Genomic DNA, 55,555 nt, shown 5'->3' on the forward strand with positions numbered 1-55,555 from the left:
AACCATGCGCACGGCACGTTCACGGACTTCGGGGGAGTAGGTCGTGGATTTTCTCATAGCCTCATCTTCTCAAGAGTTAAGGCCTCCACGAAACCCGGGGCGATTCACAGAAGGTTCTTGAAGCGGATCGGGTCTTGTTGGCGGCCGGGGAAGCTGCGGTGAGTCGGCTGGTACAGGGTCAGGCACGGGTTCTGGCGAACGGCCAGCAGTCGTTTCAGGCTTTCGCGATTGAGCAGAGCGTTCATGGCAAACCTCGTTCGTTCGGGTGTGGTCGTTCCCTCTCTGGTGGTCGGGGGAAGGGCTCAGTCGCGCTTGAGTTTGCCCAGGGTATGTTCGAGTGCGTGGCTGAGCTTGGTGGCGGCGCCATCGATGGCCAGGTGCAGGGAATCGGCCATGTGGGTGACCGAGACCGGCTCATGCGACTTGATCCGTGCCTCCATCTGGCAGCGCTTGTCCTTGGGGCCGCTCTTGCCGCTGTTTTCGTCGTTCAGATGAACCTCGATACGGGTGAGCTGTTCGCTGAAGCGCTCCAGCTCGCTTTCCAGGTTGGCCCGGATGTGCTCTTCCAGCCCTTGGGTAACGTCGATCCGGTTACTGCTGTTCACCAGAATCTGCATGGCAACCTCCTCCGTTGTCATGGTGCTCCCGGCGGGATGCCGGGAAAGAAGGCCTTACGCTTTTCGACGAGGGGGGAGGGTTCGGGTTCAACGGTTTTTACGGTGGCGGACGAGGGGGCATCAGCGTGTCTGCGCCTGGTACTCCGGGCAGCGGGCGAGCCCGTTTCGCAAGGCTTCGACCAGGCGACCGACCTTCGGCGAGAGGTAGCGTCGCTGCGGGTAGACCGCCCACACCGCGGTATTCGGCGGTCGATTCTGCTCCAGCAGTGCGACCAGTTCGCCGCGGCGCAGCGGTTCGAGCACATAGTAGTCCGGCAGTTGGCACAGGCCGAAGCCGCGCAGGGCTGCGTCCAGCACCGCCTGCCCGCTGTTGCAGCGCCAATTGCCGCTGGGCCTGAACGGATGCTCGCGACCGTCCTGCTGGAACATCCAGGTATCGCCGGTGCCGATCAGGCAGTTGTGCCGTGTCAGTTCGGACAGACTGTGCGGCCGGCCGTAGCGTTCCAGGTAGCCGGGCGCAGCGCACAGGTACATGGCGCGCGGCGCGATGCGTGTGGCCACCAGACTGGAATCGCTCAAACGGCCCAGGCGGATGGCCAGGTCGTAACCTTCCTGGACCAGGTCGAGGGTGCGATTGGAGAGTTCGATCTCCACCCGCAGTTGTGGATGTTGCGCCATGAACTCGTTGACCAGCGGCACGATGAAGCGCTCGCCATAGGCCACGGCGGCGGTCATGCGCAGCAGGCCGCGAGGTTCCTGCTGCAGGTCGCCGACGGCGAGGAACGCCTCCTCTCGATCTTCGATCAGGCGCTGGCAACGGCTGAAGAAGGTTCTGCCGGCTTCGGTCAGCGATACCTTGCGCGTGGTGCGGTAGAGCAGTCGCGCCTGCAGGCGCTCCTCCAGGCGCGCAACCTGTCGGCTGACGTGGGAAGAAGAAACCCGCAACCGCTCGGCGGCGCGCTGGAAGCTGCCCAGTTCAACCACAGCGACGAACTCATCGAGACCTTCCCAGCGTGGGCTCATGGATTATCCCTGCACAGCACTAATGTTTTCTCAGTTGGCGAATTATCCCTGTTTAGGCATGAATTACACTCCTGCTTTCGTCCTTCATCCAGGAGCACCGCCATGATCAAGTCGCGCGCCGCCGTCGCCTTCGGCCCCAACCAACCGCTGCAGATCGTTGAAGTGGACGTGCAGCCGCCGAAGGCCGGCGAGGTGCTGGTGCGCATCGTCGCCAGCGGGGTGTGCCACACCGACGCCTACACCCTGTCCGGCCAGGACAGCGAGGGCGTGTTCCCCTGCATCCTCGGCCACGAGGGTGGCGGTATCGTCGAGGCGGTGGGTGAGGGCGTCACCTCGCTGGCGGTGGGCGACCATGTGATTCCGCTGTATACGGCCGAATGCCGCCAGTGCAAGTTCTGCACCTCCGGCAAGACCAACCTCTGCCAGGCGGTGCGTGCCACCCAGGGCAAGGGCCTGATGCCGGACGGCACCACGCGCTTCAGCTACAACGGCGAGCCGATCTACCACTACATGGGCTGCTCGACCTTCTCCGAGTACACCGTGCTGCCGGAAATCTCCCTGGCGAAGATTCCCAGTGAGGCGCCGCTGGAGAAGGTCTGCCTGCTCGGCTGTGGCGTCACCACCGGCATCGGCGCGGTGCTCAACACGGCCAAAGTCACCGAGGGCTCCACTGTGGCCATTTTCGGTCTGGGCGGCATCGGCCTGGCGGCGATAATCGGCGCGAAGATGGCCAAGGCCGGGCGCATCATCGCCATCGACATCAATCCGGCCAAGTTCGAGGTAGCGCGCGAGCTGGGCGCCACCGACTTCGTCAATCCGCAGGATTTCGCCAAGCCGATCCAGGAGGTCGTTGTCGAGATGACCGACGGCGGCGTGGACTATTCCTTCGAGTGCGTCGGCAATGTGCAGTTGATGCGCGCGGCGCTGGAGTGCTGCCACAAGGGCTGGGGCGAGTCGACCATCATTGGCGTGGCGCCGGCGGGGGCCGAGATCAGCACCCGTCCCTTCCAGCTGGTGACCGGTCGCGTCTGGCGCGGCAGCGCGTTCGGCGGCGTGAAAGGGCGCACCGAGCTGCCTGGCTATGTGGACAAGGCGCAGAAGGGCGAGATCCCGCTGGATACCTTCATCACCCATACCATGCCGCTCGATGAGATCAACACCGCTTTCGACCTGATGCACGAAGGCAAGAGCATTCGAACCGTCATCCATTTCTGAACAACGGCGAGCTTCCAGCTGCAAGCGACAAGTGTGCCCTCCTGCAACTTGTGGCTTGCGGTTTCGTAGCTGCCCAGGAGGGGCCCATGACTCTGGAAAATCTTTCGTGCCAGAAGAGCTTCGGCGGCTGGCACAAGCGCTACCGCCATCATTCCGCCACCCTCAATTGCGATATGACCTTCGCCGTCTATCTGCCGCCGCAGGCCGAGCAGGAAGGTGCCAGGCTGCCGGTGCTGTACTGGCTGTCGGGGCTGACCTGCACTGACGAGAACTTCATGCAGAAGGCCGGTGCCCAGCGCCTGGCCGCCGAGCTGGGGCTGGTGTTGGTGGCGCCGGATACCAGCCCGCGCGGCGCCGACGTGCCGGGCGACCCGGACGGCGCCTGGGATTTCGGCCTGGGGGCGGGTTTCTACCTGAACGCGACCCAGGAGCCCTGGGCACGCCACTACCGCATGCACGACTATGTGGTGGAGGAGTTGCCGGCGCTGATCGAGGCGAACTTCCCGGTGTCCGATCGGCGCGGCATCAGCGGCCATTCCATGGGCGGACACGGCGCCTTGGTTTGCGCGCTGCGCAATCCGGGTCGCTATCACTCGCTGTCGGCGTTCGCACCGATTGCCAATCCGCTCAACTGCCCCTGGGGCGAGAAGGCGTTCTCTCGCTATCTCGGCGAGGACCGTTCGCGCTGGCGCGAGTGGGATGCCTGTGCGCTGCTGGCCGCAGCCGCGGAAAAGCTGCCGATCCTGGTTGACCAGGGCGACCGTGACGACTTTCTGCAAGGCCAGCTCAAGCCGAGCGCTCTGGAGGCCGCGGCCAAGGCCGCCGACCACCCGCTGAGGTTGCGCCTGCAGCCGGGCTATGACCACAGCTACTACTTCATCGCCAGCTTCATCGACGACCATCTGCGCCACCATGCAGCCGCTTTGCAGCAGCCTCAAGCCCCACGCTTCAAGTGATGCAAAAGCACAGCTTGGTGTCAGGAGTTCGGCCCTCACATTGCTTGCGGCTTGCAGGGGGCGGCCATCCGCCTCGCAGCTTTCAGTTAGAATCTCGCCCTGACTTTCTCAGGGCGTTCTTTATATGCGTATCGGCCACGGCTACGACGTGCATCGCTTCGGCGCGGGCGACTTCATCACCCTCGGCGGCGTGCGCATTCCCCATAGATTCGGGCTGATCGCCCACTCCGATGGCGACGTGCTGTTGCACGCCCTGAGCGATGCGCTGCTCGGCGCGGCGGCGCTGGGCGATATCGGCAAGCACTTCCCGGACACCGACCCGCAGTTCAAGGGCGCGGACAGTCGAGCCCTGCTGCGCCATGTGATTGGTCTGGTCCATGACCAGGGCTGGCGGGTCGGCAACGTCGACGCCACCATCGTTGCCCAGGCGCCGAAAATGGCCCCGCATATCGAGACGATGCGCGCCCATATCGCCACCGACCTGCAGGTCGGCCTGGACCAGGTCAACGTCAAGGCCACCACCACCGAGAAGCTCGGTTTCACCGGCCGCGAAGAGGGCATCGCCGTGCATGCGGTGGCGCTGCTGCTGCCGTCATGAACGAATTCGAACTGTTGGGCCCGCGCGCCCATGGCGAACCTTGTGGCACGGCGCAGTTGAAGGCAGTCGCCGAGGACTTCCAGGTCGACGAGGTGCTCGACATCGAGTTGGCAGGCGAGGGCGAGCACCTCTGGCTATGGGTCGAGAAGCGCAACCTGAACACCGAGGAAGCCGCCCGTCGCCTGGCCCGCGCCGCCGGCGTGCCGCTGAAGACCGTCAGCTACGCCGGCCTCAAGGATCGCCAGGCGCTGACCCGTCAGTGGTTCAGCCTGCACCTGCCGGGCAAGGCCGATCCCGATCTGTCAGCGGCCGAAAGCGACAGCCTGCGCCTCCTGAAAAGTGCGCGGCACAAGCGTAAATTGCAGCGCGGCGCCCATGCCGCCAATGGCTTCACCCTGCGCCTGACCCAGCTCGCCGCAGATCGCGACGCTCTGAACGCACGTCTGCAAGCGATCAGGGCCGAAGGCGTGCCGAACTATTTCGGCCTGCAGCGCTTCGGTCATGCTGGCGGCAACGTCGAGGAGGCTCTGCGCTATGCGCAGACCCTGGCCTTGCCGAGCCAGCGCAATATTCGCTCACGGCTGCTTTCCGCCGCCCGCAGCCATCTGTTCAACCGGGTACTGGCCGAACGGGTCGCTGCGGAAACCTGGAATCGGGCCCAGGTCGGCGATTTGCTGGCCTTCACCGACAGCCGCAGCTTCTTCCTGGCTGGCGAGGCGGAGTGCAGCGATCCGCGCCTGGCGCTCCTCGACCTGCACCCCACCGGCCCGCTGTGGGGCGCTGGGGAATCGCCCGCGGGGCAGGCCACCCATGCCTTGGAGCAGCAGGTCGCGCGGGGGCTTTCCCCGTTGCCCGCCTGGCTGGCGGAAGCGGGTATGTCGCACGAACGGCGAATCCTGCGCCTCCCCATCGGCGCCCTGACATGGCATTATCCGGCCCCTGACATTCTGCAACTGGAATTCGTCCTGCCGGCCGGATGCTTCGCCACCGCAGTGGTGCGCGAACTCGTGGATCTGCCGCCGGTAGGGCAGACGGACACTTCATGCGTATTCTGATCGCCAATGACGACGGGGTGTATGCGCCCGGCCTCGCCGCGCTGTACGACGCGCTGGCTGACTACGCCGAGTGCGTGGTGGTCGCCCCGATCCAAGACATGAGCGGCGCCAGCAGCGCCCTGACGCTCGATCGCCCGCTGCATCCGGTGACCATGCCCAATGGCTTCATCGGCATCAACGGCAGCCCCACCGACTGCGTGCACCTGGGGCTCAATGGCCTGCTGGAACATACGCCGGACATGGTGGTGTCGGGCATCAACCTGGGTGCCAACCTGGGCGACGACGTGCTCTATTCCGGCACCGCCGCGGCCGCCATCGAAGGCCGCTTCACCGGTCGCCCGGCATTCGCCTTTTCGCTGTTGTCGCGGCTGCCGGACAACCTGCCGACCGCCGCCCACATCGCGCGCAAGCTGGTGGAACAGCACGACAAGCTGGACCTGCCGCCGCGCACCGTGCTCAACGTGAACATTCCCAACCTGCCGCTCGACCACATCCGTGGCATCCAGCTGACCCGCCTCGGCCATCGCGCGCGAGCCAAGGCGCCGGTCAAGGTGGTCAACCCGAGGGGCAAGGAAGGCTATTGGATCGCCGTGGCCGGCGACGCCGAGGACGGCGGTCCGGGTACCGACTTCCACGCGGTGATGCAAGGCTATGTGTCGATCACGCCGTTGCAGCTCGACCGCACTTACCACGAGGCTTTCAAGAACCTCGACAGCTGGCTGGAGGGCTTGCTTTGATCAATCGAGAGCAAGACGACATGCTGCGCCGTGGCATCGGCATGACCTCGCAGCGCACCCGCGAACGACTGGTGCAGCGCCTCTACGAAGAGGGCCTGTCCAACGCCCATGTGCTGGAAGTGATTCGCCGCACCCCGCGCCATCTGTTCGTCGACGAGGCGCTCGCCCATCGCGCCTACGAAGACACCGCCTTGCCCATCGGCCACAACCAGACCATCTCCCAGCCCTACATGGTTGCCCGTATGAGCGAGCTGCTGCTCGCCGCCGGACCGCTGGACAAGGTGATGGAAATCGGCACCGGTTCCGGCTACCAGACTGCCGTGCTGGCGCAACTGGTCGAGCGGGTATTCTCGGTGGAACGCATCCAGGCGCTGCAGGATCGCGCCAAGGAGCGCCTGGCCGAACTGAACCTGCGCAACGTGGTCTTCCGCTGGGGCGACGGCTGGGAGGGCTGGTCCGCGCTGGCCCCTTACAACGGCATCATCGTCACCGCGGCGGCGGCCGAAGTGCCCCAGGCGCTGCTCGATCAACTGGCCCCTGGTGGGCGCCTGGTGATCCCGGTCGGTGCCGGCGACGAGCAGCAACTGATGCTGATCATTCGTGAAGAATACGGTTTCTCCCGCCATGTGCTGGACGCGGTGCGTTTCGTTCCGCTGCTCAGCGGCCCCTTGCTTTGAAGTACCTGGAAGGATCCATGAAGAACTACCTGCTCCTCTTCGCCAAAGGCATCGCCATGGGCGCCGCCGACGTGGTGCCCGGTGTCTCCGGCGGCACCGTGGCCTTCATCAGCGGCATCTACGACGAGCTGCTGCGCTCGATCGCGTCGGTTCCCAATGCGCTGGCGCTGCTGGTACGCGGCAAGGTGGTCGAGGCCTGGCAGCGGGCCAATGCCACCTTCCTGCTGGTGCTGTTCTCCGGCATCCTCACCAGTGTGTTCAGCCTGGCTCGGCTGATCACCTACCTGCTGGAGCACCAGCCGATTCTCATCTGGTCGTTCTTCTTCGGCCTGATCCTGGTGTCCACCCACATGGTGGCGCGGGAAATCCAGCGCTGGAACTGGAGCCGCGGCGTCAGCTTCCTGCTCGGGGCAGCCTTCGCCTACTGGATCACCGTGGCGGCGCCCATGCAGTGGAGCAGCAGTCCACTGAGCCTGTTCTTCGCCGGCGCCATCGCCATCTGCGCCATGATTCTGCCAGGGATTTCCGGCAGCTTCATATTGCTCCTGCTCGGCCTGTATCCGGTGGTACTGGCTGCGGTGAAGGGCCTGGATATCGGCGTCCTGGCGGTGTTCGCCGCCGGCTGCCTGCTCGGCCTGCTCAGCTTCGCCCGTCTGCTCAGCTGGCTATTGGCGCGCTGGCGCGACCTGACGCTGGCCTTTCTGACCGGCCTCATGCTGGGCTCGCTGAACAAGGTGTGGCCCTGGAAGCAGACGCTGGTCTGGCACACCGGCAGTCACGGTCAGCAGGTACCGCTGTTGCAGGAAAACCTCCTGCCGTCGCGCTTCGCCGAGGTCAGTGGGCAAGACCCGCAGCTCCTGTTTGCGATCCTGCTGGCCATCGCCGGCATCGTCCTGGTGCTCGGCCTGGAATGGCTTGCTCGTCGGCGTCAGCCGGCGAACGCTTGATACCGACGAATACGAACTTGTCTTGAACTCGCAAAAGAGAGCAGCAGTGAGCCTCACCATCTTGCAACAGCGGATTCGCTGCAGCCGCCTGAACTGTCTCGGCAGCCTGCTCTTTGCCGTCTTGTTGAGCGGCTGCGCGGGGTCGCCGTCTTCCGTGCAGGTGGTGGATCGCAACCAGAGTTCCCGCGAGCCGCTGAGAAGCGGGCAGCACACCGTACAGCGTGGCGACACACTGTATTCCATCGCCTTCCGCTATGGCTGGGATTGGCGCGAGCTGGCGGCCCATAACGGCATTGCCGCGCCCTATGTGATCTACCCGGGCCAGCACATACGCTTCGGCGGTTCTCCGGTGCGCGCGGTGTCACCCAGTACCACCACGGCAAGGGTATCGACGCCCACGGCGCGCCCGGCTCCGAAGATCACCCCGCTGCCATCCCAGCCGCCGGTGTCCCGCACGCCGACGCCTGCGCCCGCACCGAGCACACCGGCGCCGGCAAAGCTGCCAGCCAACACGACACCGACCAGCGGCACGGCGAGTCCGCCGGTCACCCGCTCCGCCAGCGGCTGGGCTTGGCCGGCCGAGGGGGCTCTGATCGGGCGCTTTTCCTCAAACGGCAGTTTGAATAAAGGCGTTGATATAGCAGGGGATTTAGGCCAGCCTGTTTTAGCTGCGTCTGATGGTTCCGTGGTATACGCCGGAAGTGGTTTACGGGGCTACGGCGAACTGGTGATCATCAAGCACAGCGATACCTACGTAAGTGCCTACGGACATAACCGCAGGCTGTTGGTGCGGGAGGGACAGCAGGTCAAAGCCGGACAGAAGATTGCCGAGATGGGTTCCACAGGAACCGACCGGGTGAAGCTTCACTTTGAGATTCGCCGCCAAGGTAAACCTGTAGACCCCCTGCAATATCTGCCGCGACGTTGACCCGCAGCCGCCCGTCCCATTACGTGGAAAGGGCTCGGGTGCTGCCATGGAAGAGGTGCCGCCAGAGCTTGTTGTCGAACTCAACATAGGACAACAACAATGGCACTCAATAAAGAAGCGCCGGGGTTTGACGTAGACGATGAAGTACTCCTCATGGAGCCGGGAATCGTCCTGGATGAGGTATTGAACGACGAGGCGGAAACACCTCTCGGACGCACCAAGTCCAAACACTCCACCTCTCCGAAGCAGCACAAGTACATCGATTACACCCGTGCACTAGATGCGACCCAGCTTTACCTCAACGAAATCGGCTTTTCCCCCCTGTTAACCCCGCAAGAAGAAGTGCATTTCGCGCGCCTGGCCCAGAAGGGTGATCCGGCGGGCCGCAAACGCATGATCGAAAGCAATTTGCGACTGGTGGTCAAGATCGCTCGGCGCTACGTCAACCGAGGTCTGTCTCTGCTCGACCTGATCGAGGAAGGCAACCTGGGGCTGATCCGCGCCGTGGAAAAATTCGATCCTGAACGCGGTTTCCGTTTCTCGACCTATGCGACCTGGTGGATACGCCAGACCATCGAACGGGCCATCATGAACCAGACCCGCACCATTCGTTTGCCTATCCATGTGGTCAAGGAGCTGAACGTCTATCTGCGCGCTGCGCGTGAGCTGACCCAGAAGCTCGATCACGAACCGTCCGCCGAAGAGATCGCCAACCTGCTGGAGAAGCCGGTGGGCGAGGTCAAGCGCATGCTGGGTCTGAACGAGCGTGTGTCATCGGTGGATGTCTCTCTTGGTCCGGATTCGGACAAGACATTGCTCGACACCCTCACCGACGAGCGTCCCACCGATCCCTGCGAGCTGCTGCAGGACGATGATCTCTCCCAGAGCATCGATCAGTGGCTGTCGGAACTGACCGACAAGCAACGCGAGGTCGTGGTGCGTCGTTTCGGTCTGCGCGGCTATGAAAGCAGCACCCTGGAAGAGGTTGGCCAAGAGATTGGCCTGACCCGCGAACGGGTACGGCAGATTCAGGTCGAAGCTCTCAAGCGCCTAAGGGAAATTCTGGAAAAGAACGGGCTGTCCAGCGACGCCTTGTTCCAATAGTTCCCTGTGCTTTGAGAAAAACCCGGCGCCGGCCGGGTTTTTTTATGCGCCTCGCTGTCAGTCAACGCCTACATTGCTGTACGCGACGAGCGTCAGCGATGGCCAGCGAGCCGCCTCTTCGCTGTGTTGTAAAAAGCTAAATTATTGATTTTGAAGAATATATTTTCTGACGAATCGGGTGGGTGCGAAGTAAAACAGCGGTCTTCTCGGATTGCATGGCCCGCTGGGAGCGCTAATATCACTCCCGTGTCTGGGACGACACGGATCGACAGGAAGTTGATCAGGGACATCGCAGGATGCGATTCATCAGGATGATGAGTTAGGAAATACAGGGACTAGGGACTAAAAGTGGGCGGGGTCATACCCGCCCCTTTTTTTGCCCGTGAAAAAGTGCCAGGAGCAATGTAAGCGGTACCGCTCTCTGTGCGACCGCAACGGCATCTGAGAAAGTTCCTGCTCAATCGTGTAGGAAATCGCTTACAAATGCGGTACGCCTTTGTAGATGGATACGGCACGCCGAAGGCGATTTCCCTATCGTAACTTGTGTAAGTGAATGATTTAAAAAGCTTTAATTTTATCCGTTTGGCTTGGATAAGGGGGCGCAAAGGGATTTTTTCACGCTTGCCGTGGTCAACGAGAGCGCTATTATCACTCCCGTGTTCAGGAAAACACGGGCTGGTAGGGAAGACGGCCAGGATGTCGCGGGATGCGATACACCAGGATGGTGAGTTGGGAAAGAAACGGACTAGGGACAGAAAAGAGTGGGCGGGGTAAAACCCGCCCCTTTTTTTGCCTGCTGAAAACAAAAGGCCCGCGCAATGCGGGCCTTGGTGTATCTGGCGGGTATCAGCGCTCCAGATGTTGCAGCTTGTCCTTTACTCCATCCCACTCTTCGGCATCGGGCAGTGGGTCTTTCTTCTCGGTGATGTTCGGCCAGATTTCCGCAAGATCGGCATTCAGCTCTATGTATTCCTGCATGTCTTCCGGAACTTCGTCCTCGGAGAAGATGGCCTGGGCTGGGCATTCCGGCTCGCAGAGCGCGCAGTCGATGCATTCGTCCGGGTGGATCACCAGGAAGTTCGGGCCTTCGTAAAAGCAGTCCACCGGACAGACTTCCACGCAGTCGGTGTATTTGCACTTGATGCAGTTGTCGGTGACGACGAAGGTCATTTCTCACTATCTCCTCAGGCGGCGGCAGGGAAGCCTTATCTAGGCTGGCTTCTCAAGCTCGGAAAGCGATGTCGACGGCCCAGGCTGAGGCCGTCGCATCCAGAGCGCGCGCGATTCTAACAGCTTGTTCGAGCAGGGCGTTAGAACCGCGTCTTCCATGTATATAACAGCTCAAGGGCAAGGCGCGGAGTTAGATCATCCGGATTGATCTTAGCCAATTCTTCGAGCAGCGGATGCGGCAGGCTGGCGAACAGGTCGCTTTGCTGGGGCGGCGCCGGTTGCCCCGGTGCGGCACGGGGCGCCTCATGGGGCAGGCTGGTGGTTTCCAGGCGGGCCAGGTGCTCGCGCGCGCGCAGGATTACGCTGTTGGGTACGCCGGCCAACTGGGCGACCGCCAGTCCATAGCTCTGGCTGGCGGGCCCGGGCAGCACATGGTGCAGGAAAACGATACGCTCGTTGTGCTCGGTGGCGTTCAGGTGAACGTTGGCCACCACCGGCTCGCTTTCCGGTAATACGGTCAGTTCGAAGTAATGGGTGGCGAAGAGGGTCCAGGCGCGCAGTCGGGCCAGGTGTTCGGCGGCGGCCCAGGCCAGGGACAGACCGTCGAAGGTACTGGTACCGCGGCCTACTTCGTCCATCAGCACCAGGCTGGCGGCGCTGGCGTTGTGCAGGATGTTGGCGGTCTCGCTCATTTCCACCATGAAGGTGGAGCGCCCGCCCGCCAGATCATCGGAAGAACCGATGCGGGTAAAAATGCGGTCGACCATGGACAGCTCGCAGCTAGCCGCCGGGACGAAGCTACCGATATGCGCCAGCAGCACGATAAGCGCCGTTTGCCGCATATAGGTGGATTTACCACCCATGTTCGGCCCGGTGATGATCAGCATGCGTGTGTCGTCATCGAGGGTGAGGTCGTTGGCCACGAATGGCGTGTCCAGTACCTGTTCGACCACCGGATGGCGCCCCTGGCTGATGCGCATGCAGGGTTCGTCGACGAAGCGCGGCCGGTTCAGGTCGAGCGTCAGTGCGCGTTCGGCCAGGTTGCTCAGCACATCCAGTTCGGCGAGGGCGGCCGCAGTGTCCTGCAGCGGCGCCAACTGTTCGATGAGCAGGTCCAGCAGCCCGTCATAGAGCATCTTTTCCCTGGCGAGTGCGCGGCTCTTGGCAGATAGCGCCTTGTCCTCGAACTCCTTGAGTTCGGGAGTGATGAAGCGCTCGGCACCCTTGAGAGTCTGTCGACGGATGTAGTCCGCCGGGGCCTGTTCGGCCTGTACACGGGGCAGTTCGATGTAGTAGCCGTGGATGCGGTTATAGCCGACCTTGAGATTGGGCAGGCCGGTGCGGGCCTTTTCCCGGGTTTCCAGGTCCATCAGGTATTGGCCGGCGTTCTCGCTGAGCGACTGCAGTTCGTCGAGCTCGCCATCGTAGCCGGTCTTCAGTACGCCGCCATCGCGGATGACCGCCGGGGGATTATCGATGATGGCGCGCTGCAGCAGTTCGGCGAGTTCAGGATAGGTGCGAATGCTCGTTGCCAGCGCTCCCAAGTGCGGAGCCTGCAGATTTCCGAGAGCCTGTTGCAGCGTGGGAAGCGCAGCCAGCGCATCGCGCAGGCGGGCCAGGTCCCGGGGGCGCGCGCTACGCAAACCGATGCGGGCGAGAATGCGCTCGACATCGCCGATTTCTTTCAGCTGCGGTTGCAGGCCTTCGAAGCGATAGCTCTCCAACAGACAGGCGATGGCATCCTGGCGGGCCTCCAGTACGGTGCGGTCGCGCAGCGGGCGATTCAGCCAGCGGCTGAGCAGGCGGCTGCCCATGGCCGTCTGGCAACGATCCACCACCGATTGCAGGGTGTTGTCGCGGCCGCCAGCCAGGTTGATATCCAGCTCCAGGTTGCGGCGGCTGGCGCCATCGAGAATGACGGTGTCGTCCAGACGCTCATGACGCAGGCTGCGAAGGTGCGGCAAGGCGGTGCGCTGGGTTTCCTTGGCATAGGCGAGCAGGCAGCCGGCCGCGCCGAGGGCCAGGGTCAGCCCTTCACAGCCGAAGCCCTTGAGATCCTGGGTGCCGAATTGCTGGCAGAGGCTCTTCAGAGCAGAGTCACGGTCGAAGTCCCAGGGGGCGCGACGGCGCACGCCTCGACGCTTCTCGGCGGGAAGCCCTTGCGGCCAGTCATCGGGGATCAGCAGTTCGGCGGGGTTGAGTCGCTCCAGCTCGGCCAGCAGGTTCTCCCAGCCCTTGAGCTCCTGCACGCTGAAGCGGCCGCTGGCGATATCCAGCATCGCCAGACCGAACAGCTTTTCATCGCCAAGCACGGCGCCGAGCAGGTTGTCGCGACGCTCGTCGAGCAACGCCTCGTCGCTCACCGTGCCGGGCGTGATGATGCGCACCACTTGGCGCTCCACCGGCCCCTTGCTGGTGGCGGGATCGCCGATCTGCTCGCAGATCACCACCGACTCGCCGAGCTTCACCAGCTTGGCCAGGTAGCCCTCGGCGGAGTGGAAGGGGATGCCGGCCATGGGAATGGCCTTGCCGGCGGATTGGCCGCGTGCTGTCAGGGTGATATCGAGCAGCTTGGCGGCCTTTTTCGCATCCTCATAGAACAGTTCGTAGAAGTCACCCATGCGATAGAACATCAGCTGATCCGGATGCTCGCGTTTGAGCTTCCAGTATTGCTGCATCATTGGGGTGTGATCGGAGAGGTCAGATTTTTCCTTTAACATCAATAGCTTATGTTCGTGTGTTGATTTTATGGGGTGCCGTTTGGGCAACTGAGTGACTGCCGGCATGATCTGACAGGCGAAGCTAGATCGGGATCAATCAGATAGGGAAGGAGATGTCGAGTTGCCTCACCTATACGGGGTATGGGGATAAGAGTATCACGCGTAAGTTGCTGCGATCAGTGATAGGGATGTCTGTGCTCTGTTGTTGCTGATAGGCTGAAATAGCCGCTCATTTCTGGCTGACTTCCGTAACCGCCGATTTTGAAAGTCGCGCAGCAGGTTTAGCATCTTCTCGAAGCGGTACAGCGGGATGCCATCGGCGTACTTGGTGGTCAGCACGCTGGAACTGGCCTGGCTCTTCTCGAGCAGTTGCGCCGGCTTGTCGGCGGTGACTGGGGCTGCTTCGCAAGCCTTGTAGGTGTAGGTCCTGCGAATGTGACGGAGAACCCGCACCTGCGTCGGGATCATCTCAAAGTTGCGGCGCCGGATTGTACCGGCTCAGGTCACGAAGCGCAGCGTCAGTATCTGGTGCGGCCGGTTACGCCACAGGTCGATGCCGTCGAACAGCCAGTTCAACTCATCGACCGCCAGCTCGATGGCCTCGTCGCCGGTATCGTCTTGGTCTTGAAATGCTCGGCCTCCAGGCGCTTGAGCCACAGACAGAAGCCGTTGTGCTCCCAGTAGTGAATCATGATCTGGCAGCGGGTACGGTTGGAGAACACGAATAGCACCGGGTTGAACACCTCCACCTTGATATCCAACTCGACCAAGGCGACCAGGGCGTTGATGGATTTGCGGCAATCGACGGGCTTGGGATAGAGGTAGACCTTCTGCACTTTGGTGTCGGGACGCATCATGACGGGGCTCCGTAGGTAAAATGGGAGCCCAGCATCCAGAAGTGGACAGGTCACTTGAAGGTGGGGTTTGTGGAGCGTTTAGTGCGCCAGTTTAAGCTGGCGGAGGATAGTCGATGAAAGTTCGATACTGGTAAGAGGCATGGTCGTTTACTGCTTGAAAGCACCTTAACCTATGGGGTTGGGGTGGCTTCGCTGAGTTGCGCGGCGGGATAGTGGCGGCGGCGCCAGGCCTGGATTTCGGCGTTCTTGCGCAGACGGTTGGCGATTTTTTCCAGGGTGGCGGCGACCGGCTTCTCGCCTTTGAGCATGGCGCCAAAGCGCGAGTTGAACAGAATCCAGAAACGCTTCATCTCGGGAATGTCCGGCATGATCTCGCCGCTGGCCGCCGAGGCGTAGGTGTGGGCGATCAGCCGGTCGTGGCGTAGTTCTTCCATCAGTTCCAGGTTGGCCACGGCGCCCAGCGGTTTGTCGTCGTTGATGGTGCGCAGGCCGTCGACGGTGCTCAGGTAGTCTTCGATAAAGCGTTGCGCCTGGCGCTTCTGCGGGCTGTTGCTGTTGACCGCGGCGGCGAGGATGCCGACGAAGGGCTTGCTACGACGTGCGGGTGTCGGGCCGGGCACGTAGTCGATGGCGAAGTCGATACCGGCGGCGCGCAGCTCGTTCCATACCCAGGGGCCGTTGACGATCATCGCGGTGCGGCCCTGCTTGAAGCCTTCCATCATGCCGGCATAGTCGTCGCCGACTTGCAGCACGCCGCGATCCAGCAGTTGCTTGATGGCCTGCACGCCCTCGATGGCGCCTGGCGTGTCCACGCCGACGTCGGAGAGATCGTAGATGCCGTCGTTCTTGCGCAGGCTGTAGCCGCCGCTGCCGGCAATGATCGGCCAGGAGAAGTACAGGTTGTTGTAGTCCCAGGCGATGGCGCGCTTGCCCTGGCTGCGCAGGCGTTTGTCCAGGTCGCTGACCTCGGCCAGGGTCTGTGGCGGCTTGGCCACCAGGGCGCGGTTGTAGATCAGGCTGACCACTTCGGTGGCCAGTGGATAGCCGAAGCGCTGGTCGCCGACGGTCATGGCCTCCCAGGCAAAGACCGGTGCCCGGCTCAGCGCCTCTGCGCTGGGCTGCAGCGGTTCGAGCAGGCCGTTGTTGATCCAGGAACCGAAGCGATCATGGGCGAAGATGACGATGTCCGGCCCCTTGGCGGTGGTGGCGAACTTGTCGTACTGGCCGGGCAGGTCTTCGGGGGTGGCGACCTTGACCGACATGCCGGTGGCGGCGGTGAAGCGTTCGCCGATCCGGGCGAGGCCGTTGAAGCCTTTGTCGGAATTGATCCAGACGGTCAGCGTGTTCTTTTCGAAAGCCGGGCTGGGCAGGGGGGCGGTGCTGAGCAGGAGCAGTGTCGCGAGGGTTATTGTTGTTCTCATCTCGACCTCGGGTGTGGTGCTGCAGTTAGGGGTAACGGTCTCCGGGGGCTGGAAAGAAACGGGGCGGCTTGTGGCCGCCCCGGTGGACGCATGCGCTTACTTGATCTGGATGCGTTCGAGCAGGTAGTGCTTGGCACTGCTGTCGCCAACCCGCGCGGCTTCGTCGGCTAGACGTAGCGCACGCTCCAGGTCCTTGCCGGCGAGGGCGGCGTCGATGGCCTGACGGTAGTAGGCCTGGGTTTCCGGCAGCACCGCGGGTGCCGGAGTGGTGGGCAGGGTGTTGCCCATTTCCATGCCGATGCTGCGCGGCGGCACGTAGCTGTTGGCCTGCTGGCCGGCGCTGCCGTCTTCGATCAGCACCATCTTGATCACGCCGACCGGGGCGTGCTCTGCCACCGGGTCGGGGATGCTCGGCGGCTCGTTGCCGTGTGCCTTGGCGAAGGCCTTGGCCGGGTGCACCAGGGTGGTCTGGCCGGCCATCTGCTTGTCGCTGGTGAAGAGGATCAGGTACTGCTCGTTGCCGGGGTTGTCCAGGTAAAGGCGGTCGACCCGCAGGCGCGCATCGAGGCTGTCGCCCTTGAGGCCGGCGGCCGGCTCGTAGACGAAATCCTCGGCGCCGAGCAGGCGGGTCATGCGGAACTGGCTGTCGAGCAGCATGGCGGTGGGCGCCAGCACGGTCTTGCCGGCCTGGCTGTACAGGCGGATCTCGAAGGAGCGGCTATTGGTCGGCAAGCGGAAGGCGCGGAAGAAGCTCTTGCCGCTCTGGAACTCGAAGGCTGGCGCGTTCTGGTCGATGACCACGTCGCCGGAAAAATTCGCCGGGATCGGCGTGTAGGGCAGCTCGCCCAGGCTGGCGCAACAGGGCGTGGCGGCCTCCAGGGCTTGCCGGGCCTGCTGCTGCGAGGTTTGCAACGGGGCGGGTGTCTGAGTCAGTACATCGACGCGGCGCAGCGGCTCGCCGGCGCAGCCGGTCAGCAACAGGCCGAGCAGGGCGAGGCTGGTTGTCTTGAGATGCGGCATGGTCGTTCCTCTTATTGTGTGCACGCCTGGGAACCGGTTCGCGCGTGGGGGATCGCGCAATGGGCTCCTGGAAAAGGGCCCCGGCCTGTTGCAGGTCCGGGGCAAAACCACTGGAGCAGCGTTGAAGCATCGAGCGGCATCCGGATGCAACGGATGCCTATTCGGTCACCACCAGGCTTCGGCCTGTACGCCGAAGGTCAGGCCGTTGTCGTCGCCGGCTTCGATGGATTCGCTGGCGGCGTTGTACTTGCCGCCGTCCCACATGGCGTAGGTGGCGAACACGCGGATTTGCGGGCGGGCCCAGAAGCTGCGGCCGGCGGACCACTGCTGGGCGAGGGTGATTTTCTTCAGGTCGCGGGAGTCTTCGCCGTCGGCCTGCGGGTTGATGTAGTCGTAGCCGAACTCCAGGGCGGTGCTCATGGTGTCGTTCCACTTGTACACCGGGCGCACGCCGAAGGAGGCCCATTTCTGGCCGGAGTCGTTATCGAAGTCCTTATCCTCGTAGATCTGCACGTACATCATTTCGATGTCGTCGGAGAGGCCGACCACGCCCTGGTTGACCAGGCGGATCATCTTGCCGTCGCTGTTGCCGGTGCTGTTGCGCCCGGTGCTGCCGATGATGCCGTCGGTGCCGTATTGCAGGGCCAGCTTGTTGTAGCCGCCGAACCAGTTGCCCTGGGTGTGCTGCACGGTGATCAGGTGGCCTTTCTGGTTGGTGTAGCCGGGGTCTTTCTCCTGGATATCGGAGAGGTTGGCCTTGCCGTAGTCGTAGCCGAATTCGAGGGTGCCGTCGGTGTTGGCGGCGATGTCGGTCAGGCGGAAGTCGAGGGTGTCGTTGGCCACGTTGGTGCCGGTGCCGGCGCCGTTGTAGGTCCAGTCGCCATCGGTGTTGCGCATCCAGGCGATGTGCGCCTTGCCGAAGCCGACGTCGATGTCCTCGATGCCGGCGCCGGGGCCGGAGACGTCCCAGTAGTAGTAGTCGTTGATGTGCACGTCGTTGCGCTTGTAGTAGCGCTTGCCGGCCCAGAGGGTGGCGCCGGGCAGGGCGGGCAGGAAGTTCTTGGCCTGCACGTTGAACTGGCGGATCGAGCTGGTGCCGTCGGCGTAGGGATTGTCGTCGCTGTCGGTGGCTTCCCAGTCGTTCGACTGGCTGGATTTGTAGGCAATCATGCTGTCGATGTAGAAGCTCTGCTCGCCTTCCTTCCACACTTCGCTGCCCAGGCCGATCTCGGCGTAGGTTTCGCACTCGTTGCCCAGGCGGTACTTGGCCGGCGCGCCAGCGGCCTGGAAGCACGCCTGGTCGCCACCGCCGCCCGTGGCGCCGATGCCGGAGCGCATGTAGCCGTGGAAGTCGACGGCCAGCGCCGGGCTCGCCGCGAGCATGGCGGCGACCAGGATGGAGGGCTGGAACAGGCGTGCGGGATTCTTCGTGTTCATGGCGGGTCCTTGTTTTTGTTGTGAGACTCGTTGGCGAAACCGCTGCAGGGCTTTCATGCCCTGCGCTGCCGGACAGCGGGCTGCCGCCTGGACCGGCTGCCCTATCGTCTGGGGCGTCGGGCCGAGCGGGGCGGCTGCGGCAAAGAGTCGAGCAAGGTCACCGCGCCCACATCCTCCCCGGCGGTTTTTTTCGAGGCGGAGCGGCAGGGCGTAGCATTCGCGTCTTGATCGGCGCCGAAGCGGGGAGATGTCCGCCTATTAGCTACAGGCCGCGCGCTAGGTAAGGTCTGGGGAGGGAGGAGACTGTGGCCGTGGCTATCGGCGCCTCAGGCCCGTCGTCCCGGCGAAGGCCGGGACCCAGGATGGGCAGCGCGGAGACTCCTGCGTTGCCGGCTCTCTGGATACCGGCCTGCGCCGGTATGACGGGGTGGGGAATTGATACGGTGCTTCAGGCCCGTCGTCCCGGCGAAGGCCGGGACCCAGGATGGGCAGGGCGGAGACTCCTGCGTTGCCGGCTCTCTGGATACCGGCCTGCGCCGGTATGACGGGGTGGGGGATTGATACGGTGCTTCAGGCCCGTCGTCCCGGCGAATGCCGGGACCCAGGGTGGGCAGCGCGGAAATTCCGGTGTTGCCAGCTCTGTGGATACGGCCGGAGCCGGGTATGACGGGTAGGGGAGTTGGCTCCGTGCCACAGGCCCATCGTCCCTGCGATGGCCGAGGGCCTGGATGGACTCGGCTTGGGCGCACTGCTGTTGGGCTTCGCTGCGCTCAACCGCAACCTACGGATGTGGGCCAGGTAGGTTGGGTCACGGCGCGTAGCCTGAGGGTGCAACGGACGTGGTTTGGCGGGACTTCGCTGCGTTGGGCGCTTCGCTCAACCGCAACCTACGGTGTGCGGCTGGGTGGGTTCGAGTGGGTCAGGGTTGTTGCTCGTCCTGGCTCGGGTGGCGGGTGGGCAGCAAGCTTTCCTTGATCTTGCGCAGGTGCGGCTGGAAGTCCGGGCCGCGGCGCAGGGTGACGCCGGTGGCGAGCACGTCGAGCACGGTGAGCTGGACCAGCCGCGAGGTCATCGGCATGTAAATGTCGGTGTCTTCCTGGTCGGGGATGTCCAGGCTGACGCTGCAGACCTTGCTCAGCGGCGAGTGGGCGGCGCAGATGCCGATCACCGAGGCGCCGTTGTCCCGGGCCAGACGGGCGATCTCCACCAGCTCGCGGGTGCGCCCGGTGTAGGAAATGATCACGAAGACATCGCCGGTATGCGCCACCGAGGCCAGCATGCGCTGCATCAGCACGTCGGACTGGGCGGTGACCGCCAGGTTGAAGCGGAAGAACTTGTGCTGCGCATCCAGCGCCACCGAGGCCGAGGCGCCGAGGCCGAAGAAGTAGATCTGCCGGGCCTGGATCAGCAGGTCCACGGCCTTGCTGATCTGCTGCGGGTCGATGCCCTGGTAGGCGGCTTCCAGCGAGGCGATGGTGGTGGTGAAGATCTTGCGCGTGTAGGCCTCGGCCGTGTCGTCCGCCTCCACCGCGCGGCTGACATAGGCGGCGCCGCTGGCCAGGCTCTGCGCCAGCTGGATCTTCAGCTCCGGATAGCCGCTGATGGCGAAGCTGCGGCAGAAGCGATTGACCGTCGGCTCGCTGACGTCGGCCACCTGGGCCAGCGAGGCGATGCTGTAGCGGGTGGCCTGTTCGGGATTGGCCAGGATGGCTTCGGCAACCTTGCGCTCGGCCTTGCTCAGCTCGCCGAGTTTTTCGCGAATGTTGTCCAGCAGATTCTGTGAGCGATCCATTCCGTTTCCTTGTTATGCCGTGCCGTGGTGGAAGCAGGAGTGCGATTTTGCCGTTGCGGTTCCCTGCCACCAAGCAAAAAACCGGCGAAGCTGCGGAGTATTACTACTTTTTTCCCTCCACGGTCGAGCAGGGCTACTACGCCCAGCTACTACGCCGGCGAAAAAAGCGCCAGGGAGGAAGGCGCAGACCGACCTTGACGGCAGTCTCAGGGTGGCCGCCCCACGCATGGGCGGTTCACCTGTCATCCCGGAGGTACGCCTCCCGCTGTCGGATGCTCGAAAACAATTACAAGAACGGAGCTTTACGATGAACCGATACCTGCGACTCGCCGGTCTCACCCTGGCTTTGTCTCCCCTCGCGTTTCCCTATGGCAATCTGCTGAAAGCCGCCGATGCGGTGGGCAAGAGTCCCAACCTGGTGCGCTACCACGGTGGCGATGAAATCATCCTCCAGGGCTTCCACTGGAATGTCGTGCGCACCGATCCCAACGCCTGGTACACGCGCCTGCGCGACATGGCGCCGACCATCGCCGCCGACGGCTTCAGCGCCGTGTGGATGCCGGTGCCCTGGCGCGACTTTTCCAGCTGGAGCGATGCCGGCTCTGGCACTTCCGGCGGTGGCGAAGGCTACTTCTGGCACGACTTCAACAAGAACGGCCGCTACGGCAGCGACAGTCAGCTCAAACAGGCCGCCAGCGCGCTGAACAATGCCCAGGTCAAGGTGGTTTACGACCTGGTGCCCAACCACATGAACCGCGGCTACCCGAGCAAGGAAATCAACCTGCCCGCCGGCCAGGGCCTGTGGCGCAACGACTGTGCCGACCCCGGCAACTACCCCAACGACTGCGACGATGGCGACCGCTTCATCGGTGGCGATGCGGACATCAATACCGGTCACCCGCAGAATTACGCGATGTTCCGCGACGAGTTTCGCAACCTGAATAGCAACTACGGCGCGGCTGGCTTCCGCTTCGATTTCGTGCGCGGTTACGCCGGTGAGCGGGTCAATAGCTGGATGGCCGACAGTCACGACAGCGGCTTCTGCGTCGGCGAGTTGTGGAAGTCGCCCAGCGAGTATCCGACCTGGGACTGGCGGCATACGGCGAGCTGGCAGCAGATCCTCAAGGACTGGTCGGATCGTGCGCGTTGCCCGGTGTTCGATTTCGCCCTCAAGGAGCGCATGCAGAACGGCGGCCTCGCCGATTGGAAGAACGGCCTGAACGGCAATCCGGATGCACGGTGGCGCGAGGTGGCGGTGACCTTCGTCGACAACCACGACACCGGCTACTCGCCGGGGCCGAATGGCGGCCAGCACCATTGGCCGCTGCCGGATGCCCTGCGCAAGCAGGCCTATGCCTACATCCTCAGCAGCCCCGGCACGCCGGTGGTGTACTGGTCGCATATGTACGACTGGGGGCTGGGCGACTTTATCCGCCAGTTGATCCAGATACGTCGCGCGGCAGGCGTGCGCGCCGATTCGCCGATTCAATTCCACAGCGGTTATTCGGGATTGGTGGCCACCGTCAGCGGCAATCAGCAGACCCTGGTGGTCGCCCTCGGCTCCAACCTGGGCAATCCCGGCCAAGTGGCCAGCGGCAGCTTTACCCAGGCGTTGAATGCCGACAGCGGGCAGATCCGCATCTGGCGCAGCGGCAGCACTGGCGGCGATCTGGTGAGCGTCAACTTCCGTTGCGACAACGGCGTGACCCAGTGGGGCGATAGCGTCTATGCGGTGGGCAATATCGCCCAGCTGGGCAGCTGGAGTGCCGCCAATGCCGTGCGCCTGACCGACACCAGCGCCTATCCGACCTGGAAAGGCACCCTCAGCCTGCCGGCCCAGCAGAGCGTGGAGTGGAAATGCGTCATTCGCAACGAGAGCAACCCGACCCAGGTCAAGACCTGGCAGCCGGGTGCCAACAACGCTGTGGTGACAGCGGTGGGCGCGACCACGGTGGGGACTTTCTAGCCAGTGCCAGCGCGCGGCCCCCAGTTGCCTGCCCCTGGATTCCGGTTTGCGCCGGCATGACGGGGTAGGGGATTGGCGTGGTGTTTCAGATCTCCGTCGTCCCGGCGAAGGCCGGGACCCAGGGGCGGGCAGCGCGAAGATTCCGGTGTTGCCGGTTTCCTGGATACCGGCCTGCGCCGGTATGACGGGGTAGGGGATTGGCGCGGTGTTCCAGGCACCGTCGTCCCGGCGAAGGACGGGACCCAGGGGGCGCCCGCCGGGCTTGTGTGTTGCCGACCGTCCGCAGTCATGGCGTATCGATGGGTTGGGACGAAGGCACCCTCCGATACCCTGCGGATAGCGGTTTGGCGAAATCCCGCTGTTGGGCTTCGCAGGCCCAACCCAACCTACGGCACGGTTCACGTGCCGAGCCCGCAACACACAGTTTTCTCCGTTGGCTGTGTCTGTCGCCACCGTCGCCTTGCCCCTAGACTGCCCGTTTTGCGTGGAGCGGCTGGGGCATGGCGGGGCAGGGGCGTGGTTTTGCGATGGGTTGCCTGATAGTGGCCATGGCACTGTGGGGCAGTTCGTTCATCGCGCTGAAGCTGGCCTTCGCCGAGCTGCCGCCGCTGTGGGTGATCTTCGGGCGCATGGCCTTGGGCAGCCTGGTGTTCCTGCTCGCCTGGCGGTGGCGCGGGCGTATCGAATACCGTGCCGGCGACTGGAGGTACCTGCTCGGCCTGGCCGTTTGCGAGCCCTGCCTGTATTTCGTCTTCGAGGCCATGGCGCTGCAGAATACCAGCGCCTCCCAGGCCGGCATGATCACCGCGCTGCTGCCCTTGCTGGTGGCCATGGGCGCCTTCCTGTTCCTGCGCGAGCGCATCACCCTGACTACCCTCGGCGGCTTCCTGCTGGCGGTGGCCGGGGCTGTATGGTTGAGCCTGGCCGGCGACGCCCAGCCCCATGCCCCCGCGCCGTTGCTGGGCAACTTCTACGAACTGCTCGCCATGCTCTGCGCCACCGGCTACACGCTGCTGCTCAAGCACCTGTCGTCGCGCTATTCGGCATTCATCCTCACCGCCATGCAGGCGATGGTCGGAGCGGTGTTCTTCCTGCCCCTGGCAGCAGTCAGCGAGCCTTGGCCGCAAGCGGTCAGCGGTCTGGGCCTCGGCGCGGTGATCTATCTTGGAGTAGTGGTCACCGTCGGTGCCTACGGTTTGTACAACTTCGGCGTCAGCCGGCTGCCGGCCAGCCAGGCTTCCGGATTCATCAACCTGATTCCGGCGTTTACGCTGGTTTTCGCCGTGCTGCTGCTGGGCGAGAGCCTCAACGCCATGCAACTGCTGGCCGCCGGGCTGGTCTTCGGCGGCGTGGCCCTGAGCCAATGGCGCGGCACGCCGCCGACCCCCGCCGGTGTGCTCGACTAAAAACGACAAGGTGCCGTCATGACCGATCAACGCCAATGGACCCGCGAGGCGATCCGCATCATCGAAGCGGATTTCCAGCGCAGTGCCGATACCCACCTGATCCCTCTGGAGCTGCCCGGCCTGCCCGGCATCGAGCTGTACTTCAAGGACGAATCCAGCCACCCCACCGGCAGCCTCAAGCATCGCCTGGCCCGCTCGCTGTTTCTCTACGCGCTGTGTAACGGCCGGCTCAAGCCCGGCGCGCCGGTGATCGAGGCGTCCAGTGGTTCGACGGCCATTTCCGAGGCCTATTTCGCCCGCCTGCTCGGGCTGCCGTTCATCGCGGTGGTGCCGGCCAGCACCTCCAAGGAAAAAATCGCGCAGATCGCCTTCTACGGCGGCCAGAGCCACTTGGTGAGCGACCCGACGCAGATCTACAGCGAATCCGAGCGTCTGGCGCGGGAAACCGGCGGGCACTTCATGGATCAGTTCACCTACGCCGAGCGCGCCACCGACTGGCGAGCGAACAACAACATCGCCGAGTCGATCTTCCAGCAACTGCGCTTCGAACGGTTTCCCGAGCCGGCCTGGCTGATCTCCAGCCCCGGCACCGGCGGCACCCTGGCTACCCTCGGCCGCTACGTGCGCTATCGTCAACACAGCACCCGTGTGCTCTGCGCCGATGCCGAGCGCTCGGTGTTCTTCGACTACTACCAGAGCGGCGACGCCAGCCTGCGCCTGGATTGCGGCTCGCGCATCGAAGGCATCGGTCGGCCGCGGGTCGAGGCATCCTTCCTGCCGCAAGTACTCGATGCCATGTGCAAGGTGCCCGATGCGCTCTCCCTTGCGGCCATGCATTACCTGGCGCGGCGTCTGGGCCGACGGGTCGGCGGCTCCAGCGGCACCAACCTGATCGGTGCGCTGCTGGTGGCGCGACGTATGGTCGAGGCGGGCGAGTCCGGCTCGCTGGTGGCGATCCTCTGCGATGGCGGCGAACGCTATGCGACCACCTATTACGACGACGCCTGGCTACGGGCGCAGGGTTTTGCGCTGGCGCCGCTGATCGAGCAGATTGCCGCCTGTGCCGAGCGGGGCGCTGAGCTGCCGCCGGGGATTGGCGAGGCGGGGCTCTAGCCACGTGGGCGAGCTGCAGTTCCGCCTGGCTGATGCTGCGGATATTCCGCGTCTTCGTGAGCTGGTCTTCGAACACGGCCCCAACCCCTGGAACTACCTGCCAGAGGCGGCGGTAACCGAACACCTGAGTCGAATCGCCGACGGGGAAGTGGAAGCCGTTCTGGTCGAGCAGGCGGGAGGGCTGGCCGGCTTCGTCAGCTTCATGCCCACCCGTGCCTTCACCGGAGACCAGCCCTCGGAGCGCCGCGATCTGCCGCAGGGCTACATCTGCGAGGCAGTCGTACATGGCGACCTGGCCGGCCGGGGGCTCGGTGCGCAGCTGCTGGGCCTGGCCGTCGCTCGCCTGGCGGAGCGCGGTCTGCACGATGTGTACATCGATCGCCACGAGGAAAATGCCGCGTCGGCCGGCATGATGCGCAAGGCCGGCTTCGTCGAAATCCGCACCTACGCCGATCCTGAGCGGCGGCCCCATGGCTCAGGGCGAACCACGCTGTGTTATCGCCAGGCGTAAGCGTGCGCCAGATCACTCTTTTTATGGGGCTGGTTGACTGGCCCCTGGCTATTTCGTAAAAGAAGCGGCCGCTCTAACTGGGTGGGTCTAGGGACAGACACCATCGCCTGCTTCCCTATCTTTTTCTTCAATTTCGCGCTCGTTCGACCCGCATTGCAGGCCGAGCCAGCCTTCGCCTTTCGCTTGCCAAAGCAGGGACGCAGATGTCAGAAGTACCTGATTCCACCCAGGCGGTGGTCGATACCGGCCTTGCCTGCCTGGTCATGCTCGCGCGTTTCCACAACGTCGCCGCCTCGCCCGAACAACTTGCCCACGAATTCGCCGAAGACGGCCGCGCCTTCGGCAAGCCCGAGCTGCTGCTGGCCGCGAAGAAGCTCGGCCTGAAGGCCAAGGCGGCGCGCAGCAGCGTCGAGCGGCTGGATCGCACGCCGTTGCCGGCCATCGCCGCTGACCGCGACGGCGGCTTCTTCATCATCGCCCGCATCGACGACGGCAAGGCGCTGATCCACGATCCCAAGGCCCAGCGCCCGGAAGTCTTCAGCTTCGAGGAGCTCGAGGCCCGCTGGAGCGGCGAGCTGCTGCTGGTGCGCTCCGAGGCATCCGTTGCCGGCGAGCTGGCCAAGTTCGACTTCACCTGGTTCATCCCGGCCATCGTCAAGTACCGCAAGCTGCTTGGCGAAGTGCTGATGGTGTCCTTCGTGCTGCAAATCTTCGCGCTGCTCACGCCGCTGTTCTTCCAGGTGGTGATGGACAAGGTGCTGGTGCATCGCGGCCTGTCCACGCTGGACGTGATCGCCATCGGCCTGCTCGGCATCATGCTGTTCGAGACGCTGCTATCGGGCCTGCGCAGCTACGTATTCGCCCACACGGCGAGCCGCATCGATGTGGAGCTGGGCTCGCGGCTGTTCCGTCACCTGGTGACCCTGCCGCTGGCCTACTTCCAGGCGCGGCGGGTCGGCGACTCGGTGGCGCGGGTGCGCGAGCTGGAGAACATCCGCAGCTTCCTCACCGGCAACACCATCACCCTGATCCTCGACGTGCTGTTCTCGGTGGTGTTCATCGCCGTGATGTTCGTCTACAGCGGTTGGCTGACGCTGGTGGTGCTGCTGTCGCTGCCGCTGTACTTCCTGCTGTCGATGTTCATCACCCCGCTGCTGCGCGCGCGCCTCAACGAGAGCTTCAGCCGCGGCGCGGAGAACCAGGCGTTCCTGGTGGAAACCGTCAACGGCATCGACACCCTCAAGTCGATGGCGGTGGAGCCGCAGATCACCCGCAAGTGGGACAACCAGCTGGCCGGCTACGTCGCCGCCAGTTTCAAGACCCAGACCCTTTCCACCCTGGCCAACGAAGGCGTCGGCCTGATCGGCAAGCTGGTCACCGTCAGTACCCTCTGGCTGGGCGCGCGCTTGGTGATCGATGGCGATCTCTCGGTCGGCCAACTGATCGCCTTCAACATGCTCGCCGGTCGTGTCTCGCAACCGATCATGCGCCTGGCCCAGCTGTGGACCAATTTCCAGCAGACCGGCGTCTCCGTGCAGCGCCTGGGCGATATCCTCAACGCCCGCACCGAACTGTCCCAGGCCACCCGCAGTGCCTTGCCGCCGCTCAAAGGCCAGGTGGAGTTCGATCAGGTGCAATTCCGCTACCGCCCGGATGGCAGCGAAGTGCTGCGCGGCATCAGCCTGACCATCCAGGCGGGCGAGGTGATCGGCGTGGTCGGCCGCTCCGGCTCCGGCAAGAGCACCCTGACCCGGCTGTTGCAACGCCTCTACACCCCCGAACGGGGCCGAGTGCTGGTGGACGGCATGGACCTTGCCCTGGCCGACGTCTCCTCGCTGCGCCGGCAGATCGGCGTGGTGCTGCAGGACAACATGCTGTTCGCCCGCAGCATTCGCGAAAACATCGCCTTGACCGACCCCGGCGCGCCCATCGAGGTGGTCATGCAGGCGGCCAAGCTGGCCGGCGCCCATGAATTCATCCTCGAACTGCCGGAAGGCTACGACACCGTGGTCGGCGAACACGGCGCCTCGCTCTCCGGCGGCCAGCGCCAACGCATCGCCATCGCCCGTGCGCTGATCGGCAACCCGCGCATCCTCATCTTCGACGAGGCCACCAGCGCCCTGGACTACGAGTCCGAACGCATCATCCAGCAGAACATGCAGGCCATCTGCCAAGGCCGCACGGTGATCATCATCGCCCACCGCCTGTCCGCCGTGCGCGACGCCAACCGCATCGTCGTCATGGACCGCGGCCAGATCGTCGAGCAAGGCACCCACGCCGAACTGCTGGCCCACCAGGCCGGCCATTACTCGCGGCTGCATCGCCTGCAGCAAGGCGGTGCCGCATGACACTCAAGCCCGCACGGACCTATAGCCCCTCTCCCGCCGGGAGAGGGGTTGGGGAGAGGGGAGCACGGAACAACCAGGGAGCCCGCCCATGAGCGCCAAACGCGACCTCCTGAACCGCTACCGCCAGGCCTGGCGCCACTCCTGGCGCCAGCGCAAGGCCATGGACGCCCCCGCGCGCCTGAACCATGAAGTGCAATTCCTGCCCGCCGCCCTAGCCCTGCAGGACGCCCCTGTGCATCCGGCGCCACGCATCATCCAGTGGGCGATCATCGCCTTCGCCGTGCTGGCGCTGCTCTGGGCCTGCCTGGGCGAGATCGACGTGGTCGCCACCGCCAGCGGCAAGATCGTGCCCAGCGGCAAGAGCAAACTGATCCAGCCCAGCGAAGTCGCAGTGGTCACCTCCATCCACGTGCAGGATGGCCAGGCGGTCAAGGCCGGCGACCTCTTGGTGGAACTCGACGCCAGCCAGACCGGCGCCGACGTCCAGCGCCTGGAAAGCGACCTGCTCGCTGCCCAGGTCGATAGCGCCCGCGCTGGCGCCTTGCTTGACGCGATCCAGAGTCAACGGGAGCCGACCTCCCTGGCCGAGCGCCTGCCCCAGGCCAGCGTTGAACAACAACGCAGCGCCGAACGCTGGCTGCTCGGCCAGTACCTGGAACTGACCAGCCAGCTCGACCAGGTCGACGCTGAGATCGAACAGCGCGCCGCGGAAATCCGCGCTGCCCGAACCAACGTCGCCTCCCTCAAGGAAACCCTGCCGATCACCCAGCAACTGGCCGCCGACTACAAGCGCCTGCTGGACAAGCAGTACATCGCCAAGCACGCCTACCTGGAAAAGGAACAACTGCGCCTCGACCAGGAGCGCGAACTGGCCATCCAGCAAGTGCGTGTACAGGAGCTCAACGCCGCTCGCAAAGCCGCCGAACGCCGCCGCGCCGGCGTGCTCGCCCAGACCCGCCGGGCCATGCTCGACCTGCAACAGGACGCCGAACAACGCATCGCCGCCCTCAGCCAGGAACTGAAAAAAGCCGAACGCCGCGACCGCCTGACCCGCCTCACCGCCCCGGTGGACGGCACCGTGCAACAACTCGCCATCCACACCGCTGGCGGCGTCGTCACCGAAGCCCAACCGCTGATGGTCATCGTGCCCAGCGACCAACCGGTGGAAGTGGAAGCCATGCTGGAAAACAAGGACATCGGCTTCGTCCGCCCCGGCCAGGAAGTCGAGATCAAGGTCGAGACCTTCACCTTCACCAAATACGGCGTGGTGGAAGGCACCGTGCAGAGCATCTCCAACGACGCCATCGAGGACGAAAAACGCGGCCTGGTCTACAGCACCCGCATCCACCTCAAGAGCGACCGCATCCGCGTCGGCGACCAGGACATCGCCCTGTCACCAGGCATGGCCGTGCGCGCGGAAGTGAAGACGGATAAGCGCAAAGTGATCGATTACTTCTTGAGTCCGCTTAAGGAGTACGCCGACGAGAGCTTGGCCGAACGCTGAGCCCAACAGGGACAACAAGAACGGGCACATGAGGGAGCCTTTTTCCATCAGAGCTTTCAATGGATACAGCGTATCCACGCGCCTAGTGGGGTGCACATGTTCAATCTAGATATTGTTGCCAGTCGTTTTGCTATGCGCTCAATGTGTGGCTTGTGATAACAGAAATCGTGGAGGTTAGATGCTGGGTTTCGAGCCTAAACTGGATTTCGAAGGTGCCCTTTTAAAGGTGCTGGTTGCTAACTTTGTGCTCTCTTTGCTTTTTTATTTTCTTATCAAGGCGGCGGGGTTGGATGGTGGAGTTGCCTTGCGGAATGCTTCGTCATATGTATGTGGTCATCCTGCTCTTGTGAGCGAGGGGCAGATATTGCAAGCGATATTTAGCTATCTGCTGTCATTGATATTTGTGTTGGTGTTCTTGGTGTTTGGCCGCTTCGATAAAAATTTTTATATAGAAAGACCGCTCAAGGAGGCTCCCGTTGCAGCGCTTCTGGGTGCTTCTTTGTGTGTCTTTTTTTCGTTCTATTTTATTCCGTGCGATATGGCTGAGGAGGGTGGCAATGGAATGGGGTTGGCGAAGCTTGGGGAGATATTCGCCAGTGGGGGAGGAGTTACAGTTTTGCTTCTGAATTCAGCCCTTGCTGCTCATTTTTTCTATGCTGTTGTTGTGTTCGTGAAACTGAAATGGAGATCTGCTGGTGTCTGAGGTTAATGCGCGAGATATAAGGGAAGTGTTTAGTGATCCGGAGTATCTCTCTGAAATTCAGAACTTAAACGAGAAGCTTGGGGCTGCATTTTATTCTGCCTATGGGGGTGGGCTGAAGTCTGAATCTCAGAAAATGCAGGAGATGGCGCGAGCGCTAGATTCTAGTCTGATACAGCAGTCGAAACTTGCCGCTCGTTTTGCAGATAAGGCCCGGTTGTCGGGTGATGTCGCTCGGCAGAGGCTATATTCCACCATTTCTGCAGACTTGGAGAAACTATCAAAAGAGACGAGCTCGCGGATAGATTACCTGCAAAATAGATCGGATTTTAAAGCATATTTTGGTGATGTGGCTGGCAAGCTCCCGGTTGGGGAAGCTCTAGATGTATATAAGATCAGTGTGGCAATAGATCAGGGGGACTGGAATAAGCTCGGAGAGCTGTCTACCGGGCTTTTATACTCCACCGCTCTTGGCTATATGGCTGCTGAAGTTGCAGCAATGTATGGGGCGGCCTCCAATCCAGTTACTCTGGCTGCGGTAGCATTAGCTGGCATCGCTGGAGCTATTTGGGGTGACAAAGTTGGTGGGCGAATTTGGAATATTCTGAATCCTGACGCATGGAAAGGTGGTTCGAATTCTGGCGGGGCAGGCAATAATAGTGGCATAGGTGACTCTCCCTCAGGCGGAGTAGGCGAGGGAGGCCATCTAGTAATTGATGGGGGTAATGATGATGCGGACTCAGCTGGCTCCGGTGGCTCATCCAATGAGACCGTTACAGTAGATCCAAGGGGTTATGTTACAACTGAATATAAGAAAGGAGACGTGAAGAAGGAGGTTCGAAAAGATGGGGGGCTTACTTATCGGGAGTATGCTGACGGAACAATTGTGCAATATGTTGGGGAGAGTTGGAAGAAGACCTCGCCTGATGGGACGGTAACTTGGTTTTCCGCAGATAGCAATAAGACCAGAATCATAGACCCTGACGGAAAGATTACTGACCTCAATGGTGAAGTTGACGGAAATGGTGCCTTGTCGGGCGGCGACACAAGCAATATCCCGCGTGACGGCAATAGCTTCGGCAATGGCGGCTCGGCGGATGGCAACTACAACCCGCCGCCAAGTGGCGATGCTGATGGTAACGGAGTTCGCGATGGGGACATGACCGGCGGAGATACCAGCAATATTCCGCGTGACGGTAACAGTTTCGGCAATGGCGGTTCGGCGGATGGCAACTACAACCCGCCGCCAAGTGGTGATGCTGATGGTAACGGTGTGCGTGATGGGGATATGACCGGTGGGGACACCAGCAATATTCCACGCGACGGTAACAGTTTCGGCAATGGCGGTTCGGCGGATGGCAACTACAACCCGCCGCCAAGTGGTGATGCTGATGGTAACGGTGTGCGTGATGGGGATATGACCGGTGGAGACACTAGTCACATACCACGTGATGGTAATAGTTTCGGTAATGGTGGCTCTGCAGATGGCAAGTACAATCCACCGCCAAGCGGCGATGCCGATGGTAACGGAGTGCGCGATGGTGATATGACTGGTGGTGATACCAGCAGTATTCCTCGTGATGGTAATAGTTTTGGGGATCCGCATAGGAAAGGTCCTGATAATGAACGCTCCGTACCTCCATATAATGGAGTGGGTGATCAGTACATCGATACCGGAACCAGTTGTGTTAGTACCGATGTGAACGTGCATTTTGATGCGGCAAACCGATGGATAGTTCGTGCAGATCCTCTAGTGCTGGATTTGGATGGGGATGGCGTCGAAACGATATCTACTAATGCTGGGATAGTATTTGATCATAATGGGAATGGGGTGAAAACCGGCACCGGCTGGGTCAAAGGTGACGACGGTTTCTTGGTTCTGGATCGCAATGGCAACGGAACTATCGATAACGGCAGCGAATTGTTCGGTGTGGATACCGTCAAGCGCAACGGCCAGAAAGCCACCGATGGTTTCGATGCGCTGCGCGATCTGGATAGCAACTCCGACGGCATTTTCGATGCTCAAGATGCGCAATTTGCCAAAGTGCGTGTATGGCAGGATCTGAACCAGGACGGTATCGCGCAGGCCGGTGAATTGAAATTGCTCGCCGAACACAATATCACCGCGATCAATCTCGGCTCGACCCAGGCCAATCAGAACTCCAACGGTAACCTGATCAGTGCGGTCGGAACCTTTGTGCGCGGCGACGGCAGCGAAGGCGCCGTTAACGGCAACCAGAGTCTGGCTGCCAACTTGGACCTGGCCAGCAACCCGTTCTTCCGTCAGTACACCGACCGAATCGAGTTGGACGACAGTGTCAAAGCTTTGCCGAGCATGCAAGGCTCCGGTGCGGTGCGCGATTTGCGCGAGGCTGCGATGCTCAATGCGGGGTTGAAAGCCCAACTCGGCCAATATGCGCAGGCGCAAACCCATGAACAGCAGGTCAATGCTATCAGTGGATTAATCGCGGCGTGGGCCAAGTCTTCCAGCTATCAAACCTTTGATCAGCGTGTCAGCGTCATGGACACCGAGCGTGTGCGTTTCGTCTTTTCCTATTCCTGGGAAGTACCGAAAAGCGAGTACGGGGTGGGCTCTGGCAGTTCCGGTGGCTCCTCGGCGCTGGCCGAGGGCGAGGCTGAAAAGAAGGGGCCTACCGCGGAGCAGCTCAAACAGAAAGAGCTTCTGGAGCTGGTCAAGTTGCTGGAAGTATTCAACGGGCAGAACTTCTTCAATTTCGAAGCGCGTGAATCGACGAACAGCGATGGCAGCGGCCGGGTCGATGGCAAGCTTCGGGTCGGTGCTTCGACGTTCTCCGTAGGTACCAGCTACGCACGCGAAGCCGGGCAGCGGGTGTTCTACATAACAGAAGAGCACTTGCGTATTAATGCCGGGCAAGCCCAGCTCTTGCAGCAGTCTTATGACGCGCTGCGTCGTTCGGTTTTCCAAGCGCTGTTGCCACAGACTCGCATGCAACCTTATATCAACGAGCTTGATATCCGAGTCACTGACGAAGGGTTGGAGTTGGATTACAGCGGAGTTCAACAGAAACTGGAACAACGCGCTGCGGCGGAGCCGGTTCAGGCTCTGATGGATACCAAGGACTTTCTCTCGGTCGTTAAGCCTGAAGGCCCGGCGGCGTTGGATTGGGGGGTATTTACCTCCAAATTGGTAAACCGGCTGAATGCGGAGCAATTTAGCGAATTCGCCCGTCAGAACAGCCTGTGGTTCGATCAGGAAAGTCCTTGGCGCGCAGGAACGACCGGCGCCGACAGCCTGAACGGCTGGGCCGGCAAGGATCATCTGTTCGGTGGTGCGGGCGACGACACGCTGGACGGGGGCGGTGGCAGCAACTTCCTGTATGGCGGCGAAGGCAATGACGTGCTGAAGGTGGACTACAACAACGCCAAGGACAATTTGTTCGTGGGCGGTAAGGGTAACGACACCCTGCATGGCAGCTACAACAGCGACACCTATGTGTTCGAGCTGGGCGACGGTCACGACACCATCATCGAAATCGGCAATGTCACCGGCGCGGTGGACGTGCTGCGCTTCGGCGAAGGCATCGTGGCGGCTGACCTGGAGCTACGCAAGATGGGTGCGGACCTGGTGTTCCTGCACCGCAACGGTAGCGACTCGGTGACCGTCAAGAATTGGCTGCAGGGTACTGCCAGCAACTCGCGGGTGGATGGGAGTAAGAGCCTGGAGCGGATCGAGTTCGCTGACGGCAGCAGCTGGAGCCAGGCCGATATTGACCAGTTGGGGCTGATCAGCCGCGGCACCGACGGCGCCGACAGCCTGAACGGCTGGGCCGGCAAGGATCATCTGTTCGGTGGTGCCGGTAACGACACGCTGGACGGGGGCGGTGGCAGCAACTTCCTGTACGGCGGCGAAGGCAACGACGTGCTGAAGGTGGACTACAACAACGCCAAGGACAATTTGTTCGTGGGCGGTAAGGGTAACGACACCCTGCATGGCAGCTACAACAGCGACACCTACGTGTTCGAGCTGGGCGACGGCCAGGACGTCATCAATGAGTCAGGTGGCAACGATCTGTTGAGCTTCGGCCAGGGGTTGTCTCCCGAGCAGCTCTGGTTCCAGCGCAGCGGGAACAATCTCGCGATCTTGGTGGAGGGCACTTCGGATAGCGTGACCATCAACAACTGGTATTCCGGCAGCAGCTTCCGCGTCGAAAAGATGCAGGTGGCCGATGGCCGGACGCTGACGGACAGTCAAGTGCAGAACCTGGTCAATGCCATGGCCGCGTTTGGCGCCCCGTCCGGTGGGGAGTCGAACATGACGCCTGACCAGCGCGATCAGCTGAACCTGGTGATCGCCGCCAACTGGCAGTGATCGCTCTGCGGTAGGAAAGAAGAGGCCCGGCTTATATGCCGGGCCTTTTTCTTTTCGGGCGATGAACGCTCAGCGTTTCAGCCAGGCCAGGGCCACGTCGAGCATGCGGTTGGCGAAGGCCCATTCGTTGTCGTACCAGGCCATGACCTTGACCAGGTCGCCCTGCACGCGGGTGTGGTTGAGGTCGACGATGCAGGAGACCGGGTAGCCGTTGAAGTCGGTGGAGACCAGGGGCAGGTCGTTGCATTCCATGGTGCCCAGTGGCAGGCGGCGGGCGCCTTCCTGCAGGGCGGCGTTGATGGCGTCACGGCTGGTGGGGCGTTCGGCGGTGAATGTCAGGTCTAGCAGGGAGACATTGGGGGTGGGGACGCGCACGGCCATGCCGTCGAGGCGGCCTTCGAGTTCCGGCAGCACCAGGCCGATGGTCTTGGCCGCGCCGGTGCTGGTGGGGATCATCGACTGGGCGGCGGCGCGGGCGCGGTAAAGGTCCTTGTGCGGCTTATCCAGCAGGTTCTGGTCGTTGGTGTAGGAGTGCACGGTGGTCATCAGGCCCTGGCGGATACCCACCGCCTGGTGCAGCACCTTGGCCAGTGGCGCCAGGCAGTTGGTGGTGCAGGAGGCATTGGAGACGATCTGCTGGTTGCCCAGCAGGTCATGGTTGACGCCGTAGACCACGGTGAGGTCGGCGGTATCCATCGGGTGGGAGAGCAGGACGCGTGAGGCACCGGCGGTAAGGTGCTGCTCGGCCTGCTCGCGTTTCTTGAATCTCCCCGTGCATTCCATTACCAGGTCGACGGCCAGGTGTGCCCAGGGCAGGTTGATCGGTTCGCGCTCGCGCAGCAGGCGGATGGACTGGCCATCCACCTGGAGCACGTCGTCATGCTGGTTGAGTTGGCCTTTGAGGCGGCCGAAGGTGGAGTCGAAACGGGTCAGGTGGGCGAGGGTCGCGGCTTCGCAGAGGTCGTTGATGGCCTCGACGTGGATCTTCTTTTCCAGCCCGCGTTCGAACATTGCGCGTAGCAGGGCGCGGCCGATGCGTCCGTAACCATTGATGGCGATACGCAGCATGGAACACCTCCTTCGGACTAAGCTGCCTTCAGCTTAGGTGCTGGATGACGGAGGTGGTTCGCAAATTCGGCCAATGTTTGCGGGGCGGGCGATAGCTCAGTCCTGGCGGGCACCGCCGAAATGGCCGCAGCCGCGCAGGACCTGGCCGTCCAGGCGCAATTCGGCGGCCAGATGGTGGACGGCGCCGCTCATGCTATCGACGCAGCGTTGCGGGGCGACCCAGAGCTCCAGAGTCTGGCCGTTGGCTTCGCTGCTGAGATTGAAGCGGCCCTCGGGCAGACGCTCTTCCAGGTAGGGCAGGGCCAGTGGCTCCTGGCCGGGACGGTCGAGCACCAGGCCGCCGCGGCTGACGCTGAGGCGCCAGTCTGGTTCGTGGCCGCTGGCGCGCAGGGTCAGGCTGCGGAAGTTGGGGTCATCGCAGCTGTGGCCTTCCGGCTGGATGCGGTAGAAGCGCTCCACATCGAGCTGGCCGTCGACGCCTTTCTCCTGGCTGGCGCCGAGCTGGCCTTGCAGGTCGGCGAACAGCGGAAGGGAGGTCTGCGTCATCAGCTCGGCGGCCTCCCTATAGAAGTCGCCGCCCTGGTTGAGTACCACGAAGCGGCGTTGTTCCTGGCAGGGACGGAACAACAGTTGTCCGTCCACTTGGCTGACTTCGCCTTGCAGGCGCTGGTTGGGAACCGAGGGGACGGAAGATTGTTCGGTGAACAACTGGCAGCCGGCAAACAGCGGCAGCAGGGCGAACAGCAGGGAACGGGCGGCGGTCATCGTGGGTCTCCAGGCGCGAGCGGCCCACGTTACTCAGGCGCAACGGCGATCACAAGGGGAAGGCGGATGATCCAGTGCAAACGTGTCTATACGGAGGCAGCGCCTGAAGACGGTTATCGGGTGCTGGTGGATCGCTTGTGGCCGCGGGGCTGCCGCAAGGACAGCCTGGCGCTCGATGAGTGGGCTCGCGATCTCGCACCTTCGACCGAGCTGCGCAAGGCATTCCACCAACATCCCGAGCGGTTCGCCGAGTTCGAGCGGCGCTATCGCGCGGAGCTGGCGGCCCACCCAGAGCACTGGTGGGGGCTGCTGGAAAGGGCGCAGCAGGGGCGGCTGACACTGCTCTATGCGGCGCGGGACGAGCGGATCAACAACGCACGGGTGCTGGCAGAGTTTCTCGAAGAAGAATTGGAACGCATGGACACAGGCAGTTCGCCCGTGTGCTATGGGGATGTCTGACGTCGGTGCCGCTCTGCAGGAAGCGTTGCGAGGCCGGTGGGGCTGTAGGGGCGAATTTATTCGTCGATGGAGTCTGGATAGGCGAATCAATTCGCCCCTACAGAGTCAGTCCTGCTGTCCTCAGAGCAGTGCCTGCACCAGCAGCCAGGCCCAGTAGAGCTGGATCGCCATCTGCACCAGCAGGAAGGTGAAGCGCAGCATCACGGCCGGCACGCTGGTGGACAGCACATGCACCAGCGACTGCGCGACCCTGGCGGCGAGCACCCAGAGGGCCAGCGGGGCGAGCAACACGGCCTGGTCGGCAACCACGCCGACCAGCAGGATGCCGGCGAACACCGGCAGGTTCTCGTAGCAGTTGGCGTGGGCCCGGCACAGGCGTGCGGAGAATGGCGATACGTCGTCGCCGTTGACGGCGAAACTGTTGGCGGCCCTGCGCCCCGATAGCGTCAGGCCGGTCCGCATGAAGGTGATGACGACGAGCAACAGCAGGGTCCAGGTGGCGTAGCCGAGCAGGGCCAGCAACGCGGTGTTCGTGGCGCTATCCATTGGGTTCCGATCCTTGCAGGTGGTGATGGGCGGCAGGAGGTTGCCGCCAGCATCTTGGCCAATCGCTCAGGCCGATGCACTCGGCGTTCTCGACAATTGCCAGGGCGATCATGCCAGCGGCTGAGCCGGCCCCGGCAGGCTCAGCCGCAATAGAGGCGGGTGATCACCCCGGCGGCGTCGACTTCCAGGGTCAGGCGCTGGTCGTTGTATTCCATGGTGATGATTTCCCCCGGCTTGATGGTGCGAACCAGCTTGGCGCCGGCGGCCTGGCTGGCCTGTTGCAGCAGTTCGGGGGTGGCGAACTCACCGACCAGTTTCTGCACGGGGGCGGGGTCGCAGTGGCTGTCGGTCATCTGTTCATGCTCCGTCGATTCGTCCGGTGCACCGGCCGTGGCACAGCCGGTGAGCAGGGCTCCGCTTAGCAGCAGGGCGAGTGGGGTCAGTATGTGCGACATGTGGCCTCCTTCGAGTGGGCAGTTTCGACCATGGCAACGCAAGCGCCGTTCGCCAGGCTTCAGTTCTTCAAGCGGTAACCGGTCTTGAACATCCACCAGACGGTGGTCAGGCACAGCGCCAGGAACCCCAGCACCATGCCCAGGCTGACCGCCACATTCACATCGGCGACGCCGTAGAAGCTCCAGCGAAACACGCTGATCAGGTACACCACCGGATTGAACAAGGTGATCTGCTGCCAGAGCGGCGGCAACATGCTGATGGAGTAGAAGCTGCCGCCGAGAAAGGTCAGCGGCGTGACGATCAGCGCCGGCACCACCTGCAGCTTTTCCCAGCCGTTGGCCCAGATGCCGATGATGAAGCCGAACAGGCTGAAGGTGACCGCGGTGAGCACCAGGAACACCAGCATCCACAGCGGGTGCATGATCTCGAAGGAGACGAACAGCCGTGCCGTGGCGAGGATGATCAGCCCGAGGATCACCGATTTGGTGGCAGCCGCGCCGACATAGCCGATGACGATCTCGGCGAAGGAAATCGGCGCCGACAGCACCTCGTAGATGGTGCCCGAGTACTTCGGCATGTAGATGCCGAATGAGGCGTTGGAAATGCTCTCGGTCAGCAGCGCCAGCATGATCAGGCCGGGCACGATGAACGCGGCATAGCTGACGCCTTGGATAGCCACCATGTTGGCGCCGATCGCCGAACCGAACACCACGAAATACAGCGAAGTGGAAATGACCGGGGTGGCGATGCTCTGCAGCAGCGTGCGCCAGGTGCGCGCCAGCTCGAACAGGTAGATCGCGCGGATCGCATAGACATTCATGCCCGTGCCCTCACCAGGTTGACGAAGATCTCCTCCAGCGAGCTCTGGCTGGTCTGCAGGTCCTTGAAGTCGATGCCGTGCTGGGCGAGGGCCTTGAGCAATTCGGCGATGCCGGTCTGCTCGCGCTGGGTGTCGAAGGTGAAGACCAATTCGTGGCCGTCGGCGGCCAGTTCCAGCGGGTATTCGGCGAACTCGGCTGGTACCGTCGCCAGCGGTTGCTTCAGGTGCAGGGTCAGTTGCTTCTTGCCGAGCTTGTGCATCAGCACGGACTTGTCCTCAATCAGGATGATGCGGCCCTGGCTGATCACGCCGATGCGATCGGCCATTTCCTCGGCCTCTTCGATGTAGTGGGTGGTCAGGATCACGGTCACCCCGCGTGCGCGCAGCCCTCGCACCATGTCCCACATGTCGCGGCGCAGCTCCACGTCCACCCCGGCGGTGGGTTCGTCGAGAAACAGGATCGAGGGCTCGTGGGACAGGGCCTTGGCGATCATCACCCGGCGTTTCATGCCGCCGGATAGCTCGAAAATCTTTGCGTCCCTCTTGTTCCACAACGACAGGTCCTTGAGCAGTTGCTCGAGATAGGCCGGGTCCGGCTTTTTGCCGAACAGGCCGCGGCTGAACTGCAACGTCGCCCAAACGGTCTCGAACACGTCGTTGACCAGCTCCTGGGGCACCAGGCCGATCTGCGCGCGTGCCGCGCGGTAGTCGTGCACGATGTCGTGGCCGCCGACCTGCACGCTGCCGGCGCCGGGATTGACGATGCCGCAGATGATGTTGATCAGGGTGGTTTTACCGGCGCCGTTGGGGCCGAGCAGGGCGAAGATCTCGCCCTTGGCGATATCCAGGTCGATATGCTGCAGCGCACTGTGGCCTGAGGCGTAGGTTTTGTTCAGCGCACGAATGGAGATGACCGGCTCCATAGGACCTCCTGTCGAAGACAAGCGGGCAGAGTAGCAGGCCGGCCAAATGGCTGACGAGGGGGAAGGGAAGAAGGGAGCGGGACGGGACGTCCCGCTGGGTGAATCAGAACAGCAGCATCAATACACCGATGACCACCAGCAGGCCGATCAGAAAGATGATGCCGACGGTGCTACCGAGAAACTTCAGCATAGGGTCGCTCCTGAATGGGTGGGCCTATTACTAGTGACTGGGCATCGTCGAACGCGTTCCATCGGCAAGACCGGTTGCGCGGCGTGTGCGCAGCTCGCGCTAGGAGTGGCGTTGCTTGCCGGCGGTTTGCGGCTGGCTGGACGGCGCTGCCCCCCGGTGGAAGAACGCGCGGTTCCTGCCACTGCGCTTGGCTGCGTACAGGGCCTGGTCTGCAAGCTCCAGCACATCGCTCAGTTCTTCGCCGTCCTGCGGCCAGAGGGCTCCGCCGATGCTGCAACCAATGCCGACTTCATCGGCGCCGGGCAGGGCAATCGGCTGGCGCAGTGCCCGTAGCGTGCGTTCGGCGATGAGCCGCGCCTGCTCCTGGGCGGCATCGCCGGCAACCTGCAGCACCATGATGAACTCGTCGCCGCCCAGGCGCGCGACCAGGTCACCCTCGCGCAGGCAGACGCGCAGGCGCTTGGCGACGGTCTTCAGCAGTTCGTCCCCGGCGGCGTGGCCGAACTGGTCGTTGACCGGCTTGAAGCCGTCCAGGTCCAGGTACAGCAGCGCCAGGCTGTGATGCAGGCTCTGGCTGCGTTGCAGGGCGTGACGCAGATGCGTCTCGAGGGCGATGCGGTTGGGCAGGCCGGTCAGGGCGTCGTGGTGCGCCAGGTCCTGCATTGCGTTCAGCTCGCTCTTTTGTTGGGTCAGGCTTTCCACCAGGTGGCGGATCGATTGGCTCAAACGGGCGATCTCATCGTTGCCTGGCAGGTCCGGAATGACGGTGATCTCGCCGGCGCTGAGGCGGTCTGCCGCCTCGCTGATGCGTCGCAGCGGTCGGGTGATGTAGCCGGCCAGCAGCCAGCCGAGCAGGGCGAACAGCAGGGCCAGACCGCTGCCCCACAGACCGATGGCCTCGCGCTGCTGCTGGGCGGGGGCGAAGGCCTGTTCGAGGGGCTGCCGGGCGATGACGATCCAGCCAAGCCCCGGGTAGTCCTGGTGGCCCCGGCTGTAGGCGACGCCGGTCAGGTAGTGTTCGCGGTCGGGCCATTGTTCGACCGTCCAGAAATTATCCCGCCCCGTCGATTGCAAGGCGTGCAGCGACAGCTGCTGGCCGACCATGTCCTTGGGGCCGAGCAACACCGTGTGGTCCTTGCCCAGGACCAGGAACTCCACCTGCCGGCGGCGCTGCATGGGCTCCAGCAGCGAGCGACGGACCTCGTCGGCCCAGCCCCAGGACAGGTGCATGGCCAGTACGCCGCTGAGGGAGCCGTCCTTGCCCTGTACCGGCAAGGCGATGTCGACGAACTTCATGGCTTCGCCGGTAGGGTTGGGCAGCAACTTGGCGAGCAGTACCGCTTCGTGCACATCGCCGATGAAGCGGCCGTTGCGGCCCTCAAGGTATACCGGTCGCTGGGCGATGCTGACACCTTCGAGCACGCCGTCGCTGGAAGCGAGCACCGTGCCATGCGGATCGGTGAAGCCGACCCAGGCGACTCCGCCCAGTTCCTTGTGCAACTGGTCGAGCAGGCGCCTGATTTCGCTGACGTCGTCTGGCTGTCGCAAGGCGGCGAGTTGGCTGAGCAGTTGCAAGACTCTGGCCCGCCCCGCCATGTCGCGATCCAGGCGGTCGGCCATCTGGAAGGTGATCTCGGCCAGGTCGTGGCCGATTTCCTCGCGCAGGCGGGTACTGGAGTCATGGCCGATCAACGCGCCGAGCAACCAACTGAGCAGGCCGACCAGCAGGGCGATGAGTAGGGCGAAGCGATTGCGAAGACTGCTCGGGTAGCGCATGGCGGGATCAGGCTGCGAGGGCATGGCATAGTGCTACAAGTCTAGGCGGTTGCCTAGATTGCGTAGGAAAAGTGCCCGCGTTGCCGATGGGCTGCTGCAACCGGTGCGCGCGACTCAGGTGGTCGGTCTTTGCGGCGGCGCCGGGCCGGGGCCGCCTGGCCTCGCAGCGGCCAGCCGAACGTCCGTCTAATGGAGCGTGGACGGCGAGCCGGAAGCGGGAGGCGTGGGCCTGCTCAGTGCGCGGACCACCAGATAGAGCAACGGGCCGATGGACACGAACACTGCGGTGAGCAGGATGTAAGGCAGCACGCCACGCCAGGAGCCTCCGCGCCCGACATGGTCCCGGTACATCCACACGCAGGCCAGCGTAGCCATGAGGTAGAGGTCGATCACCACCTGGGCGGTATCGGGGCGGCCCATCAGCTGCAAACCGAAGGCCAGCAGCGATTGCTCGGCGATGGCCATGGTGTACCCGGTGTAGGTCGAGAACAGGATCAGCGCAATCAAGGGGACGATCAGGCGCATGGGGCTCTCCTCGCAAGGGCGGATGTCAGATGCTGCCTTCGCGCTCGACGACCAGGATCCTCGCGGCTCCCCGTGGGTGGGCGACGTGCTCGCAGCCAACCGTGGCGAAGAAGATATCGCCGACATGGAGGGTGGCCACTTTTTCCGCGCCCTGCTCCCGGTAGTGCATGTCGACGATGCCATCCAGCACGGCAAACACTTCCTCGCCGTCGTTCACATGCCACTGGTAGGGCTGGTCGGTCCAGTGCAGGCGGGTGGTGGTGCCGCCCATGTTGGCGATATCCAGGGCGCCCCAGGCTCGGTCGGCGGTGAATTCCTTGCTGCGAATGACCTTCATCCCGGTACTCCGTGTAGCAGTGCTGTGTGTCAACCCGCGGGCGGCAGTCGACCTAGGCCCGCGTCTTCCTGGCGTCTTCCGCCACCGGCCCCTCGTCGTACTGCGGCAGGTCGTCGTCGATCTCGTACCAGGGCGCCTTCGAACCGACGAAGACGTGTGCCTCCGGCCTTACGCCGGGGTCCTGGTCGAGGCCGCCCAGGGGGATGCCGACCACATCGGGATTCTGCGCGTAGAAGCTGGCCAGGCTCGAACCGCAGAACGAGCAGAACGTCTTGATCACGTTGTCGGACGAATGGAAGTGGGTCAGCCACTGTTCGCCGCTGAGCCAGCGGAACTGGCTGCGCTTGATCGAGGCGCGGGTTCGGAACGCCGCGCCATGCCAGCGCCGGCACTTGCTGCAGTGGCAGTGATAGACCGGGCCCAGCGGTCCCTGGACTTCATAGCTGATGGCTTCGCACAGACAGCGTCCGGTGAATCGATCCTGGGTCATCCTTCCTCTTCTCTTGCTGGGGCACGGTGGAGCAGGGCGGCACTATGCACGTGCCGGGCAAAAAAGTCGCGAAGGACCGCTGTTCGGGCGGCCCTTCCGTTGTTTTCTCAGGGCGTCGCGGGTTGCTCTTTCGCCAGGCACACCGCCGCGGTGAACAGTGCGTCGGTGGAGGAGTTCAGCGCGGTCTCCGCGGAATCCTGCAGGATGCCCACGATGAAGCCGATGGCCACCACCTGCATGGCGGTCTCGCTGGGGATGCCGAACAGGCTGCAGGCCAGCGGGATCAGCAGCAGCGAACCGCCGGCTACGCCAGAGGCGCCGCAGGCGGAGACCGCCGACACTACGCACAACAGGATCGCGGTGGGTATGTCCACGACGATGCCCAGGGTGTGCACGGCCGCCAGCGTGAGCACGCTGATGGTGATGGCCGCGCCGGCCATGTTGATGGTGGCACCGAGCGGAATGGACACCGCATAGGTGTCTTCGTGCAGGCCCAGGCGCTCGCAGAGCTGCAGGTTGACCGGCACGTTGGCCGCCGAGCTGCGGGTGAAGAACGCGGTGATGCCGCTCTCGCGCAGGCAGGTGAAGACCAGGGGGTAGGGGTTGCGGCGCAACTGCCAGAAGACGATCAGCGGATTGACCACCAAGGCGACGAACAGCATGCAGCCGATCAGCACGGCCAGCAGGTGGGCATAGCCGAGCAGAGCATCCAGGCCGGCTTCCGCCAGCGAGGTGGCGACCAGGCCGAACACGCCCAGCGGGGCGAAGCGGATCACCACCTTGACGATCAACGATACGCCGCTGGCAAGGTCGGCAAACACCTCGCGGGTGGTGTCACTGCCATGGCGAATGGCAATGCCCAGGCCGATCGCCCAGGCCAGGATGCCGATGAAGTTGCCGCTGAGCAGCGCGTTCACCGGGTTGTCGACCACCTTCATCAACAGGGTTTTCAGAACCTCGGCGATGCCGCCGGGCGGCGCCACCCCGCCGGCGGCCTCGGTGAGCACCAGCGACGAAGGGAACAGGCTGCTGGCGGCCACGGCAATGATGGCGGCGCTCAGGGTGCCCAGCAGGTACAGCAACAAAATCGGGCGAATGTGGGTTGGCTGACCGTGCTTGTGATTGGCAATCGCGGCGGTCACCAGCACGAGCACCAGTACCGGTGCCACTGCCTTCAAGGCGGAGATGAACAGTGTGCCGAGCAGGCCGACTTCATCGGTGGCCTGGGGAAACAACAGGGCGAGCAGGATGCCGGCAATCAGGCCGATGGCGATCTGCACGACGAGGCTTGTGCGGCTGAGCAGTTGCAGCAGGGGACGATGGATCATGATGACCTTCCTGTTGTCGGCGGCAACGCGGATAGCGAGCCTGCCGGATGGCGGCATGCGGGAGCACCGGCGGTGGCCGATGCCGAGATGCTGCCTCATTGCTTGATCCGCCGGATCGCGACGGTGCGAAAAACGAGGCGGCGATTATAGAGCCTCAACACGCTCCGGGCTTCAGTTGAGTGAGCGATGCGCGGATAAATGAAAACGGCCCCGAAGGGCCGTGTTCATCGCAGTGTCGGCCGTCACCCACCCAGGTAGGCGTCGCGTACCTTGGGGTCGTTGAGCAGTTCTTCGCCGCTGCCTTGCATGACGATCCGCCCGTTCTCCAGCACATAGCCGCGGTCGGCCAGCTTGAGCGCCTGGTTGGCGTTCTGCTCGACCAGGAACACGGTCACCCCGTCCTTGCGCAGCTGTTCGATGATGTCGAAGATCTGCTGAATGATGATCGGGGCCAGCCCCAGGGACGGCTCGTCGAGCAGCAACAGCTTGGGCTTGCTCATCAGCGCGCGGGCAATGGCGAGCATCTGCTGCTCGCCGCCGGACATGGTGCCGCCACGCTGGCTGTAGCGTTCCTTCAAGCGCGGGAACAGGTGCAGGACCTTGTCCATCTGCTCTTCGTAGTCACGCTTGTCGGTGAAGAAGCCACCCATGGCGAGGTTCTCTTCCACCGTCAGGCGGGCGAAGATGCGCCGGCCTTCCGGCACCACGGCGATGCTCTTGCGCATGATGTCCGGGGTTTGCAGGCCGACCAGTTCCTCGCCCTGGTAGCGAATGCTGCCGCTGGCCGCCTGTGGGGTGCCGCAGAGGGTCATCAGCAGGGTCGACTTGCCGGCGCCGTTGGCGCCGATCAGGGTGACGATCTCGCCCTGGCGAACCTCGACGCTGACATCGTGCAGCGCCTGGATCTTGCCGTAGAAGGTGGAAACCTTGTCGAAATACAGCATGGTCTACGCCTCCCCCAGATAGGCTTTGATCACGTCCGGGTTGCCACGGACCTGGTCGGGCGTGCCGTCGGCCAGGGGCGTGCCCTGGTTGATCACGAAGATGTGGTCGGAAATGCTCATCACCAGCTTCATGTCGTGCTCGATCAGCAGCACGGTGACGTTGTGCTGGTTGCGCAGCATGCCGATCAGCTCCTTCAGGTCCTCGGTTTCCTTCGGGTTGAGGCCGGCCGCCGGCTCGTCGAGCATGAGGATACGCGGGCGCGTCATCATGCAGCGGGCAATTTCCAGGCGGCGCTGCTGGCCGTAGGCGAGGGTGCCGGCAGGGCGGTTGGCGCAGTCGGTCAGGTTGACCTGTTCCAGCCAATGGGCGGCGTACTCCATGGCCTCGCGCTCGCTGCGGCGAAAGCCCGGGGTCTTGAACAGGCCTGCCAGGAAATTGGTGTTGAGGTGCCGGTGCTGGGCGACCAGCAGGTTTTCCACCGCCGTCATTTCCTTGAACAGGCGAACGTTCTGGAAGGTGCGTACCACGCCCTTGTGGGCGATCTTGTGGCCGGGCAGGCCCTCGATCTGCTCGCCATTCAGGCGAATGCTGCCCGACGTCGGCTGGTAGAAGCCGGTGAGACAGTTGAATACGGTGGTCTTGCCGGCGCCGTTGGGGCCGATCATCGATACCACCTGCTTTTCATGCACGGTCAGGTTCACGTTGTTGACGGCCAGCAGGCCGCCGAAGCGCATGGTCAGACCGTTGACTTCGAGAATCGGTCGGCTCATCGCTTAAGCTCCAAGTGCGGGCGTTGCATGGGCAGCAGGCCCTGCGGACGCCAGATCATCATCACCACCATCAGGGCACCGAACATCAACATGCGGTACTCGCTGAATTCGCGCATGAGTTCCGGCAACAGGATCATGACGACGGCGGCGAGGATCACCCCGAGCTGCGAGCCCATGCCGCCGAGCACCACGATGGCGAGGATGATCGCCGACTCGATGAAGGTGAACGACTCGGGGGTCACCAAGCCCTGGCGCGCAGCGAAGAAGCTGCCGGCGAAGCCGGCGAAGCAGGCACCGAGGGTGAAAGCAGAAAGTTTGATGATGGTCGGGTTCAGGCCCAGGGCACGACAGGCGATCTCGTCCTCGCGCAGTGCTTCCCAGGCACGGCCGATCGGCATGCGCAGCAGGCGGTTGATCACGAACAGGGTCAGCAACACCAGCAGCAGGGCGATCAGGTAGAGGAAGATCACCTTGTTGATGGAGTTGTAGGCGATGCCGAAAAACTCATGGAAGGTCTGCAGGCCCTCCTCGGCGCGGCGCTCGAAGGACAGGCCGAACAGCGTCGGCTTGTCGATGTTGCTGATGCCGTTGGGGCCGCCAGTGAGCCCAGTGAGGTTGCGCAGCAGGATGCGAATGATCTCGCCGAAGCCGAGGGTGACGATGGCCAGGTAGTCACCGCGCAGGCGCAGGACCGGGAAGCCGAGGATGAAGCCGAAGAACGCCGCCATCAGTCCGGCGATCGGCAGGCAGGTCCAGAATCCCAGGCCGTAGTAGTGCGAGAGCAGGGCATAGCTGTAGGCGCCGACGGCATAGAAGCCGACGTAGCCCAGATCCAGCAGGCCGGCGAGGCCGACCACGATGTTCAGGCCGAGGCCGAGCATCACGTAGATCAGGATCAGTGTGGCGATGTCCACCGCGCCGCGCGAGCCGAAGAACGGCCAGGCCAGGGCGACCACGATCAGGCCCAGCATGACCCAGCGCTGGGTGGACTGCTGGGTCATCAGGTCCTTCACATTGTCCGGCATCCCGGCCTTGGGCACGCCGGCCCAGAGGGCGCCAATGCGATCACGGAACAGTTGCCAGAAGAACAGCGCGATGGCGCAGCCGGCGATGGTCAAGATCACCGCCGGGGTGGCGTTCTGTACTTCCAACTTGATGCCGACGGTGGTCAGCTTCAGACCAAGCACCGGGTACGCCACGGCAATGACCAGCAGGGCGCTGAAGAAGGCGGTTTTGAGATTGCGAGTCATACCTTTTCCACCTCCGGACGACCGAGAATACCGGTGGGACGGAACAGCAACACCAGGACCAACAGGCCGAAGGCCACCACGTCCTTGTACTGGTCGCCGAAGATATCGGCGCCGAATGCTTCCGCCACGCCCAGCACCAGGCCACCGAGCATGGCGCCGGGAATGCTGCCGATGCCGCCGAGCACGGCGGCGGTGAACGCCTTGATGCCGGCGAGGAAGCCCAGGTGCGGGTTGATCACCCCGTATTGCATGCCCAGCAGAACCGATGCCACGGCAGCCAGGGCGGCGCCGATGACGAAGGTCAGGGCAATGATGTTGTTGGTGTTGATGCCGAGCAGGTTGGCCATCTTCAGGTCCTCCGCGCTGGCGCGGCAGGCACGGCCGAGGCGCGAGCGGGAGATGAACATCGTCAGGCCGAACATCGCGATGAAGGTCACCACGAAGATCAGCACCTGCATGTAGGAAATCACCACGCCGTTCATGGTGCTTTCGCCGAACACGAAGTTGCCGGGCATCAGATTGGGGATCGCCTTGTCCTTGGAATCCTGGGCCAGCAGTACTTCGTTCTGCAGGAAGATCGACATGCCGATGGCCGAGATCAGCGGAATCAGCCGGCTGCTGCCGCGCAGCGGTCGGTAGGCGACCCGTTCGATGCTGTAGCCGTAGGCGCTGGCGACGATGATGCTGGCGGCGAATGCCGCGACCATCAGCAAGGGCAGGCTGTCGAGGCCGAGCAGGGTGAGCCCGGCGATGGCGATGAAGGCTACGTACGAGCCAATCATGTAAACCTCGCCGTGGGCGAAGTTGATCATGCCGATGATGCCGTAGACCATGGTGTAGCCGATGGCGATCAGGGCATAGGTGCTGCCAATGGTCAGCCCATTAACCAGCTGTTGCAGGTAGTGATAGAGATCAGGCATTCCCTAACTCCTCGACCATCACGAACAGCGGCGCTTGTGGCGCAGCGGATGGCCGGAAAACACGAATAAACAAAACCCACTGCATGGCAGTGGGCTTTGGGTTCAGGCGGGGAAGCTTACTTGGCTTCGGACTTGGTACCGTCCTGGTGCCACTCGTAGACCACGAAGCTGAAGTCTTTCAGATCGCCCTTCTCGTCGAAGGCCAGGGTGCCGGTGGGCGTGTCGAAGGTATTGGAACGCAGCGCCTTGGCCACCTTGTCGGTGTCGGTGCTGTCGGACTTGTCGATGGCCTCGGCGATGACCTGTACGGCAGCGTAGGCCGGGAACACGAACGGGCCGCTCGGGTCCTGGTTCTTGGCCTTGAAGGCCTCGACCAGCGCCTGGTTCTTCGGATCCTGGTCGAAGGACTTCGGCAGGGTCACCAGCAGGCCTTCGGAGGCCGGGCCGGCGATGGCGGAGATTTCCTTGTTGCCTACGCCTTCCGGACCCATGAACTTGACCTTCAGGCCCTTCTCGGATGCCTGGCGCAGCAGCAGGCCGAGTTCCGGGTGGTAGCCGCCGTAGTAGACGAAGTCCACGCCTTCTTTCTTCAGCTTGGAGATCAGCGAGGAGAAGTCCTTGTCGCCGGCGTTGATGCCTTCGAACAGGCCGACTTTCACGCCCTTGCCTTCCAGGGTCTGCTTGACGGCGGTGGCGATGCCTTCGCCGTACTGTTGCTTGTCGTGGATGACGGCGACATTGCTCGGCTTGACGTGGTCGGCGATGTAGTTGCCGGCGGTCGGGCCCTGCATGCTGTCCAGGCCGATGGTGCGGAATACCAGTTGGTAACCGCGGGAGGTCACGTCCGGGCTGGTGGAGGCCGGGGTGATCATGAGGATGCCTTCGTCCTCGTAGATGTCCGAGGCTGGCTGAGTGGAGCTGGAGCACAGGTGGCCGATGACGAAGGAGACGCCATCGTTGACGATCTTGTTGGCTACGGCCACGGCTTGCTTGGGATCGCAGGCATCGTCGTAGACCACGCCTTCGAGCTGCTTGCCGTCAACCCCGCCGGCCTTGTTGATCTGCTCGATAGCCATCTGAGCGCCAATGAACTGCATTTCACCGTATTGAGCGACCGGGCCTGTTACCGGACCGGCCATGCCGATCTTGATGGTGTCGGCGGCCATGGAATAGCTGGCGGCCCCCGCCAGGGCCATCGCTGCGAACAATTTGGAAAGCTGCTTAGTAGCCTTGTTCATAGTGCTCCACTCTTATGATTTTTCGTTGTTGTAGTCCTGGCGGCCAAAGCTGCAGAACCGGGTGAATTCCCCGGTCATACCCCCGGCAACTGTACCGGCGCAGTGTAGAGCGCCGGTTTGCAACTTGAAAAGCCGGCATCAGGGGACATGACGGACGGGTGTCGCTTAAACGTAATAAACGTATAGAAAAACGCCGTGTCTGTGCGCTCCGTTGTATTCCTCCTTTTATCAGGCGTTTACCGCTACGAAATGTGGCGGGTTTGGCGACCGCGGCGGCGTCATTGCTGAGTTTGCCGGTGACAGCGGCGGCGCTATCATGGCGCGCCGTCCACAGGTGAAAACCCATGACAGAACACCCTAGCACCCTCTATGCCAAGCTGCTTGGCGAAACCGCATCGATTCGTTGGCAGGAGCTGCAACCTTTCTTCGCGCGCGGCGCGCTGCTCTGGGTGAACGGGACCGAGGATCTGGTCGCCGTGGCGCAGGCCGTGGCCGAGGACGACAAGGCGAAGATCGAGAACTGGTTGGCGGCGGGCCGGATCGGCAAGGTGGAGGAGAGCCGCGCACAGGACCTGCTCGAACGCGATCCGCAGCTATGGGCCGTGGTGGTCGCGCCCTGGGTGCTGATCCAGGAACGGGCCGAGTCGACAGCGCTGCACTGAGGCGGGGCGGCTGGTGCGCAGGGCCGCTCGATTGGGGCGAGATCGCCTTGCCTTCTACACTTTGCTTTTTGCCTTGAACCAAGGGAGAACACGCCATGTTCGAGCCGGGTCACCTGCATATCCAGATCTGGCCAAGCGGGCCTGAGGAGACAGGCTATAGCCTCGATCTGTTCTACGAGGTGCGATCCGATCCCAAGGAGGGGCCGATGATGCACTTTCGCCTGTGTGGCGAGGCGAACGGTCAGGCTTTCGCAGAGGAGTTCGAGCTGCATCGCGACACCGCGTTCAATTTCGCCAGCGTCGCGACCCGCCGTGCGGCCGCCCACGGTTTGCCGGCGAGCTTCGGCCCGGTATTGCGCGGGCACAAATACTTCGACGCCATGTTCGAGGACATTCGCGCGAAGCTGCACAACCATTCAGGCGATCCGGTGAGTTTCGACCATCTGCAGAAGGATGGTCTGTAGGTCGCGACGCAGGTGCCTGGCTAGGCGCTGACCCAGCGTTGGCGCAGCCAGCCGCTCAGGGCGTCGACCGCGAGGACCAGGAGCAGCATGGCGAGAATCACCGTGGCGGCGCGAGCCTCCTGGAACAGGCTGAGGCTGACGTAAAGCATTTGCCCCAGTCCGCCGGCACCGACGAAGCCAAGCACGCTGGCCATGCGGATATTGTTTTCCCAGCGATACAGGCTGTAGGCCATTAGCTGCGGCCAGACACCGGGCAGGGTGCCGTAGCAGAACGCGGCGATGCGGCCGCCGCCGGCCAGGCGCACAGCCTCGGCCGGTTCCGGCGGGGTATTTTCCAGGGCCTCGGCGAACAGCCGGCCGAGCACACCGCCGGTGTGCAGGGCCAGGGCCAGGGTGCCGGCATTCGGCCCGAGGCCGGCGGCCAGGACCATCAGGGCCGCCCAGACCAGCTCGGGCACCGCGCGCAGGCTGTTGAGCAGCAGGCGCGCGGCGGCGAGGGCCAGGGTGCCGCAGCGTCCCGCCGCGGGCAGCGCCAGGGCCAGGCCGAGCAATGCCGCGAGCAGCGTGCCGATGGCTGACATTGCCAATGTCTCCAGCGTGCCGCGGCCAATCGTTTGCCAGTGGCTGGCAGAGAAGTCCGGCCGCAGGAAGCCGCTGGCATAGTCGCCCATCTGCGCCAATGCCTCGGCCGAGGCCAGTGCGCCCAGGTCGATGCGCAAATAGCGGAACGAAGCCCAGACCGCCGCCAGCACCGCGACCAGCAGTAGGGCATTGCCCAGGCGCCTCACGCCAGCCTCCCGCGCAGCAGGCGGCTAAGTTGGTCGGCCAGCAGTACCAGGATCAGGAATGTCAGCAGCATGCTGGCGACTTCGCCGCCGGCGAACATGCGCAAGGACAGCTCCATCTGCTGGCCGAGCCCGCCGGCTCCGACGAAGCCCATCACCACCGAGGCGCGGATCGCGCATTCCCAGCGGTAGACGGTATAGGAGAGCAGCTCGGCCGCCGCGTTGGGCAATACCCCGTAGGCGAACGCCGCCAGTCGTGAGCTGCCGGCCACCAGCAGGGCGCGGCTTGGCCGCGGGTCCACCGATTCGAAAATCTCCGCATAGACCTTGCCGAGCATGCCGCCATAGGTGATGGCGATGGCCAATACCCCGGCGGTGGGGCCGAGGCCGACAGCGCGCACGAACAGCAGCGCCCAGACGATTTCCGGCACGCTGCGCAGCACGATCAGCAGGCCACGCACCGGCCAGCGCAGCCCCCGGGCCCACCAGGCCGGCTTGCCGGCACGGGACACGGCGGAGAGCGACAGCGCGCGACTGGCCAGCAGCGCGCCGGGGGCGCCGATCAACAGCGCCAGGGCCATGCCGGCGGTGGCGATGGCCAGGGTTTCCAGGGTGGCGCGGCCCAGCAGGTCGAGGAAGTCGGCGTCGTGGGCTGGCGGCCAGAAGGCGGCGAGAAAATCGCCCATGGTGCGTCGATTGGCTGGATCGAACAGTACCGCCAGGTCCAGCTCGCTGAGCGACAGGCCCGGCCACAGCAAGGCCAAGGCCAGCAGGGTGACGGCCAGTCGGGGCAGGGCGGCGGGATCGCGAGGCGCGCCGTTCAGCATCGTGGGATATGCAGGGTGGCCGGCGCCGGCGCAGCGGACGCCGGCACCCGGGCTTGCAACTGCTCGTTGGCATAGAGCGCATCGAGTTCGGCCTGGCCGACTTCGCTGGCCGCATGGTCGAAGAAGATGCGGCCGTCGCGGATGCCGACGATGCGCGGGAAGTGCGCCAGGGCCAGGTCCACCGCGTGCAGGCTGGCCAGCAGCGTGATGCCGCGGGCTTGCGCTTCGCGGTTGAGCACGCCGAGGGTGTGGCCGGCGAGCACCGGATCCATGGCCGAAACCGGCTCGTCGGCGAGCATCAGCGCCGGCTCCTGGTAGAGCACGCGGGCGATGCCGACCCTCTGCAGCTGGCCGCCGGACAGCTGGTCGCAACGCTCGAACAGCTTGTCGGCCAGGTCCAGGCGCGCCAGCGCGTCCAGCGCGCCGGCACGGTCCAGCGGATGCAGCAAGCTGAGCAGGCTCTTGCCGAGCGACCACTGGCCGAGCCTGCCGGCCAGCACCGCGGTGACCACCCGTTGGCGCGGGGGCAGCGGCGGCGTCTGATGGATCAGGCCGATGCGTGCGCGCAGCTTCTGCCGGGCACGGGCGGACAGTTTCCAGGGTTGGCTGCCGAGTAGCTCGAGGTTTCCGCCGCTGGGTTGCGAGGCGGTGGCCAGGAGACGCAGCAGGCTGGTCTTGCCGGCGCCGGAAGGGCCGATAATGGCGACCCGCTCGCCCGGCCGCACGGCCAGGTCGATACCGCTCAGCGCCGCCTGACCGTTGGCGTGGGTCAGGCCCACGCCGGTCAGGCGCACGGTCATTGCAGCAGGCCGGCGGCCTTGGCGGCGTCTTCGATGCCGGTGTAGTTCTCCGGCTTGGTTTCGATGAAGCGGCTGGCAGCCTGCAGGTCGAGGATCGCCTTGTGCTCCGGGTTGGCCGGGTCGAGGGCGAGGAATGCGGCCTTGATCTTCTCGGCCAGCGCCGGGTCGAGGCTGCCGCGCACAGTCCAGTTGTAGTCGTAGTAGGCCGGGGTGGTGGCGAACACCTTGACCTTGTCGGTATCCACCTTGCCGGCGGCGACCAGCTTGTCCCAGACACTGGCGTTGAGCACGCCGGCCTCGGCCTTGCCGGCCTGGACCCAGGCGGCGGTGGCGTCGTGGGCGCCGGAGTAGGCGACGCGGCTGAAAAACTCTTCCGGCTTGATGCCGTCCTGCAGCATGAAGTAGCGCGGCATCAGGCTGCCCGAGGTGGAAGACACCGAACCGAAGGCGAAGGTCTTGCCCTTGAGGTCCTGCAGGCTTTTCACCTCGGGATTGGCGGTGATGAACTTGCTGGTGAACTGTGCATCCTGCTCGCGCTGCACCAGGGGAATGGCATTGCCGGTCTTCAGACGGGCCTGGACGAAGGTGAAGCCGCCCAGCCAGGCAAGGTCGATGCGGTCGGCGGCGAGTGCCTCGACCACGGCGGCGTAGTCGGAGACCGGGACGAACTCGACCTTCATGCCCAGTTGTTTTTCGAGGTAGGCACCCAGCGGTTTGAACTTGCGCAGCAGTTCGGTGGGGGCCTCGTCGGGGATCGCCGATACCTTGAGCACATCGGCGGCCTGGGCGAACAGGGCGGAAAGGGACAGGGCAAAGCCGGCGGCGAGGGCCAGGGTACGCTTGAGCATGAGGGTTCTCCGGTTAAATAGCGGAAAAAGCGGGCGCGATTATAGGCACTGGCCGCGCATTTAAACATCTCGGCCGTCAACGGCATGGCCGCGGGTTAAGATGACGGCAGCCTTTGCCAGGAGCTTTCCATGACTTCCGCCTTGCCTTCTCTCGCCTTCGCCGGCATCGGCCTGATGGGCCTGCCGATGACTCGTCGCCTGCTCGCGGCCGGGTACCCGCTGTGGGTATGGAACCGCACGCCGGACAAATGCGCGCCCCTGGTGAAGCAGGGCGCTCATACCGTGCAGCAACCCTCAGAGCTGTGCGAGCAGGCCAATATCATCATGCTTTGCCTGGCCAATACCGAAGTGGTGCGCGAAGTGGTGTTCGGCGAAGGCGGCATCGTCGAGGGCGCGCGTGCCGGCCAACTGCTGGTGGACTTTTCCAGCCTGGACCCCGCCACCACCCGGGAGATGGCCGCCGAGCTGGAAAGCCGCACCGGCATGCGCTGGGTCGATGCGCCGGTGTCCGGCGGAACACCCGGTGCCGAAGCCGGTACCCTGGCGATCATGGCCGGCGGGCACGAGCAGGATATCGAGCGCATTCGCCCCATTCTCGCCCACCTCGGCCAGCGCCTGACCCGCATGGGCGAGGTAGGCGCCGGGCAAGTGACCAAGGTCTGCAACCAGATGATCGTCGCCTGCAACGCCCTGGTGATCGCCGAGGTGGTGGCCCTGGCGGAGAAGGCCGGGGTGGACGCCGGGTTGATCGCCGAGGCGCTGGCCGGCGGCTTCGCCGATTCCAAGCCGCTGCAGATACTCGCTCCGCAGATGGCCGAGCGGCGCTACGAGCCGGTCAAGTGGCACGTGCGCACCCTGCTCAAGGATCTGGATACGGCAGTGAAGCTATCCCGCGAACAGGGCTCGGCCACACCGGTCAGTGGGCTGGCCGCGCAACTGATACGCCTGCACGGCAGTCAGGGCCACCTGGGGCACGACCCCGCTACGCTGGTGGAGCTGTATCGCGAGGGCGAGGCATGAAACTGTCGGCCAACCTGTCCCTGCTGTTCACCGAGCTGCCGCTGGTCGAGCGCATCGCTGCCGCCGCAGAAGCGGGCTTTTCCGCTGTCGAGATCCAGTTTCCCTATGCGCTGCCCGCCGATGAATTGAAAGCGGCGTTGGAGCGGGCCCGGATGCCGCTGGTACTGATCAACCTGCCCGCCGGGGACCTGATGGAGGGGGGCGCCGGGCTGGCCGCGGTGCCCTCGCGCCAGGCTGAATTCGATGCCGCCCTGGCCCAGGCGCTGGCCTATGCCGAGGTGGCGCAGCCGGCTTGCGTCAACGTGCTGCCGGGCCGCCTGGCCGCCGGCATCACCGTCGAGCTGGCATGGCAGACGCTGGCGGCGAACCTCCGAGGTGCGGCAGAGGCTTTCCAGCGCGTGGGGATTCGCGTGCTGTGCGAGGCGATCAACCCGCTGGATATGCCGGGGTTTCTGGTGAATACGCCGGCACATCTGGATGAACTGCTGCGCGCCGTCGACCACGGCAACTGCGCGGCACAGCTCGACCTCTATCACCTGGCACGCCAGGGCCTGGACATCGGGCAAGGCGTGGCCCTGCTGGCCGGTCGCATCGGCCATGTGCAATTCGCCGACTGCCCAGGGCGTGGCGCGCCGGGTAGCGGGACGCTGGACTTTTCGGCTGCCTGGCGGGCCCTGGCTTTGGCCGGCTATGACGGCTGGCTCGGTGCCGAGTACCGGCCGGGCGATCGGGGCACCGCGGCCAGTCTGGGTTGGCTGGAGCAATGGCGCGCCCGGTTATGAGCGAGCCCCTGACCAGCAAGCGTCATCGCAGGTGCTGGTAGATCGTTCGGCGGCTTGGCCCGGTGGCTTCGTCGTTGATGGTGGGCGTATTGGGTGAGGGCGCCCGTTGGTCTTCATCGCTTTGCCCGAGCGCTTTCATCCATAGGCAACGGCCAGGCCCGCGGTAGGCGTTTCGCCTTATTACCCTGGGCCCGGCGTTTCCATTGCAAAAAATTCCCACCGCCTCTGTAACGCCATTGCTCGATCTCCGTCTAGTGTGCCGACGGTGCCACTCGGTGCCTTGTAACCACAGATGGAGATTCGCATGAAATCGATTAACCCCCTCGTTGCCACCCTGGGTGCCGCCTTGTTGAGCGCCAGTGCTTTTTCCGTGCAGGCTGCGCAGAAC

Annotated in this window: 53 protein-coding genes and 2 pseudogenes (1 of these 55 cut by a window edge); 23 read left to right on the top strand and 32 right to left on the bottom strand. The window is 63.6% G+C overall.

The features are described from left to right. Window positions 1-107: 107 nt before the first annotated feature. From ACWKV7_RS13915 to ACWKV7_RS13925, 3 genes and pseudogenes are all read right to left on the bottom strand, one after another. A pseudogene (locus ACWKV7_RS13915) lies at window positions 108-245 on the bottom strand (baeRF3 domain-containing protein); the annotation flags it as partial. A 57-nt stretch (window positions 246-302) separates the two neighbouring features. Continuing rightward, entirely contained in the window at window positions 303-617 is a 315-nt protein-coding gene (locus ACWKV7_RS13920) for an HPF/RaiA family ribosome-associated protein (RefSeq protein WP_483858283.1), read from the bottom strand. A gap of 120 nt (window positions 618-737) precedes the next feature. Then, complete coding sequence (locus ACWKV7_RS13925; protein ID WP_483858284.1) at window positions 738-1,640, bottom strand: LysR substrate-binding domain-containing protein; 903 nt, start codon at window positions 1,638-1,640, stop codon at window positions 738-740. Between the two features lie 102 nt (window positions 1,641-1,742). Here ACWKV7_RS13925 and ACWKV7_RS13930 point away from each other — a divergent pair, with 102 nt between their 5' ends. The 9 genes from ACWKV7_RS13930 (at window position 1,743) to rpoS (ending at window position 9,857) form a co-directional block, all read left to right on the top strand. Next, window positions 1,743-2,855, top strand: a complete 1,113-nt coding sequence (locus tag ACWKV7_RS13930) for an S-(hydroxymethyl)glutathione dehydrogenase/class III alcohol dehydrogenase (protein WP_483858285.1) — start codon at window positions 1,743-1,745, stop codon at window positions 2,853-2,855. An 86-nt stretch (window positions 2,856-2,941) separates the two neighbouring features. Continuing rightward, window positions 2,942-3,811: an S-formylglutathione hydrolase gene (fghA, locus tag ACWKV7_RS13935; protein ID WP_483858286.1), complete on the top strand. Its 870-nt coding sequence runs from the start codon at window positions 2,942-2,944 to the stop codon at window positions 3,809-3,811. A gap of 124 nt (window positions 3,812-3,935) precedes the next feature. Next, window positions 3,936-4,409, top strand: coding sequence for a 2-C-methyl-D-erythritol 2,4-cyclodiphosphate synthase (ispF, locus tag ACWKV7_RS13940; RefSeq protein WP_483858287.1), 474 nt, complete (start codon window positions 3,936-3,938; stop codon window positions 4,407-4,409). Next, window positions 4,406-5,464, top strand: coding sequence for a tRNA pseudouridine(13) synthase TruD (gene truD, locus ACWKV7_RS13945; RefSeq protein WP_483858288.1), 1,059 nt, complete (start codon window positions 4,406-4,408; stop codon window positions 5,462-5,464). Before ispF ends, truD begins: the two co-directional genes overlap by 4 nt. After that, on the top strand, window positions 5,452-6,201 hold the full coding sequence (gene surE, locus ACWKV7_RS13950) for a 5'/3'-nucleotidase SurE (RefSeq protein ID WP_483858289.1): 750 nt from the start codon (window positions 5,452-5,454) through the stop codon (window positions 6,199-6,201). Before truD ends, surE begins: the two co-directional genes overlap by 13 nt. Beyond that, window positions 6,201-6,878: a protein-L-isoaspartate(D-aspartate) O-methyltransferase gene (locus tag ACWKV7_RS13955; RefSeq protein ID WP_487249216.1), complete on the top strand. Its 678-nt coding sequence runs from the start codon at window positions 6,201-6,203 to the stop codon at window positions 6,876-6,878. The genes surE and ACWKV7_RS13955 overlap by 1 nt, the downstream gene beginning before the upstream one ends. 17 nt (window positions 6,879-6,895) lie before the next feature. Then, entirely contained in the window at window positions 6,896-7,825 is a 930-nt protein-coding gene (locus ACWKV7_RS13960) for a polyprenyl-phosphate transporter (RefSeq protein WP_483858290.1), read from the top strand. A gap of 46 nt (window positions 7,826-7,871) precedes the next feature. Further along, window positions 7,872-8,753 (top strand): peptidoglycan DD-metalloendopeptidase family protein, encoded by an 882-nt coding sequence (locus tag ACWKV7_RS13965; RefSeq protein WP_483858291.1) that lies wholly within the window; start codon window positions 7,872-7,874, stop codon window positions 8,751-8,753. Window positions 8,754-8,852: 99 nt separating this feature from the next. Further along, a complete protein-coding gene (gene rpoS / locus ACWKV7_RS13970; protein ID WP_483858292.1) occupies window positions 8,853-9,857 on the top strand; it encodes an RNA polymerase sigma factor RpoS in 1,005 nt (334 codons plus the stop codon). An 846-nt stretch (window positions 9,858-10,703) separates the two neighbouring features. Here the strand turns inward: rpoS and fdxA are convergent. The 8 genes and pseudogenes from fdxA to ACWKV7_RS14010 all read right to left on the bottom strand — a co-directional run bounded on the left by fdxA (window position 10,704) and on the right by ACWKV7_RS14010 (window position 20,274). After that, a complete protein-coding gene (gene fdxA, locus ACWKV7_RS13975) occupies window positions 10,704-11,027 on the bottom strand; it encodes a ferredoxin FdxA (RefSeq protein WP_483858293.1) in 324 nt (107 codons plus the stop codon). A gap of 140 nt (window positions 11,028-11,167) precedes the next feature. Beyond that, window positions 11,168-13,747 (bottom strand): DNA mismatch repair protein MutS, encoded by a 2,580-nt coding sequence (gene mutS / locus ACWKV7_RS13980; RefSeq protein ID WP_483858294.1) that lies wholly within the window; start codon window positions 13,745-13,747, stop codon window positions 11,168-11,170. A 279-nt stretch (window positions 13,748-14,026) separates the two neighbouring features. Continuing rightward, window positions 14,027-14,218 (bottom strand): annotated as a pseudogene (locus ACWKV7_RS13985) (IS66 family transposase); the annotation flags it as partial. A gap of 101 nt (window positions 14,219-14,319) precedes the next feature. Further along, on the bottom strand, window positions 14,320-14,604 hold the full coding sequence (gene tnpB / locus ACWKV7_RS13990) for an IS66 family insertion sequence element accessory protein TnpB (RefSeq protein ID WP_483858295.1): 285 nt from the start codon (window positions 14,602-14,604) through the stop codon (window positions 14,320-14,322). A gap of 170 nt (window positions 14,605-14,774) precedes the next feature. Then, window positions 14,775-16,025 (bottom strand): maltose/maltodextrin ABC transporter substrate-binding protein MalE, encoded by a 1,251-nt coding sequence (gene malE, locus ACWKV7_RS13995; protein WP_483858296.1) that lies wholly within the window; start codon window positions 16,023-16,025, stop codon window positions 14,775-14,777. Window positions 16,026-16,121: 96 nt separating this feature from the next. After that, window positions 16,122-17,045 carry a MalM family protein gene (locus tag ACWKV7_RS14000; protein ID WP_483858297.1) on the bottom strand — a complete coding sequence of 308 codons (924 nt, stop codon included), beginning with the start codon at window positions 17,043-17,045 and terminating at the stop codon, window positions 16,122-16,124. Window positions 17,046-17,210: 165 nt separating this feature from the next. Further along, window positions 17,211-18,482 carry a maltoporin gene (locus ACWKV7_RS14005; protein ID WP_483858298.1) on the bottom strand — a complete coding sequence of 424 codons (1,272 nt, stop codon included), beginning with the start codon at window positions 18,480-18,482 and terminating at the stop codon, window positions 17,211-17,213. A 919-nt stretch (window positions 18,483-19,401) separates the two neighbouring features. After that, window positions 19,402-20,274 carry a MurR/RpiR family transcriptional regulator gene (locus ACWKV7_RS14010; protein ID WP_483858299.1) on the bottom strand — a complete coding sequence of 291 codons (873 nt, stop codon included), beginning with the start codon at window positions 20,272-20,274 and terminating at the stop codon, window positions 19,402-19,404. A gap of 307 nt (window positions 20,275-20,581) precedes the next feature. On the opposite strand from ACWKV7_RS14010, the gene ACWKV7_RS14015 reads away from it, so the two are divergent. The 8 genes from ACWKV7_RS14015 to ACWKV7_RS14050 all read left to right on the top strand — a co-directional run bounded on the left by ACWKV7_RS14015 (window position 20,582) and on the right by ACWKV7_RS14050 (window position 34,173). Beyond that, the gene (locus ACWKV7_RS14015; protein WP_483858300.1) at window positions 20,582-22,240 is read left to right on the top strand and encodes a glucan 1,4-alpha-maltotetraohydrolase domain-containing protein; all 1,659 of its coding nucleotides are present in this window, start codon (window positions 20,582-20,584) and stop codon (window positions 22,238-22,240) included. Between the two features lie 500 nt (window positions 22,241-22,740). Next, window positions 22,741-23,646, top strand: coding sequence for a DMT family transporter (locus ACWKV7_RS14020; protein WP_483858301.1), 906 nt, complete (start codon window positions 22,741-22,743; stop codon window positions 23,644-23,646). A gap of 18 nt (window positions 23,647-23,664) precedes the next feature. After that, window positions 23,665-24,759, top strand: coding sequence for a PLP-dependent cysteine synthase family protein (locus ACWKV7_RS14025; RefSeq protein WP_483858302.1), 1,095 nt, complete (start codon window positions 23,665-23,667; stop codon window positions 24,757-24,759). 4 nt (window positions 24,760-24,763) lie between these two features. Then, entirely contained in the window at window positions 24,764-25,270 is a 507-nt protein-coding gene (locus ACWKV7_RS14030; protein ID WP_483858303.1) for an N-acetyltransferase family protein, read from the top strand. A gap of 203 nt (window positions 25,271-25,473) precedes the next feature. Continuing rightward, entirely contained in the window at window positions 25,474-27,618 is a 2,145-nt protein-coding gene (locus ACWKV7_RS14035) for a type I secretion system permease/ATPase (RefSeq protein WP_483858304.1), read from the top strand. Window positions 27,619-27,706: 88 nt separating this feature from the next. Further along, entirely contained in the window at window positions 27,707-29,122 is a 1,416-nt protein-coding gene (locus tag ACWKV7_RS14040) for an HlyD family type I secretion periplasmic adaptor subunit (RefSeq protein WP_483858305.1), read from the top strand. A 178-nt stretch (window positions 29,123-29,300) separates the two neighbouring features. Continuing rightward, window positions 29,301-29,825: a hypothetical protein gene (locus ACWKV7_RS14045; protein ID WP_483858306.1), complete on the top strand. Its 525-nt coding sequence runs from the start codon at window positions 29,301-29,303 to the stop codon at window positions 29,823-29,825. Beyond that, window positions 29,818-34,173 carry a calcium-binding protein gene (locus ACWKV7_RS14050; protein ID WP_483858307.1) on the top strand — a complete coding sequence of 1,452 codons (4,356 nt, stop codon included), beginning with the start codon at window positions 29,818-29,820 and terminating at the stop codon, window positions 34,171-34,173. The genes ACWKV7_RS14045 and ACWKV7_RS14050 overlap by 8 nt, the downstream gene beginning before the upstream one ends. 69 nt (window positions 34,174-34,242) lie before the next feature. Here the strand turns inward: ACWKV7_RS14050 and gap are convergent, their stop codons facing one another. Together gap and ACWKV7_RS14060 are read right to left on the bottom strand one after the other, a co-directional pair. Continuing rightward, entirely contained in the window at window positions 34,243-35,241 is a 999-nt protein-coding gene (gene gap / locus ACWKV7_RS14055; RefSeq protein ID WP_483858308.1) for a type I glyceraldehyde-3-phosphate dehydrogenase, read from the bottom strand. A gap of 96 nt (window positions 35,242-35,337) precedes the next feature. Then, a complete protein-coding gene (locus ACWKV7_RS14060; protein ID WP_483858309.1) occupies window positions 35,338-36,006 on the bottom strand; it encodes a COG3650 family protein in 669 nt (222 codons plus the stop codon). A gap of 66 nt (window positions 36,007-36,072) precedes the next feature. Here ACWKV7_RS14060 and ACWKV7_RS14065 point away from each other — a divergent pair, with 66 nt between their 5' ends. Continuing rightward, complete coding sequence (locus ACWKV7_RS14065; protein WP_483858310.1) at window positions 36,073-36,465, top strand: DUF488 domain-containing protein; 393 nt, start codon at window positions 36,073-36,075, stop codon at window positions 36,463-36,465. Window positions 36,466-36,585: 120 nt separating this feature from the next. On the opposite strand, the gene ACWKV7_RS14070 is transcribed toward ACWKV7_RS14065, so the two are convergent. The 15 genes from ACWKV7_RS14070 to ACWKV7_RS14140 form a co-directional block, all read right to left on the bottom strand. Beyond that, window positions 36,586-37,011: an MAPEG family protein gene (locus tag ACWKV7_RS14070; RefSeq protein ID WP_483858311.1), complete on the bottom strand. Its 426-nt coding sequence runs from the start codon at window positions 37,009-37,011 to the stop codon at window positions 36,586-36,588. A 140-nt stretch (window positions 37,012-37,151) separates the two neighbouring features. Next, complete coding sequence (locus ACWKV7_RS14075; RefSeq protein ID WP_483858312.1) at window positions 37,152-37,466, bottom strand: I78 family peptidase inhibitor; 315 nt, start codon at window positions 37,464-37,466, stop codon at window positions 37,152-37,154. A 59-nt stretch (window positions 37,467-37,525) separates the two neighbouring features. Further along, window positions 37,526-38,287 (bottom strand): ABC transporter permease, encoded by a 762-nt coding sequence (locus tag ACWKV7_RS14080; RefSeq protein ID WP_483858313.1) that lies wholly within the window; start codon window positions 38,285-38,287, stop codon window positions 37,526-37,528. Continuing rightward, on the bottom strand, window positions 38,284-39,210 hold the full coding sequence (locus ACWKV7_RS14085) for an ABC transporter ATP-binding protein (RefSeq protein WP_483858314.1): 927 nt from the start codon (window positions 39,208-39,210) through the stop codon (window positions 38,284-38,286). The genes ACWKV7_RS14080 and ACWKV7_RS14085 overlap by 4 nt, the downstream gene beginning before the upstream one ends. A 103-nt stretch (window positions 39,211-39,313) precedes the next feature. After that, entirely contained in the window at window positions 39,314-39,400 is an 87-nt protein-coding gene (locus ACWKV7_RS14090; protein ID WP_483858431.1) for a small membrane protein YohP, read from the bottom strand. 99 nt (window positions 39,401-39,499) lie between these two features. Beyond that, window positions 39,500-41,200, bottom strand: coding sequence for a diguanylate cyclase domain-containing protein (locus ACWKV7_RS14095; protein ID WP_483858315.1), 1,701 nt, complete (start codon window positions 41,198-41,200; stop codon window positions 39,500-39,502). A gap of 162 nt (window positions 41,201-41,362) precedes the next feature. Then, the gene (locus tag ACWKV7_RS14100; protein ID WP_483858316.1) at window positions 41,363-41,701 is read right to left on the bottom strand and encodes a DUF2834 domain-containing protein; all 339 of its coding nucleotides are present in this window, start codon (window positions 41,699-41,701) and stop codon (window positions 41,363-41,365) included. Between the two features lie 25 nt (window positions 41,702-41,726). Then, entirely contained in the window at window positions 41,727-42,038 is a 312-nt protein-coding gene (locus ACWKV7_RS14105; RefSeq protein ID WP_483858317.1) for a cupin domain-containing protein, read from the bottom strand. 52 nt (window positions 42,039-42,090) lie between these two features. Then, complete coding sequence (locus tag ACWKV7_RS14110; protein ID WP_483858318.1) at window positions 42,091-42,528, bottom strand: GFA family protein; 438 nt, start codon at window positions 42,526-42,528, stop codon at window positions 42,091-42,093. A gap of 107 nt (window positions 42,529-42,635) precedes the next feature. Next, the gene (sstT, locus tag ACWKV7_RS14115) at window positions 42,636-43,856 is read right to left on the bottom strand and encodes a serine/threonine transporter SstT (RefSeq protein ID WP_483858319.1); all 1,221 of its coding nucleotides are present in this window, start codon (window positions 43,854-43,856) and stop codon (window positions 42,636-42,638) included. Window positions 43,857-44,098: 242 nt separating this feature from the next. Next, a complete protein-coding gene (locus tag ACWKV7_RS14120) occupies window positions 44,099-44,800 on the bottom strand; it encodes an ABC transporter ATP-binding protein (protein ID WP_483858320.1) in 702 nt (233 codons plus the stop codon). Between the two features lie 3 nt (window positions 44,801-44,803). After that, window positions 44,804-45,571 (bottom strand): high-affinity branched-chain amino acid ABC transporter ATP-binding protein LivG, encoded by a 768-nt coding sequence (gene livG / locus ACWKV7_RS14125; protein WP_483858321.1) that lies wholly within the window; start codon window positions 45,569-45,571, stop codon window positions 44,804-44,806. Further along, window positions 45,568-46,821 carry a high-affinity branched-chain amino acid ABC transporter permease LivM gene (locus ACWKV7_RS14130; protein ID WP_483858322.1) on the bottom strand — a complete coding sequence of 418 codons (1,254 nt, stop codon included), beginning with the start codon at window positions 46,819-46,821 and terminating at the stop codon, window positions 45,568-45,570. Before ACWKV7_RS14130 ends, livG begins: the two co-directional genes overlap by 4 nt. Continuing rightward, window positions 46,818-47,741 (bottom strand): high-affinity branched-chain amino acid ABC transporter permease LivH, encoded by a 924-nt coding sequence (gene livH, locus ACWKV7_RS14135; RefSeq protein WP_483858323.1) that lies wholly within the window; start codon window positions 47,739-47,741, stop codon window positions 46,818-46,820. Before livH ends, ACWKV7_RS14130 begins: the two co-directional genes overlap by 4 nt. Window positions 47,742-47,857: 116 nt before the next feature. Then, a complete protein-coding gene (locus ACWKV7_RS14140; RefSeq protein WP_483858324.1) occupies window positions 47,858-48,979 on the bottom strand; it encodes a branched-chain amino acid ABC transporter substrate-binding protein in 1,122 nt (373 codons plus the stop codon). 344 nt (window positions 48,980-49,323) lie between these two features. Here ACWKV7_RS14140 and ACWKV7_RS14145 point away from each other — a divergent pair, with 344 nt between their 5' ends. Both ACWKV7_RS14145 and ACWKV7_RS14150 read left to right on the top strand, forming a co-directional pair. Next, entirely contained in the window at window positions 49,324-49,641 is a 318-nt protein-coding gene (locus ACWKV7_RS14145) for a DUF2288 domain-containing protein (RefSeq protein WP_483858325.1), read from the top strand. Window positions 49,642-49,736: 95 nt separating this feature from the next. After that, window positions 49,737-50,105 carry a DUF5064 family protein gene (locus ACWKV7_RS14150; RefSeq protein WP_483858326.1) on the top strand — a complete coding sequence of 123 codons (369 nt, stop codon included), beginning with the start codon at window positions 49,737-49,739 and terminating at the stop codon, window positions 50,103-50,105. 20 nt (window positions 50,106-50,125) lie between these two features. Here the strand turns inward: ACWKV7_RS14150 and phnE are convergent, their stop codons facing one another. The 4 genes from phnE to ACWKV7_RS14170 are packed head-to-tail and all read right to left on the bottom strand — an operon-like array spanning window position 50,126 to window position 53,365. Further along, a complete protein-coding gene (gene phnE / locus ACWKV7_RS14155) occupies window positions 50,126-50,893 on the bottom strand; it encodes a phosphonate ABC transporter, permease protein PhnE (protein ID WP_483858327.1) in 768 nt (255 codons plus the stop codon). Then, a complete protein-coding gene (locus ACWKV7_RS14160) occupies window positions 50,890-51,717 on the bottom strand; it encodes a PhnE/PtxC family ABC transporter permease (protein ID WP_483858328.1) in 828 nt (275 codons plus the stop codon). Before ACWKV7_RS14160 ends, phnE begins: the two co-directional genes overlap by 4 nt. Next, on the bottom strand, window positions 51,711-52,517 hold the full coding sequence (locus ACWKV7_RS14165; protein WP_483858329.1) for a phosphonate ABC transporter ATP-binding protein: 807 nt from the start codon (window positions 52,515-52,517) through the stop codon (window positions 51,711-51,713). The genes ACWKV7_RS14160 and ACWKV7_RS14165 overlap by 7 nt, the downstream gene beginning before the upstream one ends. Continuing rightward, window positions 52,514-53,365: a putative selenate ABC transporter substrate-binding protein gene (locus ACWKV7_RS14170; RefSeq protein ID WP_483858330.1), complete on the bottom strand. Its 852-nt coding sequence runs from the start codon at window positions 53,363-53,365 to the stop codon at window positions 52,514-52,516. Before ACWKV7_RS14170 ends, ACWKV7_RS14165 begins: the two co-directional genes overlap by 4 nt. A 129-nt stretch (window positions 53,366-53,494) precedes the next feature. Here ACWKV7_RS14170 and ACWKV7_RS14175 point away from each other — a divergent pair, with 129 nt between their 5' ends. The 3 genes from ACWKV7_RS14175 to ACWKV7_RS14185 all read left to right on the top strand — a co-directional run. Continuing rightward, the gene (locus tag ACWKV7_RS14175) at window positions 53,495-54,385 is read left to right on the top strand and encodes an NAD(P)-dependent oxidoreductase (RefSeq protein WP_483858331.1); all 891 of its coding nucleotides are present in this window, start codon (window positions 53,495-53,497) and stop codon (window positions 54,383-54,385) included. Further along, window positions 54,382-55,167, top strand: coding sequence for a hydroxypyruvate isomerase family protein (locus tag ACWKV7_RS14180; RefSeq protein ID WP_483858332.1), 786 nt, complete (start codon window positions 54,382-54,384; stop codon window positions 55,165-55,167). The genes ACWKV7_RS14175 and ACWKV7_RS14180 overlap by 4 nt, the downstream gene beginning before the upstream one ends. Before the next feature lie 304 nt (window positions 55,168-55,471). Continuing rightward, window positions 55,472-55,555: the 5' portion of an HvfA family oxazolone/thioamide-modified RiPP metallophore gene (locus ACWKV7_RS14185; protein WP_483858333.1), read on the top strand. 219 nt of this gene lie beyond the right edge of the window; only the first 84 of its 303 coding nucleotides appear in the window; it begins with the start codon at window positions 55,472-55,474; its stop codon lies beyond the right edge, outside the window.

The organism is Zestomonas ipomoeae, from assembly GCF_057128665.1.

Excerpts from the sequence above, each read along its gene's own strand:
- ACWKV7_RS13920 (WP_483858283.1), bottom strand. The coding sequence starts at position 617 with ATGCAGATTCTGGTGAACAGCAGTAACCGGATCGACGTTACCCAAGGG.
- ACWKV7_RS13925 (WP_483858284.1), bottom strand. The coding sequence starts at position 1,640 with ATGAGCCCACGCTGGGAAGGTCTCGATGAGTTCGTCGCTGTGGTTGAA.
- ACWKV7_RS13930 (WP_483858285.1), top strand. The coding sequence starts at position 1,743 with ATGATCAAGTCGCGCGCCGCCGTCGCCTTCGGCCCCAACCAACCGCTG.
- fghA (WP_483858286.1), top strand. The coding sequence starts at position 2,942 with ATGACTCTGGAAAATCTTTCGTGCCAGAAGAGCTTCGGCGGCTGGCAC.
- ispF (WP_483858287.1), top strand. The coding sequence starts at position 3,936 with ATGCGTATCGGCCACGGCTACGACGTGCATCGCTTCGGCGCGGGCGAC.
- truD (WP_483858288.1), top strand. The coding sequence starts at position 4,406 with ATGAACGAATTCGAACTGTTGGGCCCGCGCGCCCATGGCGAACCTTGT.
- surE (WP_483858289.1), top strand. The coding sequence starts at position 5,452 with ATGCGTATTCTGATCGCCAATGACGACGGGGTGTATGCGCCCGGCCTC.
- ACWKV7_RS13960 (WP_483858290.1), top strand. The coding sequence starts at position 6,896 with ATGAAGAACTACCTGCTCCTCTTCGCCAAAGGCATCGCCATGGGCGCC.
- rpoS (WP_483858292.1), top strand. The coding sequence starts at position 8,853 with ATGGCACTCAATAAAGAAGCGCCGGGGTTTGACGTAGACGATGAAGTA.
- fdxA (WP_483858293.1), bottom strand. The coding sequence starts at position 11,027 with ATGACCTTCGTCGTCACCGACAACTGCATCAAGTGCAAATACACCGAC.
- mutS (WP_483858294.1), bottom strand. The coding sequence starts at position 13,747 with ATGTTAAAGGAAAAATCTGACCTCTCCGATCACACCCCAATGATGCAG.
- tnpB (WP_483858295.1), bottom strand. The coding sequence starts at position 14,604 with ATGATGCGTCCCGACACCAAAGTGCAGAAGGTCTACCTCTATCCCAAG.
- malE (WP_483858296.1), bottom strand. The coding sequence starts at position 16,025 with ATGAGAACAACAATAACCCTCGCGACACTGCTCCTGCTCAGCACCGCC.
- ACWKV7_RS14000 (WP_483858297.1), bottom strand. The coding sequence starts at position 17,045 with ATGCCGCATCTCAAGACAACCAGCCTCGCCCTGCTCGGCCTGTTGCTG.
- ACWKV7_RS14005 (WP_483858298.1), bottom strand. The coding sequence starts at position 18,482 with ATGAACACGAAGAATCCCGCACGCCTGTTCCAGCCCTCCATCCTGGTC.
- ACWKV7_RS14010 (WP_483858299.1), bottom strand. The coding sequence starts at position 20,274 with ATGGATCGCTCACAGAATCTGCTGGACAACATTCGCGAAAAACTCGGC.
- ACWKV7_RS14015 (WP_483858300.1), top strand. The coding sequence starts at position 20,582 with ATGAACCGATACCTGCGACTCGCCGGTCTCACCCTGGCTTTGTCTCCC.
- ACWKV7_RS14020 (WP_483858301.1), top strand. The coding sequence starts at position 22,741 with ATGGCGGGGCAGGGGCGTGGTTTTGCGATGGGTTGCCTGATAGTGGCC.
- ACWKV7_RS14025 (WP_483858302.1), top strand. The coding sequence starts at position 23,665 with ATGACCGATCAACGCCAATGGACCCGCGAGGCGATCCGCATCATCGAA.
- ACWKV7_RS14035 (WP_483858304.1), top strand. The coding sequence starts at position 25,474 with ATGTCAGAAGTACCTGATTCCACCCAGGCGGTGGTCGATACCGGCCTT.
- ACWKV7_RS14040 (WP_483858305.1), top strand. The coding sequence starts at position 27,707 with ATGAGCGCCAAACGCGACCTCCTGAACCGCTACCGCCAGGCCTGGCGC.
- ACWKV7_RS14045 (WP_483858306.1), top strand. The coding sequence starts at position 29,301 with ATGCTGGGTTTCGAGCCTAAACTGGATTTCGAAGGTGCCCTTTTAAAG.
- gap (WP_483858308.1), bottom strand. The coding sequence starts at position 35,241 with ATGCTGCGTATCGCCATCAATGGTTACGGACGCATCGGCCGCGCCCTG.
- ACWKV7_RS14060 (WP_483858309.1), bottom strand. The coding sequence starts at position 36,006 with ATGACCGCCGCCCGTTCCCTGCTGTTCGCCCTGCTGCCGCTGTTTGCC.
- ACWKV7_RS14065 (WP_483858310.1), top strand. The coding sequence starts at position 36,073 with ATGATCCAGTGCAAACGTGTCTATACGGAGGCAGCGCCTGAAGACGGT.
- ACWKV7_RS14070 (WP_483858311.1), bottom strand. The coding sequence starts at position 37,011 with ATGGATAGCGCCACGAACACCGCGTTGCTGGCCCTGCTCGGCTACGCC.
- ACWKV7_RS14075 (WP_483858312.1), bottom strand. The coding sequence starts at position 37,466 with ATGTCGCACATACTGACCCCACTCGCCCTGCTGCTAAGCGGAGCCCTG.
- ACWKV7_RS14080 (WP_483858313.1), bottom strand. The coding sequence starts at position 38,287 with ATGAATGTCTATGCGATCCGCGCGATCTACCTGTTCGAGCTGGCGCGC.
- ACWKV7_RS14085 (WP_483858314.1), bottom strand. The coding sequence starts at position 39,210 with ATGGAGCCGGTCATCTCCATTCGTGCGCTGAACAAAACCTACGCCTCA.
- ACWKV7_RS14090 (WP_483858431.1), bottom strand. The coding sequence starts at position 39,400 with ATGCTGAAGTTTCTCGGTAGCACCGTCGGCATCATCTTTCTGATCGGC.
- ACWKV7_RS14095 (WP_483858315.1), bottom strand. The coding sequence starts at position 41,200 with ATGCCCTCGCAGCCTGATCCCGCCATGCGCTACCCGAGCAGTCTTCGC.
- ACWKV7_RS14100 (WP_483858316.1), bottom strand. The coding sequence starts at position 41,701 with ATGCGCCTGATCGTCCCCTTGATTGCGCTGATCCTGTTCTCGACCTAC.
- ACWKV7_RS14105 (WP_483858317.1), bottom strand. The coding sequence starts at position 42,038 with ATGAAGGTCATTCGCAGCAAGGAATTCACCGCCGACCGAGCCTGGGGC.
- ACWKV7_RS14110 (WP_483858318.1), bottom strand. The coding sequence starts at position 42,528 with ATGACCCAGGATCGATTCACCGGACGCTGTCTGTGCGAAGCCATCAGC.
- sstT (WP_483858319.1), bottom strand. The coding sequence starts at position 43,856 with ATGATCCATCGTCCCCTGCTGCAACTGCTCAGCCGCACAAGCCTCGTC.
- ACWKV7_RS14120 (WP_483858320.1), bottom strand. The coding sequence starts at position 44,800 with ATGCTGTATTTCGACAAGGTTTCCACCTTCTACGGCAAGATCCAGGCG.
- livG (WP_483858321.1), bottom strand. The coding sequence starts at position 45,571 with ATGAGCCGACCGATTCTCGAAGTCAACGGTCTGACCATGCGCTTCGGC.
- ACWKV7_RS14130 (WP_483858322.1), bottom strand. The coding sequence starts at position 46,821 with ATGACTCGCAATCTCAAAACCGCCTTCTTCAGCGCCCTGCTGGTCATT.
- livH (WP_483858323.1), bottom strand. The coding sequence starts at position 47,741 with ATGCCTGATCTCTATCACTACCTGCAACAGCTGGTTAATGGGCTGACC.
- ACWKV7_RS14140 (WP_483858324.1), bottom strand. The coding sequence starts at position 48,979 with ATGAACAAGGCTACTAAGCAGCTTTCCAAATTGTTCGCAGCGATGGCC.
- ACWKV7_RS14145 (WP_483858325.1), top strand. The coding sequence starts at position 49,324 with ATGACAGAACACCCTAGCACCCTCTATGCCAAGCTGCTTGGCGAAACC.
- ACWKV7_RS14150 (WP_483858326.1), top strand. The coding sequence starts at position 49,737 with ATGTTCGAGCCGGGTCACCTGCATATCCAGATCTGGCCAAGCGGGCCT.
- ACWKV7_RS14160 (WP_483858328.1), bottom strand. The coding sequence starts at position 51,717 with ATGCTGAACGGCGCGCCTCGCGATCCCGCCGCCCTGCCCCGACTGGCC.
- ACWKV7_RS14165 (WP_483858329.1), bottom strand. The coding sequence starts at position 52,517 with ATGACCGTGCGCCTGACCGGCGTGGGCCTGACCCACGCCAACGGTCAG.
- ACWKV7_RS14170 (WP_483858330.1), bottom strand. The coding sequence starts at position 53,365 with ATGCTCAAGCGTACCCTGGCCCTCGCCGCCGGCTTTGCCCTGTCCCTT.
- ACWKV7_RS14175 (WP_483858331.1), top strand. The coding sequence starts at position 53,495 with ATGACTTCCGCCTTGCCTTCTCTCGCCTTCGCCGGCATCGGCCTGATG.
- ACWKV7_RS14180 (WP_483858332.1), top strand. The coding sequence starts at position 54,382 with ATGAAACTGTCGGCCAACCTGTCCCTGCTGTTCACCGAGCTGCCGCTG.